Below are 45,712 nucleotides of genomic sequence, written 5' to 3' on the forward strand. Positions count from 1 at the left end.
CCCCGGTTGCGTACGAGCCCCGGCCCCAGCACGCGCCCCCGCAGCAGTCCGCGCCCGCGCCCCAGGGGCAGCCCGCCCCGCCGGCCCAGCAGCCGCCTCCCGCCGCGCCGCCGCAGGGCCGGGATGCCGCCCCCGCCCCCGAGCCCTCGCACAGTTCGTACGGGGCGGAGCCGCCGCGGTCCGTCTCCCCTGAGGACGACGTTCCTGAGGACGACGATCCGGATCTCGTCGACTCCGCGCTCTCCGGCCACGACCTGATCGTCCGCGAGCTCGGCGCCACGGTGATCGACGAGTTCGCCAACGAGCAGTGAGGCGGGGAGGCCCCCGCCTTCCCGTCCCCGTGATGTCCCCGCCTCCCCGTCCCCGTAATGCCGTCCACCCACCGGCGGCCGTCAAGGCTCCCCGTCCCCGGCGGCTAGGCTGCACCCCGTGAAGGTCCTCGTCATCGGCGGCGGCGCCCGCGAACACGCCCTGTGCCGCTCTCTGTCCCTCGACCCCGATGTCACCGCTCTGTACTGCGCCCCCGGCAACGCCGGCATCGCAGAGGTGGCCGAACTGCACCCGGTCGACGCGCTCGACGGTGACGCCGTCGCGCGCCTCGCGACCGAGCTGGGCGCCGGGCTGGTGGTCGTCGGCCCGGAGGCGCCGCTCGTCGCCGGGGTCGCCGACGCCGTGCGCGCGGCCGGCATCCCCTGCTTCGGCCCCTCCGGCGAAGCGGCCCAGCTGGAAGGCTCCAAGGCGTTCGCCAAGGACGTCATGGCCGGCGCCGGGGTCCCCACCGCCCGCAGCTACGTCTGCACCACCCCCGCCGAGATCGACGAGGCCCTCGACGCGTTCGGCGCTCCGTACGTCGTCAAGGACGACGGTCTCGCGGCCGGCAAGGGCGTCGTCGTCACCGAGGACGTGGCCGTGGCCCGCGCCCACGCGCTCTCCTGCGACCGCGTGGTCATCGAGGAGTTCCTCGACGGCCCCGAGGTCAGCCTCTTCGCGATCACCGACGGCACCACCGTGGTGCCGCTCCAGCCCGCCCAGGACTTCAAGCGCGCCCTGGACGGCGACGAGGGCCCGAACACCGGCGGCATGGGCGCCTACTCCCCGCTCCCGTGGGCCGACCCCAAGCTGGTCGACGAGGTCCTGGAGACCGTCCTCCAGCCGACCGTCGACGAGCTGCGCCGCCGCGGCACCCCCTTCTCCGGGCTGCTCTACGCCGGTCTCGCGATCACCTCGCGCGGCGTCCGGGTCATCGAGTTCAACGCCCGCTTCGGCGACCCGGAGACCCAGGTCGTCCTCGCCCGGCTGAAGACCCCGCTGGCCGGTGTCCTCCTCGCCTCCGCCAACGGCACCCTCGACGCCCTCCCGCCGCTGAACTGGCGCGACGACGCCGCCGTCACCGTCGTCATCGCCTCGCACAACTACCCGGACACCCCGCGCACCGGCGACCCGATCGACGGGCTCGCGGACGTCGCGGCGCAGGATGCCCCCGACGCGTACGTCCTGCACGCCGGGACCCGCGCCGAGGGCGGCACGGTGCTCAGCGCGGGCGGCCGGGTGCTCTCGGTGACCGCGACCGGCAAGGACCTCACGGCGGCCCGGGAGCGCGCCTACACCGCGCTCGGCCGGATCCGCCTGGACGGCTCCCAGCACCGTACGGACATCGCCCTGAGGGCCTCCCAGGACGCCTCCCAGGGCTGATCCGCCCGCTTACGAGTTACGAGGATCTCCGCAGCCCCTCGCGCCCGCCCGCTCCCTCACGCCACCGGCGTACGCGGCAGGCGCGAGGGGCTGTTCCGTGCCACCGGTCCGTTCCCCGGGGCCCTGCCCCATGGGCGCGAACACGTCAGCAGCTTTGCCCAAAGCCATTCCATCGGGTGACGACTGGGCTATCCGGATGACGGCCGCCGGGCCCCCAACTAGGGTGCGGCGCAAGCGTTCCGGCACTTGGCCCACCGGCATTGCGATGTCGGTGGCGGGTGCCACAGTGGGGGAGTGAGCAACACCGCCGCGAGGGCCAAGAGGGCCGCGATGAGGGCAGAGGGGGTGACGTCCGGCCGTGTCCGGTATCGATGTGGGTGAGGAGCCGGGTGCGCGGGCCGCGCAGGCCCGGGCGCTCGCCCTGCTGCGGATCCGCAGCAGGGCCCTGGCCGTGGCGATCCTGCCCGCGGCCGTCGCCGTCGTGCTGTTCGCGGCGGACGCGCAGGGGCACCTGGCCGGTCCGGCCTGGGACGCCGTGCGCTGGACGGTCCTCGGCGTCGCGGTCGTCGTGCTGCTGGTGACGGTCCTGGTCGCCGTCTCCGTGGCCCGCGCGCGGCCCGCGATGAGCCCGACCGTCCCCGTGCCGGAGGAAGGCGCCCCCGACCTCTACCGCCTGGTCCGTGACCTGGCGGACCGGCTCGACGTGCCCGCTCCCTCGGCCATAGCGCTCACCCCGGACTGCGACAGCTGGCTGGAGGACCGCACGCACCGCGCGCTCCGGAAGAGGTCTGGACCCTCGCTCCGGAAGGGCCCGGACGCCTCCGCGGGCTCCTCCGAGGCCGCGGACACCGCCCCCGTCCTGGTCATCGGCTCGCCCTTCCTGTGGTGGATGCGGGTCGCCGAGCTCCGCGCCGTCCTCGCCCCCGTGGTGGCGGGCACCGGGCCGTCCGCGCATCCCGACATAGCCGCCGCCCGCCGCTTCGTCCGCGGTCTGGACGCCGCCGTGGCCGACGGGGCCGCCCCCGGCAAGGGCCCCCTCCGCGCTGCCCCGGCCGCCTTCACCGGCTGGGTCGCCCGGCTGCTGCTGCGGGCCTGCCGGGGCCATGCCGCCGAGATGGAGCGGTGCGTGGCGGCCGCCGCGTCCATGCGGGCCCAGACGGTCGACTACGGGCTGCGCATCGCCGCCCAGGAACAGGTCGGCCTCGCCTACGCCGGCTGGGACCGGCTGCTGACCCGGGTGGCGCTGCCCGCCTGGCGGATGGGCCGCTGGCCCTCCCGGCTCGACGCCGGAGTCGTCTCCGCGCTCACCGAGCTCTCCCGCCGGGACCGGCTGGCCGACGGCTTCGCCCTGCGCCTGGGCGAGCGCCCCGCGTGCGACCTGCTGGAGGAGCCCGGGGTGGCCGACGAGGCCGCGTCCCTGCTCGCCGCCCGGCTCTTCCACGGCGGCCCCGCCGAGAGCGGTCCGGGCTGGGCGCCGGTGGACTGGCAGCAGTATCCCGACGAGGTCGTCGACCGGAAGTGGCGCAGCGAGGCGGCCCGGCTGCACCGCGTCCTGGACACCCTGGGCGCCCCCCGCGCCTCCGCCGCCGACCCGGCCGTCCCCACCCTGGCCCGGGTGATGGAGCATCTGTCCGGCGCCGGCGGACCCGGCGGCCCGGGCGAGGCGCTCGCGGCGGGCATCGGCGCCGCGGTCGCCCGCGAGGAGGCCGAATCCCCGGGGCACGGCGGCCCGGGGACAGGAGACGCGGCGCACGGCGGCGGCCAGGGCCACGGCGGCGCGGGGAGCGGTGGCGGCCAGGCCGACGACCCCCTCGACCTCTGGGGGCCGGGCCCGCTGCCCCTCTTCCCGCTCCAGCCGCCGCGTACGGGCACCGAACTGCTCGCCGACCACGTCGCCGCCATGGTCTGCTGCGCGGCCGTGGACACGGCCGGCGCGGCCCCCGGCCTGGACTGGCTGGACGGGCCAGCCCTGCTCGTCGGCGGCGAGCGGCGGGCGGACCTCGCGGCTCCGGTCCTCAGCCTCGTCGAGGACGGCGATCCGGACCCGCTGCTGTCCTGGCTCGCCGAGGTGGGCGTGCGCTCCGACAAGCCGGTCCGGCTGGTGTGACCACGTACGCCGACCGACCAGGGCGCCCCGGAGCCGTCACGCAGTCCGCCACCGAAGCCGGGCACGCGCGGACCCCGAAGCCGGGCACGCGCGGACCCGCGAGCCGGGCGCGCGGACCCCGGAGTCCGGAATTCGGAAGGAATGGTTCCGTTCTCGTCAATTCGCGACGAAGGGTGACGGGCTGCGTGCGTTATGTGATGTGCTGGGGATCGGCGCTGACATTCGGCGCACCAGAGTTGTCCGGGGGTCGCCCGAGTCGTCCGGGGGATCCGAGGGAGGGGCGCGGCATGGGGGCGGAGCAGATTCGCCGGTGGGAGTCGGGTGCCCTCGCGCACGCGGTGAGCGATCCCTTCGGCCAGGGCCCGCTGCCCTGGCTGCGCGGCAGTGAGACCTACTTCGACGACACCGGCCAGGTCGTCCCCTGGTACGCCGACCTCGCCCGCTCCACCGGCGGCGGCACCCGCACCGCCGACGACGTGCACCGTCAGATCAAGGGCTTCGTCTCGCCCGGCGCGGCGGCCCCCGGCGAGGCCATCGACTTCCACATCACCGTGGACCCGCCCCAGCAGTTCTCCGTCGACGTCTACCGGATCGGTCACTACGGCGGCGACGGCGCGGCCAAGATCACCACGAGCCCGCGGCTCTCCGGCATCGTCCAGCCCCCGCCGCTCGCCGCCGACCGGACCGTCTCCTGCCACCACTGGTGGATGTCCTGGCGGCTCCAGATCCCGAGCTACTGGTCGGTCGGCGCGTATGTGGCCGTCCTGACCACCGCTGACGGCTACCGCTCGCACATCCCCTTCACCGTGCGCCACGACCACCCCGCCGACCTGCTGCTCCTGCTGCCCGACATCACCTGGCAGGCGTACAACCTCTACCCGGAGGACGGCCGCACCGGCGCCAGCCTCTACCACGCGTGGGACGAGCGGGGGCGGCTGCTCGGCGAGGAGGACGCCGCCGTCACGATCTCCTTCGACCGCCCGTACGCCGGATCGGGCCTGCCGCTGCACGTGGGACACGCGTACGACTTCATCCGCTGGGCCGAGCGGTACGGCTACGACCTCGCCTACGCCGACGCCCGCGACCTGCACGCGGGCCGCGTCGACCCCAGCCGCTACCGGGGCCTGGTCTTCCCCGGCCACGACGAGTACTGGTCGCTGCCGATGCGCCGGGCCGCCGAGCGCGCCCGGGACTCCGGCACCTCGCTCGTCTTCCTCTCCGCCAACACCATGTACTGGCAGGTGGGCCTCGCCCCCTCCGCGTCCAACGAGCCCGACCGGCTGCTGACCTGCCGCAAACGCCGGGGGCCCGGGAAGTCCGCCCTGTGGCGCGAGGTGGACCGGCCCGAGCAGCAACTCCTCGGCATCCAGTACGCGGGCCGGGTCCCCGACCCCCGCCCGCTCGTCGTGCGCAACGCCGAGCACTGGCTCTGGGACTCCACGGGCGCGGTCGAGGGCGACGAGATCCCGGGCCTGGTCGCCGGCGAGGCCGACCGCTACTTCCCGCGCACCAGCCTGCCCGAGCACGACACCCGGATCCTGCTCGCCCACTCCCCGTACGAGGACTCCGAGGGCGCCACCCGCCACCAGGAGACCTCGCTCTACCAGGCCCCCTCCGGCGCGCTCGTCTTCGCCTCCGGCACCTTCGCCTGGTCCCCGGCCCTGGACCGCCCCGGCCACACCGACCCCCGGATCCAGCGGGCCACCGCCAACCTCCTCGACCGGATCTGCAAGCGCGACTGACCTAGGGGCGGGCCCCGGGCGAGCAGTGGGCCGCGGATACGGGACAATCGGAACCGCTCCTGGATCAATCTACGCGGAGGCACCGTGTCCGGTTTTGTAGAAAAGCCCGAGCCCGTACAGGTTCCGGGCCTCACCCACCTGCACACCGGCAAGGTGCGTGACCTGTACCGGAACGAGGCGGGCGACCTCGTGATGGTCGCCAGTGACCGCATGTCCGCGTACGACTGGGTCCTGCCGACCGAGATCCCCGACAAGGGCCGCGTCCTCACCCGGCTCTCGCTCTGGTGGTTCGACCAGCTCGCCGACCTCGTCCCCAACCACGTCATCTCCACCGAGCTGCCCCCGGGCGCCCCGGCCGACTGGGCGGGCCGCACCCTCATCTGCAAGTCCCTGCGCATGGTCGAGGTCGAGTGCGTGGCGCGCGGCTATCTGACCGGCTCCGGGCTCGTCGAGTACGACGCCACCCGTACGGTCTGCGGCATCGGTCTCCCCGAGGGCCTGGTCAACGGGTCCGAGCTGCCCGGCCCGATCTTCACCCCCGCCACCAAGGCGGCCGTCGGCGACCACGACGAGAACGTCAGTTACGAGGACGTCGCCCGCGAGGTCGGCGTGGAGACCGCCGCCGAGCTGCGGCGCACCACGCTCGACGTCTACCGCCGGGCCCGGGACATCGCGCACGAGCGCGGGATCATCCTGGCCGACACCAAGTTCGAGTTCGGCTTCGAGACCACCGAGGACGGGACCGAGCGGCTGATCATCGCCGACGAGGTGCTGACCCCGGACTCCTCGCGCTTCTGGCCCGCCGCCACCTGGGAGCCCGGCCGCGCACAGCCCAGCTACGACAAGCAGTTCGTGCGCGACTGGCTGACCTCGCCGGCCTCCGGCTGGGACCGCAGGAGCGAGCAGCCGCCCCCGGCGCTGCCGCAGGAGATCGTGGACGCGACCCGCGCCAAGTACATCGAGGCGTTCGAGGTGCTGACCGGCACCAGCTGGGCGTAACGACCGGCGACATGAAGAAGGCCCCGGACCGAAAGGTCCGGGGCCTTCTTCATCTGGAGCGGACGACCAGGTTCGAACTGGCGACCTCAACCTTGGCAAGGTTGCGCTCTACCAACTGAGCTACGTCCGCAGTGCGCCGAAGCGCGATGCCTACTATACCCATCCTCGCTCGCGTGCGAGACGCACTGCCGTATGCCGGTTCTCCGCACCGATCTTGGAGGCGGCCGACGACAGATAGTTGCGTACGGTCCCCTGGGACAGCGAGGCCCGCTCGGCGATCTCCGCGACCGGCGCCCCGTCCGCCGCCAGTTCGAGCACCTCGGCCTCCCGGGCGGTCAGCGGGGAGTCCCCGGCGGAGATCGCGTCGGCGGCCAACTCCGGATCCACGTAACGGTTTCCGGCGTGGACGGTACGGATGATCTCGGCCAGCCGCCGGGCGCTGACGGTCTTGGGCACGAAGCCGCGTACGCCGGCGGCGAGCGCCCGCTTGAGGTGCCCGGGGCGGCCGTGACTGGTCACGATCATGGTGCGGCAGTCGGGCAGTTCGGCCCGCAGTGATGTGGCGACCTTCACACCGTCCGCGCCCGGCATCTGGAGATCCAGGACGGCGACGTCGGGCCGGTGCGCCAGCGCCATCGCCAGGGCCTCGGGCCCGCTCGCCGCCTCCGCGACCACGACGAGGTCCTCCTCCAGCGCGAGCAGCGCGGCCAGCGCGCCCCGGATCAGGTGCTCGTCGTCGGCCAGCAGGACGCGCAGGGGCTGCGCGGTGGTCATCGTTCCTCCGGGAGAGCGGAAGGGGCGGGGGAGGGAGCGGGAGAAGCGGAGCCCACGGCTCCACCCGAAGCCGAGGCGTCGCGTCCGTCCGAGGCCGGAGGGCCGCCCGAGGTGGGGTGTTCGCCCGAGACGTCCCGCCCGCCGGGGCCCGAGGCGGTACGTCCGCCGGGATCCGGGCCTTCGCCCGAGCCCGGAGGGCCGCCCGAGGTGGAGTGTTCACCCGAGACGTCCCGCCCGCCGGAGCCCGAGGCGTCCCGCCCGCCGGGGCCCGAGGCGGTACGTCCGCCGGAGCCCGGGCCTCCGGCCGAGCCCGGGAGGCCTCCCCCGCGCGAGTCGGCCCGCCCGCCCGCACCCGCAGAGGCGGGCTGCCTACCTGAGGGCAGGGACCCGCCCGCGCCCGAGACGTCCCGCCCGCCCGAGCCCTGTCCGGAAGCCGTCAGTGGCACCGTCGCCGTCACCCGGAAGTGATCGTCCCCGACGGGCCCCGCGGTGAGGGTTCCGCCGAGCGCACCGAGCCGTTCGCGCAGCCCGGCCAGGCCCGAACCGCCGCCGGCTCCCCCGCCGTCGGCCTCGCCGCCGACCGGATCCATGGCCCCCGCCCCGTCGTTCTCGACCTCCAGGACCACCGCGTCCCGCGTCCGGGTCAGGCGGATCGAGCAGTGGCGCGGGTCGCCGTGGCGCAGGACGTTCGTCGCGGTCTCGCGGACCACCCAGCCGAGCGCCGCCTGCACGGCGGCCGGAGCCCCGATACCGGCCGGGCCGTCCGCGCCCTCGACGGTGACGGAGATCCCGGCGGCCTGCAACACGCCCCGCGCGCCCATGAGTTCGGTGGGCAGATCCGCCTCCCGGTAGCCGCGTACGACATCGCGGACCTCCTGCTGCGACGCCCGGGCGATCCGCTGCACCTCCACCATCTGGTCCACCGCCGCCGGGTTCCCGCGCTGGGCCAGCTCCACGGCCAGCTCGCTCTTCAGGGCGATCACCGACAGGTTCCGGCCCAGCACGTCGTGCATGTCCCGGCCGAACCGCAGCCGCTCCTCCGCCACCGCGAGGCGGGCCTGCATGTCCCGCGCCTCCTCCGCCTGCCACATCACGGACAGGCTCCAGCCGCTGGGGCGTACCGAGCCGATCACCAGCACGGTGGCGAGGGCCATGCTCAGGGCCGTGGCCAGCAGCGGGGTCCCGGTCCCCCCGAAGGCGGCCAGCAGGCCCACGAAGGCCGCGATGTACGCCGCCGCGTGCAGCAGGAACTTCCGGGCGGGGACGAGCAGGGCGTACGGGATCCCGAACGCGATCGGCACGTCCATCGCCATCACCGGCAGCGCCCGGTCGGCCAGGCCGTCCACCGCCATGAGGGCGATCAGCAGCCCGGACAGCACCGCCAGCAGCACCGCCGGAAGCCGCAGCCGCCGCCGGGGGAAGGGCTCGGCCCCCCGGTAGTGGTCGAACGCCGGCCGCACGTTGACATTGCTCAGCACGGACTGGGCGACGTTCACGGCGAGCAGGGTCGCGCCGATGGCCACCGCCCAGGCGCCCCGGTCGAAGACCGTGGCCAGCGGCAGGAGTCCCCAGGTCAGCAGGAACAGCCAGACCAACGAGCAGAGCGTCACCCGGGTGTACAGGTCGATGCGCTGGAGCTTGCTGCGCTCGTGCCAGCCGCGCCGCCAGCCCCGTACCCGACCGATCACGCCCCTCAGCCCCTTCATCTCAGCCGCGCGGGTCCCAGCGGAACCACCGTCGCACAGCAAACACGCCGAAGGCGGTCCAGGCCAGCGCGGTCACCCCGGCGGTGAGCAGGTCGCCGCTCCCGACGCCGCCGAGCCAGCCGTGCCGGATCAGGGTCATCGCGCCCGTCATCGGCAGCAGCTCCAGTACGGAGACCAGCCTGTCCGGGAACACCGCCAGCGGCACGAACAGTCCGGAGCCGAACAGCGAGACGAAGAACAGCGGCAGGGTGGTGAGCTGCGAGGTCTGCACCGTCCGGGTGATCACGGCGGTCGCCGCCGCCAGGGCGGACATCAGGACGAAGCCCAGCACCAGACCGCCCACCAGCAGGTCGGGGCGGTGCGGCGCGCTCAGGTCGAAGGCGATCGCCCCGGCCACCACGAGCAGCACGCACTGGGCGAGCGCCAGCGCGACGGACGGCAGCGCGGTGCCGATGAGGATCTCGCGGTCGGAGATCTCGCCGGTGCGCAGCCGCTTGAGGACGAGCTCCTCGCGCCGGGCCACGTACGCGGAGACGAGGTTCATGTAGACGACCTGGAGGAGCACCATGCCGATGCCGCCGGTCAGGGTGGCGCCCGCGACGGTCAGTCCGGTGCCGCCGAGGTCGATCTGTTCGAGCGAGGACCGCATCGCGAAGATCATCGCCAGCGGCAGCAGCAGGGCCACGACGATCGCGGTCCGGTTGCGCACCAGGAGGATCAGCTCGGCGCGTCCGAGCGCGGTCAGCCGCCGGGCCACGGCCGCCGCACCCGTCGGGGAGGCGGCGGGTGTCCGGTCGCGGACGGGGGTCGTGGTGGTCGTCATGCCGTCACCTTCTTCGGGCCGCCGGAGCGGTCGGAGCGGTCGGAGGTCTGGCGCGGGTCCTGGTCCCGGGGCGCGTGCTGGGTCTTCGCGATGTCGAGGAACGCCTCCTCCAGCGATGCGGAGCGGGCGTCGAGCCCGTGCAGCCGTACGCCGGACTCCCGGGCCCACTCCAGGAGTTCGTGCAGCGACTCCTGGAGGGCGGGGGTGCGGATCTCGATCCGGGACCCGTCGGCCGCCGCCCGCAGCGAGAGCGGAAGCCGGGCCGCCGGGACGGCCTCGGGGAGGACGAACCGGATCCGGGCCGGCTGCCGCGCGGTCACTTCGGCGATCGTCCCGGTCGTCACGATCCTCCCCTGATGCATGATCGCCAGGCGGTCGGCGAGCGCCTCGGCCTCTTCCAGGTAGTGCGTGGTGAGCAGCACGGTCGTGCCGTTGTCCCGCAGGGCCCGCACGAGCTCCCAGGTCTCCTGCCGGCCCTCGGCGTCCAGACCGGTCGTCGGCTCGTCGAGGAAGAGCACCTCGGGCCGGGAGGTCAGGGCGAGCGCCAGGTCGAGGCGGCGCTTCTCGCCGCCGGACAGCTGCTTGACCCGCACGCCTCCCCGGACGGTCAGGCCGACCATCTCCAGGGCCTCGGCGGCGGGGCGGGCGCCGGTGGTGCAGGCCGACCACATGCGGACGGTCTCCATGACTGTGAGGTCGGAGGGGAAGCCGCCCTCCTGGAGCATGACCCCGGTACGGGGGCGGACGGCGGCGCGTTCGCGGTACGGGTCGTGGCCGAGGACCCGGACCGTGCCGGCGGTCGGCGGTGCCAGGCCCTCCAGGAGTTCCACGGTGGAGGTCTTGCCCGCGCCGTTCGTCCCGAGCAGGGCGAACAGTTCGCCGCGGGCCACGGAGAAGGAGATCCCGGACACGGCCTCGAAGCCGCCGGCGTAACGGCGTCGGACCCCGTTCGCCTCGATCACGGGACCGTTCGCGCGGTCGCTGAGAATGTCGTCGCTGGTCATGCTTCCAGGCTTCCGCCGGACCGGGCCCGCGGGCAGTGCGCGCTGTCATCACTGCACATGACAAACGTCATGGGTGACGGAAGAACGCCAAAGGCCCCGATCGAAAACGATCGGGGCCTTTGCCTCTGAGCGGACGACCAGGTTCGAACTGGCGACCTCAACCTTGGCAAGGTTGCGCTCTACCAACTGAGCTACGTCCGCAGTGCAGCCACTCGGCTTTCACCGGTGGAGCGAGCACCACTCTACCTGATCCACCGAAGTGGTCCGAAGAGTTGTGCAGAGCGGGTGACAGGAATTGCACACTGCGCCTTCCCCCTGGAAGGGGGCTGTTCTACTACTGAACTACACCCGCACGCTGCGTGGGATTCGGCTTTGCGGCCTCGCCCCTCGGCGTGCTCCAGACTCTAGCCGACCTGCGGGGGTGTAGCGCAAGTCGGCTTCCGGCGGCCGGTCTGACGGTGCGTCCGGCCGCCGGAAGCCGCGCGCCTCAGGCTGATGCCTGGAACGCCTCGTACACCTTCTTCGGGATGCGGCCCCGGGCCGGTACGTCCATGCGGTGCGAGCGGGCCCAGGCGCGGACGGCCGCCGGGTCCGGGGCGAGGGAGGTGTGGCGGTAGGCCGTGGGCGTCCTGCCGTGCTTACTGGCATTTGTCTGCTTTCGGCCGGCGGCCACGTAAGGCGCCAGCGTCTTGCGCAGTTTCTTCGCGTTGGCGGGATTGAGGTCGATCTCGTACGTCTTCCCGTCCAGGGCGAAGGTCACCGTTTCCGCCGCCGCTCCCCCGTCGATGTCGTCGGAGAGTGTCACCACTACGCGCTGAGCCACGGATATCGGTCCTTTCCTGCGGCACCGGCGCGTTCTGCGTGCGCGGATGCCGGCCTTCCGGCTGCCGGGCGGGCGGAAGCGGATCGACGAGATGTCGACTGTTCCGTTGTCCCCGGGGCAATGGTGCTTTCCCCGGTAATCATTTGTACAGCGGTGGGTGCCGCATTGTGAAGCCCCACCAATTACCTGCGCGTGTCCGTGTGCAATCCGTGTGCAATCCGGGCGGGTTTTTTCCAGACCTTTTCCGTGCGGTGTCGCGGCCGATATACGGACGTGATCCACGTGCCGCCCTCACCGGGCCCGTCCTGCCCGATATCTACCCGCGTAGAAATTTTGGCCAGGTACGCTGAGTGGACCCGCGGGGGTCTGGGGAACCCCCCGGAGAGACAGCCGCACCACACCACCACACCGGGAGTGCCAGTGGCACGCGTCGTAGTCGACGTCATGCTCAAGCCCGAGATCCTCGACCCGCAGGGACAGGCGGTGCAGCGCGCACTGCCCCGTCTCGGCTTCGAGGGAATCGCGGACGTTCGTCAGGGAAAGCGTTTCGAGCTGGAGGTCGAGGGGCCGGTCGACGACGCCGCCCTCGCCCGTATTAACGAGATGGCCGAGACGTTCCTCGCCAACACCGTCATCGAGGACTTCGTCGTGAAGGTGGAGGAGGAGAAGTGACCACCCGTATCGGCGTCGTCACTTTTCCCGGCACCCTCGACGATCAGGACGCCCTGCGCGCCGTCCGTATCGCGGGCGCCGAGCCCGTATCCCTGTGGCACCGCGACAAGGACCTGCACCAGGTCGACGCGGTCGTCCTGGCCGGTGGTTTCTCCTACGGGGACTACCTCCGCGCCGGCGCCATCTCCCGCTTCTCGCCGGTGATGGAAACCCTCATCGAGCAGGCGAAGGCCGGGATGCCGGTCCTCGGCATCTGCAACGGCTTCCAGATCCTGACCGAGGCGCACCTGCTGCCCGGCGCGATGCTGCGCAACAACCACCTCCACTTCATCTGCCGCGACCAGAAGCTGCGGGTGGAGAACGCGGAGACCGCCTGGACCTCGGACTACAGCGCCGGCCAGGAGATCAGCGTCCCGCTCAAGAACATGGACGGCCGGTACACCGCCGACGAGCGCACGCTCGACGAGCTGGAGGCCGAGGGCCGCGTCGCCTTCCGTTACCTGGACGGCAACCCCAACGGCTCGCTCCGTGACATCGCGGGCATCACCAACGCCGCGGGCAACATCGTCGGCCTGATGCCGCACCCGGAGCACGCCGTGGAGCCGCTGATCGGCACCGGCCGCACCGACGGCCTCGGTTTCTTCACCTCGATCATCAAGAAGCTGGTCAACGCATGAGCCTGGATACGGTCAAGCACGCGGCCGAGACCCCGGACGCCGCGCAGCCCTGGAAGGAGCTCGGCCTCAAGGAGGACGAGTACGCCCGGATCCGCGAGATCCTGGGCCGCCGTCCCACCGGCGCCGAGCTCGCCATGTACTCGGTGATGTGGTCCGAGCACTGCTCGTACAAGAGCAGCAAGGTCCACCTCAAGCAGTTCGGCGAGAAGGTCCCCGTCAACGACGCGATGCTCGTCGGCATCGGCGAGAACGCGGGCGTCGTCGACGTCGGCCAGGGGTACGCGGTCACCTTCAAGGTCGAGTCGCACAACCACCCCTCGTACATCGAGCCCTACCAGGGCGCGGCCACCGGCATCGGCGGCATCGTCCGCGACATCCTCGCGATGGGCGCCCGCCCGGTCGCGGTCGTGGACCCGCTGCGCTTCGGCGCGGCCGACCACCCCGACACCAAGCGCGTCCTGCCGGGCGTCGTCGCGGGCATCGGCGGCTACGGCAACTGCCTGGGCCTGCCCAACATCGGCGGCGAGGTCGTCTTCGACGCCTGTTACCAGGGCAACCCGCTGGTGAACGCCGGCTGCATCGGCGTGATGAAGCACGAGGACATCCACCTCGCGCAGGCATCCGGCCCCGGCAACAAGGTCATCCTGTACGGCGCCCGCACCGGCGGCGACGGCATCGGCGGCGTCTCCGTGCTGGCGAGCGAGACCTTCGAGTCCACCGGCCCGGCCAAGCGCCCGGCGGTCCAGGTCGGCGACCCGTTCCAGGAGAAGCTCCTCATCGAGTGCACCCTGGAGATCTTCAAGGAGAAGCTCGTCGCGGGCATCCAGGACCTCGGCGGCGCCGGGCTCTCCTGCGCCACCAGCGAGCTGGCCTCCGCCGGCTCCGGCGGTATGCGCGTCGAGCTGGACACCGTGCCGCTGCGCGACTCCTCCCTCTCGCCCGAGGAGATCCTCATGAGCGAGTCGCAGGAGCGCATGTGCGCGATCGTCGAGCCGCAGCACGTGGACCGCTTCCTGGAGATCTGCGAGAAGTGGGACGTCATCGCCACCGTCATCGGTGAGGTGACCGACGGCTCCCAGCTGGAGATCTTCTGGCACGGCGAGCAGATCGTCGATGTCCCCCCGCGCTCGGTCGCCCACGAGGGCCCGACCTACCACCGCCCGTTCGCCCGGCCGTCCTGGCAGGACGCGCTCCAGGCGGACGACGCGGGCAAGCTCGCCCGCCCGGCGAACGCCGCCGAGCTGCGCGAGCAGGTCCTGAAGCTGGTCGCCTCCCCGAACCAGGCCTCCAAGGCGTGGATCACCGACCAGTACGACCGCTTCGTGCAGGGCAACACCGTCCTCGCGATGCCCGAGGACGCGGGCATGGTCCGCATCGACGCCGAGTCGAACCTGGGCGTGGCGCTGGCGACCGACGGCAACGGCCGGTACGCCAAGCTCGACCCGTACACCGGCGCGCAGCTCGCGCTGGCGGAGTCGTACCGCAACGTCGCCGCCTCCGGCGCCAAGCCGCTGGCCATCTCGGACTGCCTGAACTTCGGTTCGCCCGAGGACCCGGACGTCATGTGGCAGTTCGCCGAGGCCACGCGCGGTCTCGCGGACGGCTGCCTGGAGCTGGGCACCCCGGTCACCGGCGGCAATGTCTCGCTGTACAACCAGACCGGTGAGACGGCGATCCACCCGACGCCGGTCGTGGCCGTGCTCGGTGTGATCGACGACGTCAACCGGCGTACGCCCGTCGCCTTCGCGGAAGAGGGCCAGCTCCTCTACCTGCTGGGCGACACGGCCGAGGAGTTCGGCGGCTCGGCCTGGTCCGAGGTCGTCCACAACCACCTCGGCGGCCTGCCGCCCAAGGTGGACCTCGGCCGCGAGAAGCTGCTCGCGGAGATCCTGATCTCGGCCTCGCGCGACGGCATGATCGACGCCGCGCACGACCTGAGCGACGGCGGCCTGATCCAGGCGGTCACCGAGTCCTGCCTGCGCGGCGGGAAGGGCGCCCGGCTGGTCGTGCCGGACGGCCTGGACGCGTTCACGTTCCTCTTCTCCGAGTCGGCGGGGCGCGCGGTCGTCGCGGTCCCGCGCAGCGAGGAGCTCCGCTTCACCGACATGTGCGGGGCGCGCGGTCTGCCCGTCGCCCGCATCGGTGTCGTGGACGGCGAGGAGATCGAGCTCCAGGGCGAGTTCTCCATCCCGCTCAGCGAGCTCCGTACGGCGCACGAGGCGACGATCCCGGCGCTGCTCGCCTGAGCCGGAGTCACCGCCCGTACCTCGCGCACATCCGAAGCCCCCGTCCGGAATCATCCGGGCGGGGGTTTCGGCCTTCCCCGTCCCCTGACGGACATCCCTTGTCAGAAATTACGTAATTACGTAAGGTTGGTGTCATGGAGCTGGAGCAGCGGGTCGCCGAGCTGGAGAGGCGGCTCACGGCGCTGGAGCGGCGGGACCCCGAGTCCCCCCACCTGGGCGACGGCGACTTCTGGGCGCTGGAAGGGCTGAAACAGCAGCTCGCCGACGTCGGGGAGGCCGGGGCCGACGGGGGAGTCCTCTACACGGGCTCGGTCCGGCTGCCCACCGGCGAGCAGTACGGATGGCAGTACGGCGCCTTCACCGAGGCCCTGTTCGACGGGGACTGGACGGACGCCGCCGAGTCGTTCGCCGCCCTGGGCCACCCGGTCCGGCTGCGCCTGCTCCGCGAGATCCTCGGCGGCCTGAGGACGGCCGCCGAACTGGCCGCGCTCGACGGGGCCGGCACCACCGGCCAGATCTACCACCACCTGCGCCAGCTGACCGGCGCGGGCTGGCTGCACGCGGCGGGGCGCGGCCGGTACGAGGTGCCGCCCGCCCGGGTCGTACCGCTGCTGGTAGTGCTGACGGCGGCGCGCCCCTAGAGCAGGCCGCAGACCGAACGCAGACAACAGGGGGAAACCATCATGTCCGTCCGCAAAGTCCTGGCGGTGCTCCACCGCATGTGCTGGCTCCTCTTCGGGGTGCTGGTGCTCAACGGGCTCTTCCTCGAACCGCTGGTGCCCTTCGGCCTGACCTTCGTGCCCGCGGGTGCGGCCGTGGTCATCGGCCTGGTCCTGAGCCGCACCGGTCCCGAAGAGACCCTGAAGAACCGGCCCCCGGTCGAGGTCGACCCGCCCGTGACCGGCCGCTGGTCCGCCCTGAACAGCCCGGCGGACAAGGTGCCGAGCCATGGGACGCACGCGTACGGACAGACGTACGCGATCGACATCGTGGCGGAGCCCGAGGCCGGTGAGGGCGGGGCCTCCGCCCGGCCGGGGTTCCGCTGGTTCTGGCCGGTCGTTCGCCCGGCCCGCGCCTTCCCGGCGTTCGGCGCCCCGCTGTTCGCGGTGGCCGACGCCACGGTGGTCCGCGCGAGCGACGGCCAGCGCGACCACCTGAGCCGCAATTCGCTGCCCGCGCTGCTCTATCTGATGCTGATCGAGGGCGACGCGCGCAGCATGATCGGCGCGCGCCGGATCATCGGCAACCACGTCATCCTCGACCTCGGCGACGGCACGTACGCCGTCTACGCCCACCTCCGGCGCGGCTCGCTCCAGGTGAAGCCCGGGGACAGGGTCCGCGCCGGACAGCGGCTCGGGCGCGTCGGGAACTCCGGCAACAGCTCCGAACCCCACCTCCACTTCCACCTGATGGACGGCCCGGACCCGGACTCGGCCCGAGGCATCCCGTTCACCTGGCGGGGCGTCGGCGTCCCGGCGAACGGCGAGACGTTCACGGTCGAGGAGCAGCCCGCAGTGGAACCGGCCTGATCCGCCGGACACCCCCTAGGGGGTGTCTTACCGATCAGGCCGGGCTCGCGTGCCCTGGTGCCGCACCTCGCGGCGTTGTCGTCGGTCGCCGACGCTCCTTCCCCAAGCTCTCAACTCCGTTCGAGCAGGGGAGACCCCATCCGACTCCCTCCTCCGCCTTGCGATGCACGGCGCCAGGCCCCGCTCCCTGATCCGGCCTGATCGGCAAGACACCCCCTAGTCTCGGTCCCATGCCCCCGGCCAAGAAGCGCCCGCGCGCCTACGACCACCTCAGGACCCGGACGGCGGTCCTCGCCCAGTACGCCCAGGTGCGCGACGCCGTCGCCGCGCTGACGCCGCAGCAGCTCGCCCGGCCGACCCGGCTCGGCGACTGGGCGGTGCGCGATCTCGTCGCGCACATCGCGCAGGGGCTCGGCTCGGTCAGCCGCGACCTGGCCCTGCCGGAGCCGCCGGGACCCAAGCCCGCGACCACCCTCCTGGAGTGGCCGCCGGCCGTCGCGGCGGTCGTCAGGGACCCGGAGGCCCCGGCTCCGGCGGCCGACCGCCCCGATCTCCCCGCGCTGTACGGGGAGGTGGAGGCGGCCTTCCTCGCGGACGTCCCCGCCACCGGCACGGGGGACCGGCTGCTGCCCACCCGGGTCGGGTCCATGCGGCTGACCGACTACCTGGTCACCCGGACCGTCGAGCTGATCGTCCACACGGACGACCTGAACGAGGCGCTCGGGCTGGAGATCCCGTACGACCGGCAGGCGCTGGCCGCCTGCACCCGGCTGCTGGCGGACACCCTCGCGGACCGGGCCCCCGGCGGCTCGGTCGAGGTGCGCGTCCCGCCGTTCGTGGTGGTCCAGTGCATCGGCGGGCCCAAGCACACCCGGGGCACCCCGCCCAACGTCGTGGAGACCTCCCCGCTGACCTGGATCCGGCTCGCCACCGGCCGTACGGAGTGGGCGCGGGCCCTGGCGGACGCCGAGGTCAGCGCCAGCGGGGAGCGGGCCGACCTGGCCGCGCTGCTTCCGCTGCTGCGCTGAGCGGAACCGGATCGGACCCCCGTACCGTCACATCGCCATGCACACACAACGGATGACCCTCAGCGTCAGTGTCCTGGCCCTCCTCGCCCTCGCCGCCTGCGGTACGGAGTCGGGTTCCGGCTCCGGCAAGGGATCCGGCGACGGCGGTGACACCGTACGGAGCGATGTCCCCGTCACCGGCGTGGCGTGGAGCGTCGACTCGGTGACCGTCGGCGGGAAGAAGACGGAGGCCCCGGAGGGGTCCCGCCTGGAGATCGACCGGGACGGCCGGGCCACCGCGCACTTCGGCTGCAACCACATCAGCGTGGACGCCCGGGTGAAGGGCGACCGGATCACCCTGGGCAAGCCGGTCACCACCCAGATGGCGTGCGACGAGAAGACCGAGAAGTTCGAGAAGGCCGCCATCGACGCGATGGGCGGCGAGCACACCGCGAAGCTCTCCGGGAAGAAGCTGACCCTCACCGCGGAAGGCGGGGACACCATGGCGCTCAGCGAGGAGAAGCCGGCCGACCTGGTGGGCACCGAGTGGACGGTGACCACGCTGCTCAGCGGGAAGACCGCCACCACCGTGCCGGCGGACCTGCCGAAGAACCGGACGCCGCACCTCACCATCGCCGAGGACGGCACCGTACGCGGCCACGCCGGCTGCAACTCCTTCAGCGGCAAGGCCACGGTCAAGGGCTCCACGATCGTCTTCGAGCCGCCGGTCAGCACCCGCAAGATGTGCCCGAAGGCCGAGATGGAGGTGGAGCGCGCCGTGCTCGCCGCCCTGGAGGGCCCGACGACGTACACGATCAAGGGCAACACGCTCACCGTGACCGCCGAGGGCGGCAAGGGGATCGGCGCCACGGCCGCGTCTCCCGGGGCCGAAAACAGCTCCCAGCACGGCTGAACCCGGCTCCCCGGTGTGAGGCTCACCACGAAACGGGCGTTCGGCCGGCGGCCCGGGCGAAGATCGGCCGGGTTCACCGAGCGCCACGGCCGACCGCCCGCCGCCCACCGTGGCTACCGGTCGGTAACCAGCCGCTCGGCCCGGAAGTGAGCGCCACGCCCCTCCCGCGCGCTCCGCGCCCTCCGGGCGAGCGTTACGCAGGGTCACCGAGTGAAGTCCCGCGATTCGCCCGCCCCGGGCGGCGGGCGGGCCCGTTCCCCGTGCTCCACCGCGCGTTTGCCCCCCGGTCCCCAATTCGGACCAGTGGTCGATCTCGCCTACACTCGGTGCCGTGCCCCGTGGTGATGGACGACTCAACCACGACCTGCTCCCCGGAGAGAAAGGCCCCCAGGACGCTTGTGGCGTCTTCGGTGTCTGGGCTCCGGGTGAAGAGGTCGCCAAGCTCACCTATTTCGGACTGTATGCCTTGCAGCACCGCGGACAGGAATCCGCGGGCATCGCAGTGAGCAACGGGTCCCAGATCCTGGTCTTCAAGGACATGGGACTGGTCTCGCAGGTCTTCGACGAAACGTCTCTGGGTTCCCTCCAGGGCCATATCGCGGTCGGTCATGCCCGCTACTCCACCACCGGCGCCTCGGTGTGGGAGAACGCGCAGCCGACGTTCCGTGCCACCGCGCACGGCTCGATCGCCCTCGGCCACAACGGGAACCTGGTCAACACCGCCCAGCTCGCGGAGATGGTCGCCGACCTCCCGCGCAAGGACGGCCGCGCCACCCAGGTCGCCGCGACCAACGACACCGACCTGGTGACCGCGCTGCTCGCCGGGCAGCGCGACGAGAACGACAAGCCGCTCACCATCGAGGAAGCCGCCGCCAAGGTGCTCCCCGATGTGAAGGGCGCCTTCTCGCTCGTCTTCATGGACGAGCACACGCTCTACGCCGCCCGCGACCCGCAGGGCATCCGCCCGCTGGTCCTCGGCCGCCTGGAGCGCGGCTGGGTCGTCGCCTCGGAGTCCGCCGCGCTCGACATCTGCGGTGCCAGCTACGTACGCGAGATCGAGCCGGGCGAGCTCGTCGCCATCGACGAGAACGGTCTGCGCACCTCGCGATTCGCGGAAGCGAAGCCCAAGGGCTGTGTCTTCGAGTACGTCTATCTGGCCCGCCCCGACACCGACATCGCCGGGCGGAACGTCTACCTCTCCCGGGTGGAGATGGGCCGGAAGCTGGCCGCCGAGGCCCCCGTCGAGGCAGATCTCGTCATAGCGACCCCGGAATCCGGCACCCCCGCCGCGATCGGGTACGCGGAAGCCAGCGGCATCCCCTTCGGCAACGGACTGGTCAAGAACGCGTACGTCGGCCGGACCTTCATCCAGCCCTCGCAGACCATCCGCCAGCTCGGCATCCGGCTGAAGCTGAACCCGCTGAAGGAAGTCATCAAGGGCAAGCGCCTGGTGGTCGTCGACGACTCGATCGTCCGCGGCAACACCCAGCGTGCCCTGGTCCGGATGCTCCGCGAGGCCGGAGCGGCCGAGATCCACATCCGGATCTCCTCGCCGCCGGTGAAGTGGCCCTGCTTCTTCGGGATCGACTTCGCCACCCGCGCCGAGCTGATCGCCAACGGCATGACCGTCGACGAGATCTGCACCTCCATGGGCGCCGACTCGCTCGCGTACATCTCGATCGACTCGATGATCGAGGCGACGACGATCGACAAGCCGAACCTCTGCCGCGCCTGCTTCGACGGTGAGTACCCCATGGACCTCCCGGACCCGGAGCTGCTCGGCAAGCAGCTGCTGGAGACCGAGCTGGCGGCGGGCCCCGCGGCGACCGCCGCGGCCGACGCGCTGCGCCGTCCGTGACCCGGACGCACCGCGGCCCCTCCCTCCAGCCCCGTATCTCCACACGAAAGATCCCAGGCCATGTCTGAGACAACAGGTGCTTCCTACGCGGCGGCCGGCGTCGACATCGAAGCCGGTGACCGCGCCGTCGAGCTGATGAAGGAGTGGGTGAAGAAGACCCAGCGCCCCGAGGTCGCCGGCCTCGGCGGACTCGGCGGCTTCGCCGGACTCTTCGACGCCTCGGCGCTCAAGCGCTACGAGCGTCCGCTCCTCGCCTCCGCCACCGACGGTGTGGGCACCAAGGTGGACCTGGCCCGTCAGATGGGCGTGTACGACACCATCGGCCACGACCTCGTCGGCATGGTCGTGGACGACCTCGTCGTCTGCGGCGCCGAGCCGCTGTTCATGACCGACTACATCTGCGTCGGCAAGGTGCACCCCGAGCGTGTCGCGGCCATCGTGAAGGGCATCGCCGAGGGCTGCGTCCTCGCGGGCTGCGCCCTGGTCGGCGGCGAGACCGCCGAGCACCCGGGTCTCCTCGGCCCGGACGACTTCGACGTCGCCGGAGCCGGTACGGGCGTGGTCGAGGCCGACCGCCTGCTCGGCCCGGACCGTATCCGCAAGGGTGACGCCGTCATCGCCATGGCGTCCTCCGGTCTTCACTCCAACGGGTACTCGCTCGTCCGCCACGTGGTCTTCGACCGGGCCGGCTGGTCCCTGGACCGCGAGGTCGAGGAGTTCGGCCGCACGCTCGGCGAGGAGCTCCTGGAGCCCACCCGGATCTACTCCCTGGACTGCCTGGCCCTCACCCGTACGACCGAGGTGCACGGCTTCAGCCACGTCACCGGCGGCGGCCTGGCCAACAACCTGGCCCGGGTCATCCCGGACGGCCTGCACGCCACCGTGGACCGCTCCACGTGGACGCCCGGCGCGGTCTTCGACCTGGTCGGCAAGGCCGGGAACGTGGAGCAGCTGGAGCTGGAGAAGACGCTCAACATGGGCGTCGGCATGATCGCGATCGTCCCGGCCGACTCGGTCGACGCGGCCCTGACGACGCTGGCCGACCGCGGCGTGGACTCCTGGGTCGCCGGCGAGATCACCGACCGCGGCGACCACGCGACGGGCGCCGAACTGACCGGGGCCTACGCACGCTAGCCACCGTCGTGCGGTGGTGCGCCCGGCGCACCACCGCACATGGCACGGGAACCGGCTCGCACCACGGGCGGACCGGACCGGGACACACAGAACCCGGCCCGGGGCAGGCCCGGACCGGGTTGAAGTGTCAGCGCGAGGTCAAGCGCCGCGGCGCTGTGACGACGGACCGGACTGGTCGTCCTGATCGTCGTCATCGTCCTGGTTGTAGCGATCCGCGTACTGTGCGTACGGGTCATCTTCCTCGTCGTCGTCCTCGAACGGCTCTGCGTTCGGTGGCTGACTCGAAGGCGATGCGCCCAGCTCATTGGCCAGACGCGACAGGTCCGTCCCGCCGCTGCTGTACTTCAGCTGGCGGGCGACCTTGGTCTGCTTGGCCTTTGCCCGGCCGCGCCCCATGGCTCGACCCCCTCGGTGACGGGGCTCGACGGCCCCAGAGTCTTGACACGCGTTCATGTTTCAGGACGGACTCTCGGCAGAGAGACCGCGCCCGTAGAGCTTTAACGGTACCTGCTTCCGTGGCCATACGGTACGCCGCCCGCATCCCGGTCCCCGGCACAGGGCCAGTGAGGAGCCCCGTCCTCGCTGGTCAACTGCGATTTTAACCTCTTGTGGAGGTACGACCCGCCGACCGGCGTGAGTCTTGTCTCGCCGGTCGGCGGGTCAGGGGCGGCCACCGGTCAGCGGGAGCGCGCCTCCGCCATCCGCTGCTCGGCGAGCCGGTCGGCCGCCGCGGCCGGCGGAATCCCGTCCGCCTTCGCACGTGCGAATATTTCCAGCGTGGTGTCGAAGATCTTCGTCGCCTTCGCCTTGCACCGGTCGAAGTCGAACCCGTGCAGCTCGTCGGCCACCTGGATCACGCCACCGGCGTTGACCACGTAGTCGGGCGCGTAGAGAACCGACCGGTCGGCCAGGTCCTTCTCGACACCCGGGTGCGCGAGCTGGTTGTTGGCCGCGCCGCACACCACCTTCGCGGTGAGTACGGGCACGGTCTCGTCGTTCAGCGCGCCGCCGAGCGCGCACGGCGCGTAGACGTCCAGGCCCTCGGTACGGATCAGGGCGTCGGTGTCCGCCGCCACGGTGACCTCGGGGTGCAGCTCGGTGATCGCGCGCAGCGACTCCTCGCGGACATCGGTGATCACGACCTCGGCCCCGTCGGAGAGCAGGTGCTCGACGAGGTGGCGGCCGACCTTGCCGACCCCGGCCACGCCGACCTTGCGGCCGCGCAGCGTCGGGTCGCCCCACAGGTGCTGGGCCGAGGCCCGCATGCCCTGGAAGACGCCGAACGCGGTGAGCACCGAGGAGTCGCCCGCGCCGCCGTTCTCGGGGGAGCGGCCGGTGGTCCAGCGGCACTCCCGGGCGACGACGTCCATGTCGGCGACATAGGTGCCGACGTCGCAGGCGGTGACGTAGCGGCCGCCGAGCGAGGCGACGAACCGGCCGTAGGCGAGGAGGAGTTCCTCGCTCTTGATCTTCTCCGGGTCGCCGATGATGACGGCCTTGCCGCCGCCGTGGTCGAGGCCGGCCAGGGCGTTCTTGTACGACATCCCGCGCGACAGGTTCAGCGCGTCGGCGACGGCGTCCGCCTCGGAGGCGTACGGGTAGAAGCGGGTGCCGCCGAGGGCCGGGCCCAGGGCGGTGGAGTGGAGGGCGATGACGGCCTTGAGGCCGCTGGCACGGTCCTGGCAGATCACGACTTGCTCGTGGCCTCCCTGATCCGAGTGGAACAGGGTGTGCAGGACGCCGTTGGTCACATCGGTCACTGTGGTGACTCCCAAAGAACGAAGCGGCGGAGGCCCTCCTAGGGGTGGGGAGAGCCCCGGACCGACCGGCACGGCCGGTCCGATGGGCAAGAGCGTAAGTCCTCCGGCGGCGCGGATCTCCCCCTGCGCGAAGGATCACTCCCCGGGGGTGATCCGCCGTGACACGATGCGCTCCATGTCGGTGGTGTCTTCGGTGCTCGTCCCTTACACGTCCTACCTCCGGATCTACGAGCCGCTCGCCGCCTTCGCGGAGCCCGAGCGCAGCCACTGGGCGCGCTACGCGCAGCGCGAGGAGCTTCCCACGGCCCAGGACGAACTGCGCCGCTCGCTGGCGGACTTGGTGTCGACGCCGCCGGTCGGGGTGCCCGTGCACGAGAGCGGTGACGCGTTCGTGGCGGAGCTGGACGGGACGGTGTGCGTCTGCCCGTGGCGGACCCGGCTGCGGGGCTGGCTGGCCCTGGAGGAGCTGGGGGGCATGTTTCCGGCCAACGTGCTCGACGCCCTGCTGCCCGCGGTGGTGCGGGGTCAGGCGGCGGCGGACCACGAGCGCTGGCAGCGGCTCCACCCGGACGCGCGGCCGTGGATCCGGACCACGGTGTGGCAGGTCCCGGTGCGCTGGTTCGTCCTCTTCCACGACGAGGAGCGGGAGTACGCGGCGGCGGACGGCGAGGGGGCCGGGCCCGTGCTGCGGTACCGGACGCGGATGGTCGAGGCCCGGCGGCGGCTGGCGCGGGCGCTGCGGACGCTGCGGGAGAGCGTTCCCGAGGGGCCGCTGACCGAGGGCCTGGTGGACGTGGGGCGCTGGCTGGAGGAGTTCCATCCGCACTCGCTGGTCGAGCTGGACTACGGGGGCCTCGTCCACGCCCTGCCGGCGGACCGGCTCGCCGGGGACCGGTCGGCGGCGGATGTGGCGGAGGGGCTGGCCGCGCTGCGGGACGGCGACAGCGAGGGCGCGGGCGAGGCGTACGCGCGGCTCGCGGAGCGCTGGCGGGCGGTCCGGGACCTCCAGTTCACCAATTGACGTGAAAAGGCCCACAGTGGCATCAAGCCGACGGAACCGGGGCATCCTTCATCCAGGACGAAAGGCCGGGACGCGAAGAGGAGGGAGGAGGCGGCACGGACGGACCGTGAACCGACGGACGATCCGTGAACCGGTGTTCTGTGAACCAGCGTTCCGTGTGACACGTGAGGTCTCATGGGACGGGTGGGGCAGGGGCGTACGCCTCTGGGCCCGGGACCTACGTCCCGAACCGGGCCTTTGCCTCAAGCGTGATGGACAGCACTAACGGGGCCCTTGCGCCTATCCCTAACCCTCATGCCAAAATAGGACAAGGAGTCCGGGGAGGGCTCCTTCTGTCCAAGTAAGGGCAGAATGCTCGACATTGCACTCTATGGGGGGTCTGACGACTCCTGATCGCTCTGTGACTGATCGTCACTGGGGCGTGACTGTCCGCTATGGCATGGTCCATCGGCTTCCGTCGCTGATGAACACCTGGGAGGGCAATTCCATCGGTTTGGCCGACGTGGCTGGACGGATGGTGTAGTTGTAGTGCCGAGGACAAGCCGTTCGTCCTATAACCGACTCGGCCCGCGTCCGCCATTTCGGGCAACGCGGGTCAAGGTGCAGAATTTAGAGGAAAGAACCGAGAAGGTTCGGTTCTCCCGAGGAGGCCGCTCATGACCGCTCGCACCCCTGATGCCGAGCCGCTGCTGACCCCGGCTGAGGTTGCCACGATGTTCCGCGTGGACCCGAAGACGGTCACCCGTTGGGCCAAGGCTGGCAAGCTCACGTCCATCCGCACGCTCGGTGGACATCGCCGGTACCGCGAGGCAGAGGTCCGCGCACTGCTCGCGGGTATTCCGCAGCAGCGCAGCGAGGCCTGACACACCCCTGCCGACCAGCGATAACAGCAGCACAGCAGTACCGCAGCACAGCACAACATCCGGGCAGCTGCCGGGTCCCCCAACCCCAGTCGCCCGCCCATAGCTCCACTCGACGGACGCCTGCCCCAACGGGCGTCATACCTGTGTTCCACGGGTTTTCGTCGTATCGATCGCGCTGGACTCCGCCGGGTCCAGCGCGATCTTTTTTGTGCCCGGACGGGGCTCTCTCCGGCCGGCTCCCGGACCGCCCGGACGCTCCCTGAGAGGGCTTTCCCGGCCGCTCCCGCGCCCGGGCCGACCCGGAGTCAGAACCGGGCGGTCGGTCGGCTTCAGGGGGCCGACGGGGGCGTTCGTGGGTCTGTGAGCGGGTCTGTGCGGGAGTGTGGGTGAGCGTCCCGGACGCGGTGGGACAGCCCCGGACGGAACGGTCCTCGCGACTCCGCCCGCCCCGTGCAATTGCACATATTAAATTCACCAGTTGTAGGGGAGGCGTAAAATCCCCCGGTCTGAAAACTGTTTCGGTGACTACCGTCACATCGCCTGATGCTTGCCAACTACGAGCCTGCCACTGTCCGAACGCGGAGTCACCCGGCCGATGGTCGTGTTGCCGGGGGTCTTTCGTCCTCGTTCCCGCCGACGTCCTGAGGGGCCTCGGCCGTCCCGTCGGGCTCCGCGGTCGCCCCGGGCTCCATGGCGAGCCGCAGGAGGCGATGGCAGACCGCGCAGTGCCGGGTGAGATGGCCATAGGCCGAAGCGGCCGCCAGGTGGGCGCGCAGCAGCGCGCGGGTCTCATGTCGAGCTGCGGACGCGGGCATACGAGCCACCTCCCGGTGAGCCCGGCCGTCCCCCGCCGTAAGAAGCGCCGAGGGTACGGATACGGCCTCTGCTTCTACGGGGTACCGGCGCACGACGAGGCCGTCAAGACGCGAGAAAGCCCGGATCGAAACGATCCGGGCTTTCTCTACTGCGGTCCTGACGGGATTTGAACCCGCGGCCTCCACCTTGACAGGGTGGCGAGCACTCCAAACTGCTCCACAGGACCAGGTTTTCGCCGCTTGCCTTGCGGCTCGCTGCGAAACCAGACTGTACAGGAGGTGGGAGGCCCAGGTCGACTTCACTCCTGGTGGTGACTCCGTCACCCGCCTCCCGGCCCCCTCCGGCTCCCCGCGTCAGGGCGCGAGGGCGTCGATCGCCTTCACGATCCGCTTGTCCGAGACGGGGAACGCGGTCCCCAGCGCATGGGCGAAGTAGCTCACCCGCAGCTCCTCGATCATCCAGCGGACGTCCAGCGCCTCCTGCGGCACCGGCCTGCCCTGCGGGAACTGTTCGAGCAGCCACGCGTACTCGTCCTGCATCTCGTGGACCTTCTCCATCCGCGTGGTGTCCCGCTGGACGGCCGTCGGCATCTGCTGGAGCCGCCGGTCCGCCGCCACGAGGTAGCGCATCAGGTCCGGCAGCCGGCGCAGCCCCGTGGCCGTAACGAAACCGGACGGTACGAGACGGGCCAGCTGCTCCCGTACGTCGGTGACGTTGGCCACCAGCGTCAGGCTGTTCGTCGACTTCAGCCGGCGCTCACAGGCCTGCCACGCGGCCAGGATCTGCTGCACCTGGTCGATCGTGCGGACGGTCAGGTCCACCAGGTCCGCGCGCACCTTGTCGTACAGCGCCCGGAACGCCTTCTCGTCCCACGCGGGCCCGCCGTGCGCGGCGATCAGCCGGTCGGCCGCGGCGGTCGCGCAATCCTCGAAGAGGGCCTGCACCGAACCGTGCGGATTACGGGACAGCGCCAGCTTCTGCTGATTGCTCAGCCGGTCGGACGCGAACTTCGCCGGGTTCACCGGGATGTTCAGCATGATCAGCCGCCGGGTGCCGCGCCACATCGCCTGCTGCTGCTCGGCCTCGGTGTCGAAGAGCCGTACGGCGACGGTGTCGCCCTGGTCGACGAGGGCCGGGTACGCCTTCACCGGCTGGCCGGCGCGCCGGGTCTCGAAGACCTTGTTCAGCGTGCCGATCGTCCAGTCCGTGAGGCCCGAGCGCTCGATGGACTCGCCCGAGGGGCCCGCGGTCGCCGCGGCGGCCTTGGAGAGCGCCTGGCGGGCCTTCGGGCGCAGCTTCAGCTTCAGCGCCTCCAGGTCCTTGTCCTCGGCGACCTTCCGCCGCCGCTCGTCGACGATCCGGAACGTGATCTTGAGGTGGTCCGGGACGCGGGAGAGGTCGAAGTCGTCCGCCGTGACCGGGACGCCGACCATCCGCTGGAGCTCGCGCGCCAGGGTGACCGGCAGTGGCTCCTGGAGCGGGACCGCCCGGTCGAGGAACTTGTCCGCGTAGTTCGGCGCGGGGACGTAGTGCCGGCGGATCGGCTTCGGCAGCGAGCGGATCAGCTCGGTGACGACCTCCTCGCGCAGCCCCGGGATCTGCCAGTCGAAGCCCTCGGCGGTGACCTGGTTCAGCACCTGGAGCGGCACGTGCACGGTCACACCGTCCGCGTCCGCGCCGGGCTCGAACTGGTACGTCACCTTGAACTTGAGCTTCCCCTGCCGCCAGGAGTCCGGGTAGTCGTCCTTGGTGACGGCCCCGGCCTTCTCGTTGATGAGCATGGAGCGCTCGAAGTCGAGCGCGTCCGGCTCCTCGCGCTTCTTGTGCTTCCACCAGGAGTCGAAGTGCGCCCCGGACACGATGTGTTCGGGAATCCGCTGGTCGTAGAAGTCGAACAGGGTCTCGTCGTCCACGAGGATGTCGCGGCGACGGGCCCGGTGCTCCAACTCCTCGACCTCGCCGAGGAGTCTGCGATTGTCGTGGAAGAACTGGTGGTGGGTGCGCCAGTCGCCCTCGACCAGGGCGTTGCGGATGAACAGATCCCGCGAGGCCTCCTGGTCGATCCGGCCGAAATTGACCTTGCGCTGGGCGACGATCGGCACGCCGTAGAGCGTGACCCGCTCGTACGCCATCACCGCCGCCTGGTCCTTCTCCCAGTGCGGTTCGCTGTAGGTGCGCTTCACCAGATGCTGCGCCAGCGGCTCGATCCACTCGGGCTCGACCTTGGCGTTGACCCGCGCCCAGAGCCGGGAGGTCTCCACCAGCTCCGCCGACATCAGGAACCGGGGCTGCTTCTTGAACAGCGCGGAGCCGGGGAAGATCGCGAACTTGGCGCTGCGCGCGCCCAGGTACTCGTTCTTCTCGGTGTCCTTCAGCCCGATGTGCGACAGCAGCCCGGCCAGCAGCGAGGTGTGCACCGCCTGCTCGGGAACGGACGCCTCCGCCTTGGGCTCCTCGACGGTGATGCCCATCTGCTTGGCGACCGTACGCAGCTGCGCGTAGATGTCCTGCCATTCGCGGATGCGCAGGAAGTTCAGATACTCCTGCTTGCACATCCGGCGGAACGAGGACGAGCCGCGCTCCTTCTGCTGCTCGCGGATGTACGCCCAGAGATTCAGATACGCCAGGAAGTCGGAGGTCTCGTCCTTGAACCGGGCGTGGTTCTGGTCGGCCTGCGTCTGCTTCTCGGCGGGCCGCTCGCGCGGGTCCTGGATGGAGAGCGCGGCGGCGATGACCATGACCTCGCGGGCACAGCCGTTCTTGTCGGCCTCGATGACCATCCGGGCCAGGCGCGGGTCGACGGGCAGCTGGGAGAGCTTGCGGCCGAGCGGGGTGAGCCGCTTCTTCGGGTCCTTCTCCGCAGGGTCGAGGGCTCCCAGCTCCTGGAGGAGCTGGACGCCGTCGCGGATGTTGCGGTGGTCCGGCGGGTCGATGAAGGGGAACTTCTCGATGTCGCCGAGCCCGGCGGCGGTCATCTGGAGGATGACGGAGGCCAGGTTGGTCCGCAGGATCTCCGGGTCGGTGAACTCCGGCCGGGTGACGAAGTCGTCCTCCGAGTACAGCCGGATGCAGATGCCGTCCGACGTACGGCCGCAGCGGCCCTTGCGCTGGTTGGCGCTGGCCTGGGAGATCCGCTCGATCGGCAGCCGCTGGACCTTGGTGCGGTGGCTGTAGCGGGAGATACGGGCGTTGCCCGGGTCGATCACGTACTTGATGCCGGGAACGGTCAGCGAGGTCTCGGCGACGTTGGTCGCGAGCACGATGCGGCGGCCCGTATGGCGCTGGAACACGCGGTGCTGCTCGGCGTGCGAGAGGCGCGCGTAGAGGGGGAGCACCTCGGTATGTCTGAGGTTGCGCTTGTTCAGCGCGTCCGCCGTGTCCCGGATCTCCCGCTCACCGGAGAGGAAGACCAGGACGTCGCCGGGGGCCTCGTGACCCAGCTCGTCGACGGCGTCGCAGATCGCGGTGATCTGGTCCCGGTCGGAGTCGTCACTGTCCTCTTCCAGCAGGGGGCGATACCGCACCTCCACCGGATACGTCCGCCCGCTGACCTCCACGATCGGTGCGTCCCCGAAGTGGCGCGCGAACCGCTCCGGGTCGATCGTCGCCGAGGTGATGACGACCTTCAGATCGGGGCGGCGGGGCAGCAGCCGGGCCAGATAACCGAGGAGGAAGTCGATGTTGAGGGACCGCTCGTGGGCCTCGTCGATGATGATCGTGTCGTACGCCAGCAGCTCGCGGTCCGTCTGGATCTCGGCGAGCAGGATGCCGTCCGTCATCAGCTTCAGATACGTCGACTCCGGGTTCACCTGATCGGTGAAGCGGACCTTCCAGCCGACCGTCTCGCCCAGCGGCGTCTTCAGCTCGTCGGCGACGCGCTCCGCGACCGTACGCGCCGCGATCCGGCGGGGCTGGGTGTGCCCGATCATGCCCCGGACGCCGCGCCCCAGCTCCATACAGATCTTGGGCAGCTGCGTGGTCTTCCCGGACCCGGTCTCACCGGCGACGATCACGACCTGGTGGTCGCGTACCGCCTCCAGGATCTCGTCCTTCTTCTGGGAGACCGGCAGCTCTTCCGGGTACGACAGGGCCGGCAGCCGGGCCGCGCGCGACGCGAGCCGGTCGGCCGCCTTGCCCGCCTCGGCCGCGATCTCGTCCAGCACGGACTGGCGGGCCTCGGGCTTGCGGATGCGGCGCGCTCCTTCGAGGCGCCGGCCGAGCCGGTTCGCGTCGCGGAGCGAGAGCTGACCGAGCTGGGACTGGAGATCGGCGAAGGAAGTAGACATACGGATCCCAGGATCTCACCCAGGCGCGAGGAGTGGCGACCCCATTTCGGGCGGGCTGCGTCACGCGGCACGTACCATTTCGGGCAGTCGACGCCCCGTAACCGCCGCTCACGCCGAGAAAGGCCGAGGTCCCGTGTCCCGTACCCAGTGGTGGAGCCTGACGGCGCTGCTCGCGGTGGTGCTGGGGCTGCTGTGCGGACCGACGGCCTTCGCGGCCGCGGGGGCGGGAGCCTCCTCCGTACCGGTGGCGCAGGACACGGCTCGGGCACAGGCCTCGGCGCGGGGGCCGGCAGAGGCCCCGGCTCGGGCCCGGGCCCAGGGCACGGCCCCGGACGAGGCGCCGCACCGGGCCCAGGCCCCGGCTTCCGTGGCCGACGCGGGCACCCCCGTGGCCGAGGCCGCCGGCGAGCGTGCCCCCGTCCCCGGCTGCGGGAAGCTCCGCGATCACGGCGGTGAGCCCGCCGTGCCCTCCCGCGCCCGGTCCGCGCACGACCACGCGCCGGGTCTCGCGCCGTGGGGGCTGCCCGCCGCGACGGGCGCGCTGCCGGCCGTGGAGCCGCCGGGGATACGGGCCCGCGCCCCCCTCCCGTACACCCCGACCCCGGTCGAACTCTCCGTGCTGCGGGTGTAGGCGGTGTCCGGCGGGCACTCGCCCGCCCCGGACCTTCCGCCCTTCCTCCCCCGCATCACCAGCACGGAGTGCCGCATGCCCACGCCCCAGAACCCGAAGTCCTCGAAGCCGTCGAAGTCCTCGACGTCCTCCCCGTCCGCGAACACGCGCAAGCCCCTCGTCTACGGCGCGGTGGTCGTCGTCGCGGCCGGTCTCCTCGGCTTCGCCTCGTACAAGGCCACCGCCCCCGCCGCGAAGGACACCACCGTCACCGGCCCCGCCGCCGAGATCTCCACCGAGCCGGACGCGGGCGTCTACGCGGAGCTGGCGAAGCTCGCCCGCCGGGACGCCGACGACAAGCTGGCCATCGGCCCGGCGGACGCCCCGGTCGTCCTGATCGAGTACGCCGACTTCAAGTGCGGCTACTGCGGCAAGTTCGCCCGGGACACCGAGCCGGAGCTGATCGAGAAGTACGTGAAGGACGGCACCCTGCGCATCGAGTGGCGCAACTTCCCGATCTTCGGCGAGGAGTCCGAGAACGCCGCCCGGGGCGCCTGGGCCGCCGGGCAGCAGAACCGCTTCTGGGAGTTCCACCGCGCCGCCTACGCCGAGGGCGCGAAGGAGAAGGGCTTCGGCAAGGACCGGGTGAAGGCGCTCGCCGAGGAGGCCGGGGTGAAGGACCTGGACCGGTTCATGAAGGACCTCGACGGCGACGCGGCCCGTGCGTCGGTCAAGAAGGACCAGGAGCAGGCGTACGGGATCGGCGCCACGTCCACCCCGTCGTTCCTGATCAACGGCCGCCCGATCGCGGGCGCCCAGCCGGACGAGACGTTCACCCGGGCCATCGAGGCCGCCGCCGAGCAGGCGAAGACCACGGGGGCGGCGGGCCAGGCCGGGGAGCCCGCCAAGTGACGGCGGACATCGGCTACTTCGCGGCCTTCCTCGGCGGGCTGCTCGCCCTGGTCAGCCCGTGCAGCGCGCTGCTGCTCCCGGCGTTCTTCGCGTACTCCATCGACTCGACCTCCCGGCTGCTGGCCCGTACCGGCATCTTCTACGCCGGGCTGGCCACCACCCTCGTCCCGCTCGGCGCGGCCGGTTCGTACGCCGGGCGGCTGTTCTACGGGCACCGCGACGCCCTCGTCACCGGCGCGGGCTGGCTGATCATCGCGCTCGGTCTCGCGCAGATCGTCGGCCTAGGCTTCGCCTCCCGGCGGATGGCCGAGCTGAGCGGCCGGATCCGCCCCACCACCGCGTTCTCCGTCTACGCGCTGGGCGCGGTCTACGGTCTGGCCGGATTCTGCGCGGGCCCGATCCTCGGCAGCGTCCTGACCGTCGCGGCGGTGAGCGGCAGCCCGGTCTACGGCGGCCTGCTGCTCGCGGTCTACGCGCTCGGGATGGCCGTCCCGCTCTTCGTCCTGGCCCTGCTCTGGGAACGCTTCGACCTCGGCCGCCGGAAATGGCTGCGCGGCCGGGCCGTCCGGATCGGCCGGTTCGAGCTGCACACCACGTCGCTGCTGTCGGGGCTGTTCTTCATCGGCCTGGGCGCGCTGTTCCTCGTCTACGACGGGACGACCGCGCTGCCCGGCCTGCTCGGGGTCGACGACTCGTTCGCGATCGAGCAGTGGGCGCAGAAGCTCGGCGAACGGGTGCCGGACGGGGTGGCGCTGGTCGCGGTGGTGCTCGTGGCGCTGCTGGTCCTGGGCGTACGGACGTGGCGGCGGCGCGAGGCCGACGTACCGCAGGAAGGGCAGCGGGAGGAGACCGAGAAGGTGTGACACGGCGAAGGCCCCGTCCGGTGGACGGGGCCTTCGAGAAGTGGCTGGGGCCGGGATCGAACCGGCGACCTATCGCTTTTCAGGCGATCGCTCGTACCAACTGAGCTACCCAGCCACGCAGCCGCTGGGGCTGCAAGCGGTCCTGACGGGATTTGAACCCGCGGCCTCCACCTTGACAGGGTGGCGAGCACTCCAAACTGCTCCACAGGACCAAGCAATGCGCGAAACAAGTCTCGCACACGGTGAAACGTGCCCCCAACGGGATTCGAACCCGTGCTACCGCCTTGAAAGGGCGGCGTCCTGGGCCACTAGACGATGAGGGCTATTGGCCCGCCGGTTCGCTTTGCAGCGCGTCGGGGACGTGAGAAGCATATGGGATGGGTGGAGCTATCGCCAAAACGGTTTACGGCGATGGGGTCGGGCGCGTTCCGGAGCCCGTCGGGGACGGGCTCGAAGAGGGCGACGAGGGCGCGGACGACGGCGACGGGGAGGGGGAGACGGGTGAGTCCTTCTTCAGGTTCTCCTCCGGGAGATGGCGGCTGACCTCGGCAGTCGTCAGTCCGAGACCGCCGAGCGTGATCTCGTCCCAGGCCTGGAGCCGGCGGGTGGAGCGGTCCAGGTAGAGCACCGAGGCGTGCACCTTCTCCGGCTTGTCGTTCTGCACGGCGCGCAGTCCGCCGCCGCCCGTGGAGCCCTCGACCTTCAGCCGGGTGCCGAGCTTCAGCTGTTCGTTGATCCGGCGGTGGAGGTGGCCGGAGAGCACGAGCGGGACCGTGCCGTCGGTCTCCCGGGCGGTGTTCGGGTCGTGGGCGACGGCGATGTCGACGGGGGTGCCCGCGCGCTCCTGGTCGCGCAGCGCGGAGGCCAGGCGCGCGCCTTCGAGCTGGGCGGCCGCCTTGCCGCCGACCGGGGCGGTCCGGTCCGGGGTGAAGGAGGCGTCGCCGGTGCCCGCGATCCGCAGCCCGCCGACGTTCACGGCCTTGCCGTCGTCGAGGACGCGGACGTTCCGGAACTTCTTCAGGTAGTCCTGGGTGACGGTCGAGTCGTGGTTGCCGCGCACCCAGACGTAGGGCGCGCCGAGGTCGCGGATCGGGTCGAGGAAGCCGTTCTCGGCGGCGGAGCCGTGGTCCATCGTGTCGCCGGAGTCGATGATCACGTCGATCTCGTACTGCTCGACGAGCGAGGCGATGATGTGCCAGGCCGCCGGGTTGAGGTGGATGTCGGAGACGTGCAGGGCCCGGATGGTGCCGGGGTCGGGCTGGTAGACGGGGAGCGTGGAGGTCGCGTCGTACAGCTTGGTGACGTTGGTGACCAGGCGGGCCAGCTCCTGCTGGTAGATGTCGAACTCGGTGACGATCGAGCGGGCGTCGCCGACCAGGGACGGGGCGCTGGAGAGCAGCCCGGAGAACTTCGGCTCCAGGACGGACTTCGGGTTCCAGGTGGCGTACGCGCTGACGCCGGACGCGGCCAGCAGGGTGAGGGCGAGCCCGCCGGCGGCCAGGGCGCGGCGGGGGCGGCGGTAGACGACGAGGCCGAGGGCGGTCGCGCCGGAGACGACGGCGACGCAGGAGCGCACGGCCAGCTCCGCGGTGCCGGACGCGACGTCCCGGGCGACCTCGTCCTGGAGGCCGGAGAACCGTTCCGGCTGGTCGACCAGGGCCTGGGAGCGTTCGGGGTCGAGGCGGTCCACGTCCACGTCGAGCCGCAGCGGCGCGATGTGCGAGTCCAGCTCCAGGGCGCCGAGCGGGGCCACGTTGATCTTGCTGCCGCCGGTGAGGGAGGGGCGGAGCGTCATGTTGGTGTCCATGGGGCCGACCGGCGTACGGATGGAGCCCACGGCGAGCAGTCCCAGCCAGGCCCCCAGCACGACGACGGCGAGCATGCCGAGGGCGCGGAGCCAGGGGCGGCGGGCGGGGGCGGTCAGGTCGCCGGGGGCCGCCGGGCGGGATGCCTTCGGGCGGGCGGGGGCCGCCGCGCGGGGCGTTTTCGGGGTGCCGGGGGCCGCCGGGCGGGGGCGGGCGGCGGTACGGCTCCGGGACGCCGGGCGGACGAGCCGGCCGATGCGGTGCCGTACGCGGCCGGCTGCGGCACGGAAACGGAAGGGGACGCGGACCATTGGGCCCGTATGCCCCGGTACGGCGTCCGCCATGCCGGTCGGCGGCACCGGTCATGAGTCCGTACGGCCCAGGTCGCCGCGATGCCGGGCCGTTGCCACCTGCCCGTACCCGGTCCCCGTACGGGACAATGGCCGGGTGCTGGAGATGACGCGCGAACAGTTCGAGGAGCTGGTGAGCCAGGCTCTGGACCGGATTCCGCCGGAGCTGACGCGGCTGATGGACAACGTGGCGGTGTTCGTCGAGGACGAACCGGACCCCGGCGACCCCGACCTCCTCGGGCTCTACGAGGGCACCCCGCTCACCGACCGCGGCGAGTGGTACGCCGGAGTGCTGCCGGACCGGATCACCATCTACCGGGGTCCGACGCTGCGGATGTGCGAGACGCAGGAGGATGTCGTCGCGGAGACCGAGATCACCGTGGTCCACGAGATCGCCCACCACTTCGGCATCGACGACGAGCGGCTGCACGCCCTGGGGTACGGATGAGTGAGCAGGAACCGCAGGAGCTGCCGGAGCCCGGCCCGCCGGCCGCGCCGCAGGGCCGGGTACTGGCGGCGGTCGCGGTCGGCGGCTCGCTCGGAGCCCTCGCCCGGTACGGGGCGCTGGTGGCGTGGCCGACGCCCGGTCACGGCTTCCCGTGGACGGTGTTCGTCGTCAACGTGACCGGCTGCGCCCTCATCGGCGTCCTGATGGTGCTGACCGTCGAGCGGGGCCGGGTGACCCATTCGCTGGTGCGGCCCTTCCTCGGCGTCGGGGTGCTCGGCGGCTACACGACCTTCTCGACGTACGCGGCGGACGTCTCGGGCCTGCTGGTCCGTCAGGAGATCGCGGTGGCGATGGCGTACACGGTGGCGACGGCGGTGGCGGCGCTCGGATCGGTGTGGGCGGCGGCCGTGGCCACGCGGACCTGGCTGGACCGGGGCGCGCGACCGGCGGAACGGGACAAGGAGCGGACGGCGTGACCTGGTTGCTGGTGGCGATCGGCGGCGCGGTGGGCGCGCCGCTGCGCTATCTGACGGACCGTGCGGTGCAGGCGTCCCAGGGCCCGGGCATCCCGTACGTCTTCCCGTGGGGCACCTTCACGGCGAACATCGCGGGCAGCCTGCTGCTCGGCGTGCTGACGGGCGCCGCGGTCTCCTCCCCGGTGCACGGGCTGCTGGCGACGGGCCTGTGCGGGGCGCTGACGACGTACTCGACGTTCTCGTACGAGACGCTCCGCCTGGCCGAAACGGGCCGCGTGTTCCTGGCCGCGGCGAATGTGCTGGCGTCGCTGCTGGCGGGTCTGGGGGCGGTGTTCCTGGGGGCGGAACTGGCGGGTGGGTTCGGGGGGTAGGGGGGGGGGGGTAGGGGGCGTCGTGCGGTGAGGACCGGGCGGCCCGGGCGGTGAGGACCGGGCGGCCCGGGCGGCCTGGGCGGCCCGGGCGGCCCGGGACGGTCTGCTGCTGGCTGTGAGCTCGTTGGCGTGCGGTCCGGGCGGTCCGGGGTGGCCGCCTGGGTGGCCGGCGCGGGGACGCGGGCTCCGGGCCGTGCCGGGCCGTGCCGGGCCGGGGGCGTGGCTCGGCCGGCCTCGGCAGCCGGCTCCGGCGGGTGGCGCGTGGGGAGGTCCGGGCAGGGCGCACGCGGTTCGGGCGGCGCGCGGCGGGGCGCGCCGGGCGGGGGCGCAAGCCGGACGGGCGGGCGGTCCGTGCCGGGCCCGTGGGGGTCCGGGCGTGTCTCCGGCGGGGTCGGGGGAGTTGGGCACGGTGCGAAGCCTCGCTCCGGCGTCGCGGGCTCCGCCCCTCGCCCCGCTCCCGCTCCCTCGCCCCGGAGGTGCCACCCGTGCGCCAGTTCCCCGCCCCTGTCCGCTGGGCAGCCGTCACCGCGCTGACGATCGCCGCGTCCACCGGCTGCATGAGCGTCGGCGAGGACGGCGCCGGAGGCCCGGGGCCCTCGCGGTCAGCCGGCTCGAAGGGCTCCGAGGCCGATCCGGCCGGGGACACGGTTCCCGGCTCGGGGCAGCCCGGCGGGCGCGGCGGGGGCGCCCACCCCCACTCGGACCGGGGCATTCCGGGGAGCACCCCGAGCCCGGGCGCTTCCGGTGCCGCGCCGTCGGCCACCGCCGAGGACGCGCGCCCCGAACCGGCCACCTCCGGGCAGCCCACCCGGGGCGGCGGCGGGGCGCGGCCCACACCGACGCCCTCGACGCCGGGGCCGGGGGAGCCGCCGCCGGTCACCCCGGAGCCGCCGGCTCCGCCGACGTCCGCCCCGGACCCGGACCCCGAGCCGGAGCCCACCGATCCGCCGGAGCCGCCCCCGTCGGCCTCGCCCGCCGCGCAGTACCGGGCCCAGGGGATGGGCGGACCGGAGAAGGCCGGGCCGCTGCGGACGCCGGAGGCATCACCGCAGGTGGGGCCGGTGTAGCCGGGGTCACAGCGAGGGTGGTTTGCGCAAGGTGGGGGAGAGTGCGTATGGTGGTAGATCGTTTGATCCCATTGCCCGGCGCCGACACAGAAGAGCGCCGTGTGGCGCGTACTCTCCCTTGCCGTGGCTGGACCGCATTGAGGCGGTCGAAATTGCGAATCACGGAGTTATGGGCGCGTGCCGAGACTCCGGAAGGTTTCGCATTTCGCATGTCAATTTCCAGTTCTGACCGCACCGTCATGCCCGAGAACGTCGACAACGCCGAGCTCGCCGAGCTGGTCGAGTCCGCTGTGACCGAGGCCCCCGCCGGTGCGATCGCCCCGGCCGCCGAGAAGACCGAAGAGACCGCCGAGGCCCCCGTGGCCGCTGAGGCCCCCGAGGCCGAGGTGTCCGAGGCCTCCGCCGAGCCGACCGTCACCTTCGGCGACCTGGGCCTGCCCGAAGGCATCGTCCGCAAGCTCGCGCAGAACGGTGTCACCACCCCCTTCCCGATCCAGGCGGCGACCATCCCGGACGCCCTGGCCGGCAAGGACATCCTGGGCCGTGGCCGTACGGGCTCCGGCAAGACGCTCTCCTTCGGTCTGCCGACCCTGGCCGCCCTGGCCGGTGGCCGCACCGAGAAGAAGAAGCCGCGCGCCGTCATCCTCACCCCGACCCGTGAGCTCGCGATGCAGGTCGCGGACGCGCTCCAGCCGTACGGCGATGTGCTCGGCCTGAAGATGAAGGTCGTCTGCGGCGGTACGTCGATGGGCAACCAGATCTACGCCCTGGAGCGCGGCGTCGACGTCCTCGTCGCCACCCCGGGCCGGCTGCGCGACATCATCAACCGCGGCGCCTGCTCCCTGGAGGACGTCCAGGTCGCCGTCCTCGACGAGGCCGACCAGATGTCGGACCTGGGCTTCCTGCCCGAGGTCACCGAGCTGCTCGACCAGGTCCCGGCCGGCGGTCAGCGGATGCTCTTCTCCGCCACGATGGAGAACGAGATCGGCACGCTGGTCAAGCGTTACCTCTCCAACCCGGTGACGCACGAGGTCGACAGCGCCCAGGGCAACGTCACGACCATGTCGCACCACGTCCTCGTCGTGAAGCCGAAGGACAAGGCGCCGGTCACGGCCGCCATCGCCGCCCGCAAGGGCCGCACCATCATCTTCGTCCGCACCCAGCTGGGCGCCGACCGCATCGCCGAGCAGCTCATCGAGTCGGGCGTGAAGGCCGACGCGCTGCACGGCGGCATGACGCAGGGCGCCCGTACGCGGGTCCTGGAGGACTTCAAGAAGGGCTACGTCAACGCCCTGGTCGCCACCGACGTCGCCGCCCGCGGCATCCACGTCGACGGCATCGACCTGGTCCTGAACGTGGACCCGGCCGGCGACCACAAGGACTACCTGCACCGCTCGGGCCGCACCGCCCGCGCCGGCAAGTCCGGTGTCGTCGTCTCGCTGGCGCTCCCGCACCAGCGCCGCCAGATCTTCCGCCTGATGGAGGACGCGGGCGTCGACGCCTCGCGCCACATCGTCCAGGGCGCGGGCGTCTTCGAGCCGGAGGTCGCCGAGATCACCGGCGCCCGCTCGCTCACCGAGGTCCAGGCCGACTCCGCGAACAACGCCGCCAAGCAGGCCGAGCGCGAGGCCGCCGACCTGACGAAGCAGCTGGAGCGCGTCCAGCGCCGCGCCGTCGAACTCCGCGAGGAGGCCGACCGCCTGGTCGCCCGTGCCGCCCGCGAGCGGGGCGACGACCCCGAGGCGGCGGTGGCCGAGGTCACCGCCGAGGCGGAGGCCGCCCTCGTGGCCGCCGTCTCCGTCCCCGAGCAGCCGGCTGCCCGCGACGAGCAGCGCCGCGACGAGCGGGGCAACTACGAGCGCCGCGACAACCGCGGTGGCGACCGTGGCGGCTACCGAGGCAACGACCGCCGTGACGACCGCTCCTCGGGTGGCTTCCGCTCCGGCGGCGGCGACCGCCGGGACGACCGTGGTGGCCGTTCCTTCGAGCGTCGCGACAACGACCGCCCGTCGTTCCGCGACCGCCGTGACGACCGCCCGTCGGGTGGCTTCCGCTCCGGCGGCGACCGCCGCGATGACCGTGGCGGCCGCTCCTTCGACCGCCGTGACGACCGCCCGTCGTTCCGCGACCGTCGCGATGACCGCCCGTCGGGTGGCTTCCGCTCCGGCGGCGACCGCCGTGACGACCGTGGTGGCCGTTCCTTCGAGCGTCGCGACGACCGTCCGTCGTTCAACCGCGACCGCCGTGACGACCGCCCCTCCGGCGGTTACCGTTCCGGCGGCAGCGACCGCCCGTTCAACCGCGACCGTCGTGACGACCGCCCGTCGGGCGGCTTCCGCTCCGGCGGCAGCGACCGCCCGACCGGCCGCCGTGACGACCACCGTGGCGCCAACACCGGCACCAACACCGGCTCGTTCGGCCGCCGCGACGACAAGCCGCGCTGGAAGCGCAACGGCTGACCCCGCCCCGGCCGATCCCCGGCCGGGCAGGTCCGCCTGACAGACCGGCAGGGCCCGTACGCCACCGAACCGACTCGGTGACGTACGGGCCCTGTTGCCGTTCCCGCCCCCACCGGAACCCGCCTCTCGGCACCCGCGCCGGACTCCCGGAACGCGCGCGACGGGCCCAAGACCGATACCGGATCGGCTGCCGGGACCGGGCGGGCTATGCTCGGGGGGTGATGTCGCAGGGGCCGTTAGCTCAATTGGTCAGAGCAGCGGACTTTTAATCCGTTGGTTGTGGGTTCGAGTCCCACACGGCCTACCGACAGCAGGGCAGGGGAACCCCCTCTGACCTGCTATTCAGTGCCTCGACAGGTTTCGGCCGGTCGAGGCACTTCGTCGTACCCGGGCACGTGCGCGCCCGGCCCCTCCCGTTCGGTCGATCACCGCGTGACTCGCGTGGGCGGGACGCGTTCATGAAGCATGCGAAAGATCATCACCTGCGGCCTGCTGGCCGCCGCGACTCTCTCCGCTTCCACGCCCGCCTTCGCCGACAACGACAGCAACTTCGGCAGCGGGGTCGACGCTGCGAACAACTGGAACTTCACCGCCGCCGACGTGTGCATCCAGGAACTCGCTGTGGTCCCCGCCCTCAGTGACTGGACCGGCGACCACAAGAACAACTGCTCCAACGGCAATGTCGTCGACCACTCCGGCGCCGCCCTGCCGCCCGGCGACTGACCTGCGGGGCCGGGCGCGGTTTTCTCCCGCCTCAGGACCCGATCGCCAGGTACTCCGCCGTGCGCACGATGCGCTCGCGTTCGGTGAAGGTGGCCAGGTCCTCGCGTACGGCGCCGCTGTCGCCGTCGCGGTTGATGGCCTCCAGGGTGCGCCGGACCGCGGTGATCGCGGCGCGCTGGAGGTCCGAGGGGACGATGATCAGGCGGTAGCCGAGTTCGCGGAGGCGGGCCCTGGGGACGAGCGGGGTCTTGCCGCCGTGGAACATGTTGATCAGCTTCGGCTGCGGGACGCGGGCGGCGATCTCCTCGATCTGCTCGACGGTCTCCGGCGCCTCCACGAAGATCACGTCCGCGCCGGCCTCGGCGTAGGCGTGGGCGCGTTCGATCGCCGCGTCCAGGCCCTCGGTCGCGATGGCGTCCGTACGGGCGATCAGGACGAAGTCCGGGTCGGTGCGGGCCTCGGCGAGGGCCCGGACCTTCTGGGCCATCTCGTCGGTGGGCACCAGGGACTTGTCGTCCAGGTGGCCGCAGCGCTTGGGGAAGGTCTGGTCCTCGATGTGCAGGCCGGCCACGCCGATGCGCTCGTACAGGGCGAGGGTGCGGACGGCGTTCGCCGCGTTGCCGAAGCCGGTGTCGGCGTCCGCGATGACCGGGAGGCTCGTCACGTCGGCCATCTGCTCGATCCGGGCCGCGACCTCGGTGAGGCTCAGCAGGCCGATGTCGGGGATTCCGCAGCTGCGGGCGATGGCGCCCCCACTGGCGTACAGCAGTTCGCTGCCGCTCTCCTCCACGAGGCGCGCGCTCAGTCCGTCGTACGCGCCGGGGGCGACGTGGATGCCGTCGCCCTCGATCAGGCGGCGGAGGCGGGTGGTCGGTCGCTGCGGCATGGATGACTCCTCGGGCGGGGGGCTGCCGGGTGCGTGGGCCCCTGGGGCGCTCGTCACGGGTTCCGCGACGACATCGAGTCCTGTATACAGAGTGTATGCAGGAACGGTCCAGGTGGACCGGCCACGGGTTTTCGGGAGGGACGTGTGGGTGCCACGGCGAGGACAGGCACGGGGGCGGTGAACCAGACCACGCGCGCCTACGACCGGTTGAGGGCGGAGATCATCGCCGGGGAGCTGCCGCCGACGACCCACCTCAACGAGGTCCGGATCGCGGAGCGGCTCGGCGTCTCCCGTACGCCCCTGCGGGGAGCTCTCCAGCGTCTGGACCGGGAGGGCCTGGTGAAGACGGTCCCGGGGCGTGGGGCTTTCGTGAGCGAGTTGTCGCTGTCCGACGTCCGGCACCTCTTCCAGCTGCGGGAGGCCCTGGAGACGCACGCCGCACGGCTGTGCGCCAGGTCCACGCGGCGCGCCGAATTCAGCGAGCTGGAGCGGGAGTTCACCGACCAGCACGCGGTACTGGCCCGTGGTGCGGGGGACTCCCGGCTGGACGACTACTACGCGCTGGCCGAGGAGCTGGACCGTACGGTCGACGAGGTGGTCGCCAACCCGTACCTGACCGGGGCGATGGCACCCATCCGCGACCAGCTCCGCAGGCTGCGCCGGATCGCACGCCGGAGCCCGGAACGGGTCCTGCTGTCCGCCACGGAGCATGCGGCGGTGTGCCGGGCCATCGCGGGCGGCGAGGAGGACGCGGCCGCCGCCGCGTCGGCCCTGCACATCAACAACAGCCTGCGGCACATCCTCGACACGGCGGCGTAGGAGCGACAGGAGCGAGCCGGGCGCCCTCAGCGCGACTGGAGGCCGAGATTCCGGTAGATCTCCGTGGTGACCTGGGAGAAGTTCATGGTCATGAAGTGGAGGCCGGGCGCTTCCTCGTCTATCAGGCGGCGGCACATCCCGGTGGCGTGCTCGATCCCGAGCGCCCGGACCGCCTTCGGGTCGTCCTCGGCGGCGAACATCCGCTCCGCGAGCCGCTGCGGGAACGCGGCGGTGCTCAGGCTCGGGATGCGCCGCAGTGAGCGGACCGTGGTGACCGGCATGATCTCCGGGATGACCGGCGTCGTGCATCCCGCGCTCGCGAGGCGGTCGCGGAAGCGCAGGTAGGTCTCGACGTCGAAGAACATCTGGGTGATCGCGTAGTCCGCGCCGGCCCGGCACTTGTCCACGAAGTGCCGGATCTCGCTGTCCCAGTCGGACGAACGCGGGTGCATTTCGGGGAAGGCCGCCACGCCCACGCAGAACTCGCCGGACTCCTTGATCAGCCGGACCAGGTCGGCCGCGTAGGCGACGCCCTCGGGGTGCCGCCTCCAGGGGCCCAGCGGGTCGCCCGGCGGGTCGCCGCGCAGGGCCAGGATGTTCCGTACCCCCTGGTCGGCGTAGTGGCCGAGGATGTTGCGCAGTTCGGCGACGCTGTGGTCGACGGCGGTGAGGTGGGCCGCCGGGGTGAGGGTGGTCTCCTGCGCGATGCGGCCGGTGACGTTCACGGTCCGCCCGCGGGTCGAGCCTCCGGCTCCGTACGTCACCGAGACGAAGGTCGGCGACAGGGCCTCCAGCTTCCGGATCGCCCGCCACAGCCCGGCCTCGGCCTCGGCGGTGCGCGGGGGCATGAACTCGAAGGAGTAGGAACGGCGTCCTGAGTCGAGGAGATCGCGGATCGTCGCCGCGCGGTCCGGTCGGGTGCTGGGAATTCCGAGGGCCATGGCCGGAGGCTAACGTCCGGTCGCCGGGCGCAGAGCGCGCCGTCCACCTGCTGATACGCCGGGCAGGCGACCCGGCCGACCGCTCGCCCGCGTCGTCGGCCCGCCGCGCCGCGGCAGGCGCGGGACGACCGGACGGACCGCCGCCGCGAGTGACGGGGGTCACCTCCCAAGGGCTGGACGCGCCCTCCCTCGTCCGTACGTGAACCCGTAGGCTGCCCCCAGCAGCTGGTTCGCCCTGTCCGCCAGGCAGGGTGTCGTAAGAGGGAACCCGGTGGGAATCCGGGACTGCCCCGCAGCGGTGAGCGGGAACGACCGCCGTCACATGCACTGGGTCCACGCAGGGTCTGGGAAGCGACGGCCAGTAGGTGTCCTGACGTCGTCAGGATGTGCCCGCGAGTCCGAAGACCTGCCAACTGCCCGCGTACGGACGATTTCGTGCGCGGACAATTCCGGTGACCTCGAGGGCGGGTCGGCGTTCACACCAGACGGACGGCCGTGCCTTTGCCGCGCGGGGTCGTTTCCGTCCGGTTTCGCCATCCCTTCGCACCCTCGTCCGTCTCCGGGCCAAGGATTCATCTCGCGAAGGAGAAGTTCCGTGACACCGAAGCCCGCAGCCGCGGCAGCACGCGCCACCGTGTACGGCTACCCCCGTCAGGGTCAGAACCGTGAACTGAAGAAGGCCATCGAGGGTTACTGGAAGGGCCGCGTCACCGCGGACGCCCTCCGGCAGACCGCAGCGGACCTGCGCCGCACCAACTGGCAGCAGCTCGCCGACGCCGGCATCCACGAGGTCCCGACCGGTGATTTCTCGTACTACGACCACGTCCTGGACACCAGCGTCATGGTCGGCGCGATCCCGGAGCGGCACCGCGAGGCGGTGGACGCGGACTCTCTCGACGGCTACTTCGCGATGGCGCGTGGCAACCAGCAGGTCGCGCCGCTGGAGATGACGAAGTGGTTCGACACGAACTACCACTATCTGGTGCCCGAGTTGGGCCCGGACACGGTGTTCACGGCCGACTCCGCCAAGCAGGTCGCGGAGTTGAAGGAGGCCCTCGCGCTGGGCCACACCCCGCGCCCGGTGCTCGTCGGCCCTGTCACGTACCTTCTTCTCGCCAAGGCGGCTCCCGGTGTGGCCGCCGACTTCGAGCCGCTGACCCTGCTGGACCGGCTCCTGCCCGTGTACGCCGAAGTCCTCGCCGATCTGCGTGCGGCCGGTGCGGAATGGGTGCAGCTGGATGAGCCCGCGCTCGTCCAGGACCGCACCCCGGCCGAGCTGAACGCCGCCGCCCGCGCCTACCGCGACCTCGGCTCCCTCGCCGACCGGCCCAAGCTGCTGGTCGCCTCCTACTTCGGGCGGCTCGGCGAGGCGCTGCCGGTCCTGGCCAAGGCCCCCGTCGACGGTCTCGCGCTCGACTTCACCGAGACCGGCGCGGGCAACCTCGACGACCTCGCGGCGGCCGGGGGGTTGCCCGGTAAGCGGCTGGTCGCCGGTGTCGTCAACGGCCGCAACATCTGGATCAACGACTACGAGAAGTCCCTGACCACTCTCGGCACGTTGCTGGGCCTTGCCGGCCAGGTGGATGTCTCCGCCTCCTGCTCCCTGCTGCATGTCCCGCTGGACGCGGAGGCGGAGCGGGACATCGACCCGCAGGTGCTGCGTTGGCTCGCCTTCGCCCGCCAGAAGACCGCCGAGATCGTCACCCTGGCCCGCGGTCTGGCCTCCGGAACGGACGCCATCGCGGCCGAACTGGCCGCGAACCGGGCCGATCTGGCCTCCCGTGCCGGCTCGCCCATCACCCGCGACCCGGCGGTGCGTGCCCGTACGGCGGCGATCACCGATGCGGACGGCCGCCGTTCGCAGCCGTATGCGGAGCGGGCTGTCGCTCAGCGGGCGCATCTGGGGCTGCCGTTGCTGCCGACGACGACCATCGGGTCGTTCCCGCAGACCACCGAGCTGCGTACGGCGCGGGCGGATCTGCGGGCGGGGCGGATCGACGGGGCCGGGTACGAGGAGCGCATCAAGGACGAGATCCGCGAGGTCCTCTCCTTCCAGGAGAAGGCCGGGATCGACGTCCTGGTGCACGGTGAGCCCGAACGCAACGACATGGTGCAGTACTTCGCCGAGCAGCTCACCGGCTACCTCGCCACCCAGCACGGCTGGGTCCAGTCCTACGGCACCCGCTATGTGCGTCCGCCGGTCCTGGCCGGGGACATCTCGCGCCCCGAGCCGATGACGGTGCGGTGGACCACGTATGCGCAGTCGCTCACCGAGCGCCCGGTCAAGGGCATGCTCACCGGGCCGGTCACCATGCTCGCCTGGTCCTTCGTGCGCGATGACCAGCCGCTCGGCGAGACCGCCCGCCAGGTCGCCCTCGCCCTGCGCGACGAGGTGGGTGACCTGGAGGCGAACGGCACCTCGGTGATCCAGGTCGACGAACCCGCGCTGCGCGAGACGCTCCCGCTGCGCGCCGCCGACCACGCCGCCTATCTGGAGTGGGCGACGGAGTCCTTCCGGCTGGCCACTGCC

General features: G+C 71.9%; 37 protein-coding genes, 8 tRNA genes, 2 pseudogenes and 1 riboswitch. Of the genes and pseudogenes, 28 read left to right on the top strand and 19 right to left on the bottom strand.

Translation table 11 applies throughout. The features are described from left to right. From A3Q37_RS31425 to A3Q37_RS31445, 5 genes and pseudogenes are all read left to right on the top strand, one after another. Positions 1 to 311, top strand: a pseudogene (locus A3Q37_RS31425) (DNA polymerase III subunit gamma and tau); the annotation flags it as partial. 118 nt (positions 312 to 429) lie between these two features. Further along, entirely contained in the window at positions 430 to 1,692 is a 1,263-nt protein-coding gene (gene purD, locus A3Q37_RS31430; protein WP_065489865.1) for a phosphoribosylamine--glycine ligase, read from the top strand. 358 nt (positions 1,693 to 2,050) lie between these two features. Next, positions 2,051 to 3,799, top strand: a complete 1,749-nt coding sequence (locus A3Q37_RS31435; RefSeq protein ID WP_065489867.1) for a hypothetical protein — start codon at positions 2,051 to 2,053, stop codon at positions 3,797 to 3,799. Positions 3,800 to 4,086: 287 nt separating this feature from the next. After that, positions 4,087 to 5,541 carry a N,N-dimethylformamidase beta subunit family domain-containing protein gene (locus tag A3Q37_RS31440; RefSeq protein ID WP_065489869.1) on the top strand — a complete coding sequence of 485 codons (1,455 nt, stop codon included), beginning with the start codon at positions 4,087 to 4,089 and terminating at the stop codon, positions 5,539 to 5,541. Positions 5,542 to 5,625: 84 nt separating this feature from the next. Next, positions 5,626 to 6,540 (top strand): phosphoribosylaminoimidazolesuccinocarboxamide synthase, encoded by a 915-nt coding sequence (locus A3Q37_RS31445; RefSeq protein WP_065489871.1) that lies wholly within the window; start codon positions 5,626 to 5,628, stop codon positions 6,538 to 6,540. 54 nt (positions 6,541 to 6,594) lie between these two features. Here A3Q37_RS31445 and A3Q37_RS31450 read toward each other — a convergent pair. The 8 genes and pseudogenes from A3Q37_RS31450 to A3Q37_RS31485 all read right to left on the bottom strand — a co-directional run bounded on the left by A3Q37_RS31450 (position 6,595) and on the right by A3Q37_RS31485 (position 11,670). After that, positions 6,595 to 6,670: transfer RNA gene (locus tag A3Q37_RS31450), tRNA-Gly, on the bottom strand. Positions 6,671 to 6,693: 23 nt separating this feature from the next. Next, positions 6,694 to 7,314 carry a response regulator transcription factor gene (locus A3Q37_RS31455; protein ID WP_065489873.1) on the bottom strand — a complete coding sequence of 207 codons (621 nt, stop codon included), beginning with the start codon at positions 7,312 to 7,314 and terminating at the stop codon, positions 6,694 to 6,696. Between the two features lie 431 nt (positions 7,315 to 7,745). Further along, a pseudogene (locus A3Q37_RS31460) lies at positions 7,746 to 9,020 on the bottom strand (sensor histidine kinase); the annotation flags it as partial. A gap of 1 nt (position 9,021) precedes the next feature. Beyond that, positions 9,022 to 9,843, bottom strand: a complete 822-nt coding sequence (locus A3Q37_RS31465) for an ABC transporter permease (protein WP_065489875.1) — start codon at positions 9,841 to 9,843, stop codon at positions 9,022 to 9,024. Then, positions 9,840 to 10,847 (bottom strand): ABC transporter ATP-binding protein, encoded by a 1,008-nt coding sequence (locus A3Q37_RS31470; protein WP_065489877.1) that lies wholly within the window; start codon positions 10,845 to 10,847, stop codon positions 9,840 to 9,842. The genes A3Q37_RS31465 and A3Q37_RS31470 overlap by 4 nt, the downstream gene beginning before the upstream one ends. A 128-nt stretch (positions 10,848 to 10,975) precedes the next feature. Next, positions 10,976 to 11,048, bottom strand: a tRNA-Gly gene (locus A3Q37_RS31475). A 79-nt stretch (positions 11,049 to 11,127) separates the two neighbouring features. Beyond that, a tRNA-Gly gene (locus A3Q37_RS31480) sits at positions 11,128 to 11,199 on the bottom strand. Positions 11,200 to 11,334: 135 nt separating this feature from the next. Continuing rightward, on the bottom strand, positions 11,335 to 11,670 hold the full coding sequence (locus A3Q37_RS31485; protein ID WP_065489879.1) for an Lsr2 family protein: 336 nt from the start codon (positions 11,668 to 11,670) through the stop codon (positions 11,335 to 11,337). Positions 11,671 to 12,090: 420 nt separating this feature from the next. Here A3Q37_RS31485 and purS point away from each other — a divergent pair, with 420 nt between their 5' ends. From purS to purM, 9 genes are all read left to right on the top strand, one after another. Further along, the gene (gene purS / locus A3Q37_RS31490; RefSeq protein WP_010056446.1) at positions 12,091 to 12,342 is read left to right on the top strand and encodes a phosphoribosylformylglycinamidine synthase subunit PurS; all 252 of its coding nucleotides are present in this window, start codon (positions 12,091 to 12,093) and stop codon (positions 12,340 to 12,342) included. Further along, positions 12,339 to 13,019, top strand: a complete 681-nt coding sequence (purQ, locus tag A3Q37_RS31495; RefSeq protein ID WP_032764446.1) for a phosphoribosylformylglycinamidine synthase subunit PurQ — start codon at positions 12,339 to 12,341, stop codon at positions 13,017 to 13,019. Before purS ends, purQ begins: the two co-directional genes overlap by 4 nt. Beyond that, a complete protein-coding gene (gene purL, locus A3Q37_RS31500) occupies positions 13,016 to 15,265 on the top strand; it encodes a phosphoribosylformylglycinamidine synthase subunit PurL (protein ID WP_065489881.1) in 2,250 nt (749 codons plus the stop codon). Before purQ ends, purL begins: the two co-directional genes overlap by 4 nt. Before the next feature lie 134 nt (positions 15,266 to 15,399). Then, on the top strand, positions 15,400 to 15,906 hold the full coding sequence (locus tag A3Q37_RS31505; protein WP_065489883.1) for a helix-turn-helix transcriptional regulator: 507 nt from the start codon (positions 15,400 to 15,402) through the stop codon (positions 15,904 to 15,906). Between the two features lie 42 nt (positions 15,907 to 15,948). Then, positions 15,949 to 16,794 (top strand): M23 family metallopeptidase, encoded by an 846-nt coding sequence (locus A3Q37_RS31510; RefSeq protein ID WP_065489885.1) that lies wholly within the window; start codon positions 15,949 to 15,951, stop codon positions 16,792 to 16,794. A gap of 230 nt (positions 16,795 to 17,024) precedes the next feature. Beyond that, positions 17,025 to 17,822 carry a maleylpyruvate isomerase family mycothiol-dependent enzyme gene (locus A3Q37_RS31515; RefSeq protein WP_065489887.1) on the top strand — a complete coding sequence of 266 codons (798 nt, stop codon included), beginning with the start codon at positions 17,025 to 17,027 and terminating at the stop codon, positions 17,820 to 17,822. Positions 17,823 to 17,859: 37 nt separating this feature from the next. After that, a complete protein-coding gene (locus A3Q37_RS31520; protein ID WP_065489889.1) occupies positions 17,860 to 18,714 on the top strand; it encodes an META domain-containing protein in 855 nt (284 codons plus the stop codon). Between the two features lie 331 nt (positions 18,715 to 19,045). Next, on the top strand, positions 19,046 to 20,572 hold the full coding sequence (purF, locus tag A3Q37_RS31525) for an amidophosphoribosyltransferase (protein WP_065489891.1): 1,527 nt from the start codon (positions 19,046 to 19,048) through the stop codon (positions 20,570 to 20,572). 60 nt (positions 20,573 to 20,632) lie between these two features. Then, the gene (gene purM, locus A3Q37_RS31530) at positions 20,633 to 21,706 is read left to right on the top strand and encodes a phosphoribosylformylglycinamidine cyclo-ligase (RefSeq protein ID WP_065489893.1); all 1,074 of its coding nucleotides are present in this window, start codon (positions 20,633 to 20,635) and stop codon (positions 21,704 to 21,706) included. Between the two features lie 138 nt (positions 21,707 to 21,844). On the opposite strand, the gene A3Q37_RS31535 is transcribed toward purM, so the two are convergent. Continuing rightward, on the bottom strand, positions 21,845 to 22,102 hold the full coding sequence (locus tag A3Q37_RS31535; protein ID WP_006125824.1) for a DUF3073 domain-containing protein: 258 nt from the start codon (positions 22,100 to 22,102) through the stop codon (positions 21,845 to 21,847). 281 nt (positions 22,103 to 22,383) lie between these two features. Next, positions 22,384 to 23,466, bottom strand: a complete 1,083-nt coding sequence (locus A3Q37_RS31540) for a Glu/Leu/Phe/Val dehydrogenase dimerization domain-containing protein (protein ID WP_065489896.1) — start codon at positions 23,464 to 23,466, stop codon at positions 22,384 to 22,386. Positions 23,467 to 23,641: 175 nt separating this feature from the next. Between A3Q37_RS31540 and A3Q37_RS31545 the strand changes: the two genes are divergently transcribed. Continuing rightward, positions 23,642 to 24,487 carry a hypothetical protein gene (locus tag A3Q37_RS31545; protein ID WP_065489931.1) on the top strand — a complete coding sequence of 282 codons (846 nt, stop codon included), beginning with the start codon at positions 23,642 to 23,644 and terminating at the stop codon, positions 24,485 to 24,487. 656 nt (positions 24,488 to 25,143) lie between these two features. Next, positions 25,144 to 25,350 carry a developmental transcriptional regulator BldC gene (gene bldC / locus A3Q37_RS31550; protein WP_003949541.1) on the top strand — a complete coding sequence of 69 codons (207 nt, stop codon included), beginning with the start codon at positions 25,144 to 25,146 and terminating at the stop codon, positions 25,348 to 25,350. Between the two features lie 584 nt (positions 25,351 to 25,934). Here bldC and A3Q37_RS36130 read toward each other — a convergent pair. The 3 genes from A3Q37_RS36130 to hrpA all read right to left on the bottom strand — a co-directional run bounded on the left by A3Q37_RS36130 (position 25,935) and on the right by hrpA (position 30,452). After that, positions 25,935 to 26,165 carry a DUF6274 family protein gene (locus A3Q37_RS36130; protein ID WP_079138073.1) on the bottom strand — a complete coding sequence of 77 codons (231 nt, stop codon included), beginning with the start codon at positions 26,163 to 26,165 and terminating at the stop codon, positions 25,935 to 25,937. A gap of 152 nt (positions 26,166 to 26,317) precedes the next feature. Then, positions 26,318 to 26,392: transfer RNA gene (locus A3Q37_RS31555), tRNA-Asp, on the bottom strand. Between the two features lie 127 nt (positions 26,393 to 26,519). Continuing rightward, positions 26,520 to 30,452, bottom strand: coding sequence for an ATP-dependent RNA helicase HrpA (hrpA, locus tag A3Q37_RS31560; protein WP_065489898.1), 3,933 nt, complete (start codon positions 30,450 to 30,452; stop codon positions 26,520 to 26,522). A gap of 133 nt (positions 30,453 to 30,585) precedes the next feature. Here hrpA and A3Q37_RS31565 point away from each other — a divergent pair, with 133 nt between their 5' ends. The 3 genes from A3Q37_RS31565 to A3Q37_RS31575 all read left to right on the top strand — a co-directional run bounded on the left by A3Q37_RS31565 (position 30,586) and on the right by A3Q37_RS31575 (position 32,837). Then, positions 30,586 to 31,083: a hypothetical protein gene (locus A3Q37_RS31565; protein ID WP_065489901.1), complete on the top strand. Its 498-nt coding sequence runs from the start codon at positions 30,586 to 30,588 to the stop codon at positions 31,081 to 31,083. A 75-nt stretch (positions 31,084 to 31,158) separates the two neighbouring features. Next, positions 31,159 to 31,974 (top strand): thioredoxin domain-containing protein, encoded by an 816-nt coding sequence (locus A3Q37_RS31570; protein WP_065489903.1) that lies wholly within the window; start codon positions 31,159 to 31,161, stop codon positions 31,972 to 31,974. Continuing rightward, complete coding sequence (locus tag A3Q37_RS31575) at positions 31,971 to 32,837, top strand: cytochrome c biogenesis CcdA family protein (RefSeq protein WP_065489905.1); 867 nt, start codon at positions 31,971 to 31,973, stop codon at positions 32,835 to 32,837. The genes A3Q37_RS31570 and A3Q37_RS31575 overlap by 4 nt, the downstream gene beginning before the upstream one ends. A 41-nt stretch (positions 32,838 to 32,878) precedes the next feature. On the opposite strand, the gene A3Q37_RS31580 is transcribed toward A3Q37_RS31575, so the two are convergent. The 4 genes from A3Q37_RS31580 to A3Q37_RS31595 all read right to left on the bottom strand — a co-directional run bounded on the left by A3Q37_RS31580 (position 32,879) and on the right by A3Q37_RS31595 (position 34,953). Then, a tRNA-Phe gene (locus A3Q37_RS31580) sits at positions 32,879 to 32,952 on the bottom strand. Positions 32,953 to 32,974: 22 nt separating this feature from the next. Further along, positions 32,975 to 33,049, bottom strand: a tRNA-Asp gene (locus tag A3Q37_RS31585). A gap of 38 nt (positions 33,050 to 33,087) precedes the next feature. Continuing rightward, positions 33,088 to 33,160: transfer RNA gene (locus A3Q37_RS31590), tRNA-Glu, on the bottom strand. 80 nt (positions 33,161 to 33,240) lie between these two features. Then, on the bottom strand, positions 33,241 to 34,953 hold the full coding sequence (locus tag A3Q37_RS31595; protein ID WP_065489907.1) for a metallophosphoesterase: 1,713 nt from the start codon (positions 34,951 to 34,953) through the stop codon (positions 33,241 to 33,243). A gap of 136 nt (positions 34,954 to 35,089) precedes the next feature. On the opposite strand from A3Q37_RS31595, the gene A3Q37_RS31600 reads away from it, so the two are divergent. From A3Q37_RS31600 to A3Q37_RS31630, 7 genes are all read left to right on the top strand, one after another. Next, complete coding sequence (locus A3Q37_RS31600) at positions 35,090 to 35,440, top strand: metallopeptidase family protein (RefSeq protein ID WP_006125792.1); 351 nt, start codon at positions 35,090 to 35,092, stop codon at positions 35,438 to 35,440. Beyond that, on the top strand, positions 35,437 to 35,916 hold the full coding sequence (locus A3Q37_RS31605; RefSeq protein ID WP_065489910.1) for a CrcB family protein: 480 nt from the start codon (positions 35,437 to 35,439) through the stop codon (positions 35,914 to 35,916). The genes A3Q37_RS31600 and A3Q37_RS31605 overlap by 4 nt, the downstream gene beginning before the upstream one ends. Further along, the gene (gene crcB, locus A3Q37_RS31610; RefSeq protein ID WP_065489912.1) at positions 35,913 to 36,287 is read left to right on the top strand and encodes a fluoride efflux transporter CrcB; all 375 of its coding nucleotides are present in this window, start codon (positions 35,913 to 35,915) and stop codon (positions 36,285 to 36,287) included. Before A3Q37_RS31605 ends, crcB begins: the two co-directional genes overlap by 4 nt. Positions 36,288 to 36,772: 485 nt before the next feature. Further along, positions 36,773 to 37,354, top strand: coding sequence for a hypothetical protein (locus tag A3Q37_RS31615; protein ID WP_065489914.1), 582 nt, complete (start codon positions 36,773 to 36,775; stop codon positions 37,352 to 37,354). A 239-nt stretch (positions 37,355 to 37,593) separates the two neighbouring features. Beyond that, the gene (locus A3Q37_RS31620; RefSeq protein ID WP_065489916.1) at positions 37,594 to 39,813 is read left to right on the top strand and encodes a DEAD/DEAH box helicase; all 2,220 of its coding nucleotides are present in this window, start codon (positions 37,594 to 37,596) and stop codon (positions 39,811 to 39,813) included. Between the two features lie 230 nt (positions 39,814 to 40,043). Beyond that, positions 40,044 to 40,117, top strand: a tRNA-Lys gene (locus tag A3Q37_RS31625). A gap of 161 nt (positions 40,118 to 40,278) precedes the next feature. After that, on the top strand, positions 40,279 to 40,536 hold the full coding sequence (locus tag A3Q37_RS31630; protein ID WP_065489918.1) for a hypothetical protein: 258 nt from the start codon (positions 40,279 to 40,281) through the stop codon (positions 40,534 to 40,536). A gap of 31 nt (positions 40,537 to 40,567) precedes the next feature. Here the strand turns inward: A3Q37_RS31630 and A3Q37_RS31635 are convergent, their stop codons facing one another. Beyond that, positions 40,568 to 41,422 carry an oxaloacetate decarboxylase gene (locus tag A3Q37_RS31635; RefSeq protein WP_065489920.1) on the bottom strand — a complete coding sequence of 285 codons (855 nt, stop codon included), beginning with the start codon at positions 41,420 to 41,422 and terminating at the stop codon, positions 40,568 to 40,570. Positions 41,423 to 41,599: 177 nt separating this feature from the next. Between A3Q37_RS31635 and A3Q37_RS31640 the strand changes: the two genes are divergently transcribed. Then, positions 41,600 to 42,241: a GntR family transcriptional regulator gene (locus A3Q37_RS31640; RefSeq protein ID WP_065489922.1), complete on the top strand. Its 642-nt coding sequence runs from the start codon at positions 41,600 to 41,602 to the stop codon at positions 42,239 to 42,241. Positions 42,242 to 42,267: 26 nt separating this feature from the next. Here the strand turns inward: A3Q37_RS31640 and metF are convergent, their stop codons facing one another. Then, on the bottom strand, positions 42,268 to 43,182 hold the full coding sequence (gene metF, locus A3Q37_RS31645) for a methylenetetrahydrofolate reductase [NAD(P)H] (protein WP_065489926.1): 915 nt from the start codon (positions 43,180 to 43,182) through the stop codon (positions 42,268 to 42,270). Between the two features lie 209 nt (positions 43,183 to 43,391). Next, positions 43,392 to 43,611: riboswitch (cobalamin riboswitch) on the top strand. Between the two features lie 166 nt (positions 43,612 to 43,777). On the opposite strand from metF, the gene metE reads away from it, so the two are divergent. Beyond that, on the top strand, positions 43,778 to 45,712 hold a 1,935-nt coding region (gene metE / locus A3Q37_RS31650), incomplete at its 3' end, for a 5-methyltetrahydropteroyltriglutamate--homocysteine S-methyltransferase (protein ID WP_065489928.1).

The sequence above is a fragment of the Streptomyces sp. PTY087I2 genome, from assembly GCF_001687325.1.
In the GTDB taxonomy this organism is placed as follows: domain Bacteria; phylum Actinomycetota; class Actinomycetes; order Streptomycetales; family Streptomycetaceae; genus Streptomyces.

Excerpts from the sequence above, each read along its gene's own strand:
- A3Q37_RS31440 (WP_065489869.1), top strand. The coding sequence starts at position 4,087 with ATGGGGGCGGAGCAGATTCGCCGGTGGGAGTCGGGTGCCCTCGCGCAC.
- A3Q37_RS31455 (WP_065489873.1), bottom strand. The coding sequence starts at position 7,314 with ATGACCACCGCGCAGCCCCTGCGCGTCCTGCTGGCCGACGACGAGCAC.
- A3Q37_RS31465 (WP_065489875.1), bottom strand. The coding sequence starts at position 9,843 with ATGACGACCACCACGACCCCCGTCCGCGACCGGACACCCGCCGCCTCC.
- A3Q37_RS31470 (WP_065489877.1), bottom strand. The coding sequence starts at position 10,847 with ATGACCAGCGACGACATTCTCAGCGACCGCGCGAACGGTCCCGTGATC.
- purL (WP_065489881.1), top strand. The coding sequence starts at position 13,016 with ATGAGCCTGGATACGGTCAAGCACGCGGCCGAGACCCCGGACGCCGCG.
- A3Q37_RS31505 (WP_065489883.1), top strand. The coding sequence starts at position 15,400 with ATGGAGCTGGAGCAGCGGGTCGCCGAGCTGGAGAGGCGGCTCACGGCG.
- A3Q37_RS31510 (WP_065489885.1), top strand. The coding sequence starts at position 15,949 with ATGTCCGTCCGCAAAGTCCTGGCGGTGCTCCACCGCATGTGCTGGCTC.
- A3Q37_RS31515 (WP_065489887.1), top strand. The coding sequence starts at position 17,025 with ATGCCCCCGGCCAAGAAGCGCCCGCGCGCCTACGACCACCTCAGGACC.
- A3Q37_RS31520 (WP_065489889.1), top strand. The coding sequence starts at position 17,860 with ATGCACACACAACGGATGACCCTCAGCGTCAGTGTCCTGGCCCTCCTC.
- purM (WP_065489893.1), top strand. The coding sequence starts at position 20,633 with ATGTCTGAGACAACAGGTGCTTCCTACGCGGCGGCCGGCGTCGACATC.
- A3Q37_RS31535 (WP_006125824.1), bottom strand. The coding sequence starts at position 22,102 with ATGGGGCGCGGCCGGGCAAAGGCCAAGCAGACCAAGGTCGCCCGCCAG.
- A3Q37_RS31545 (WP_065489931.1), top strand. The coding sequence starts at position 23,642 with ATGTCGGTGGTGTCTTCGGTGCTCGTCCCTTACACGTCCTACCTCCGG.
- bldC (WP_003949541.1), top strand. The coding sequence starts at position 25,144 with ATGACCGCTCGCACCCCTGATGCCGAGCCGCTGCTGACCCCGGCTGAG.
- A3Q37_RS36130 (WP_079138073.1), bottom strand. The coding sequence starts at position 26,165 with ATGCCCGCGTCCGCAGCTCGACATGAGACCCGCGCGCTGCTGCGCGCC.
- hrpA (WP_065489898.1), bottom strand. The coding sequence starts at position 30,452 with ATGTCTACTTCCTTCGCCGATCTCCAGTCCCAGCTCGGTCAGCTCTCG.
- A3Q37_RS31570 (WP_065489903.1), top strand. The coding sequence starts at position 31,159 with ATGCCCACGCCCCAGAACCCGAAGTCCTCGAAGCCGTCGAAGTCCTCG.
- A3Q37_RS31595 (WP_065489907.1), bottom strand. The coding sequence starts at position 34,953 with ATGGTCCGCGTCCCCTTCCGTTTCCGTGCCGCAGCCGGCCGCGTACGG.
- A3Q37_RS31605 (WP_065489910.1), top strand. The coding sequence starts at position 35,437 with ATGAGTGAGCAGGAACCGCAGGAGCTGCCGGAGCCCGGCCCGCCGGCC.
- A3Q37_RS31620 (WP_065489916.1), top strand. The coding sequence starts at position 37,594 with ATGCCCGAGAACGTCGACAACGCCGAGCTCGCCGAGCTGGTCGAGTCC.
- A3Q37_RS31630 (WP_065489918.1), top strand. The coding sequence starts at position 40,279 with ATGCGAAAGATCATCACCTGCGGCCTGCTGGCCGCCGCGACTCTCTCC.
- A3Q37_RS31635 (WP_065489920.1), bottom strand. The coding sequence starts at position 41,422 with ATGCCGCAGCGACCGACCACCCGCCTCCGCCGCCTGATCGAGGGCGAC.
- metF (WP_065489926.1), bottom strand. The coding sequence starts at position 43,182 with ATGGCCCTCGGAATTCCCAGCACCCGACCGGACCGCGCGGCGACGATC.